The 57671-nt window shown below is 63.7% G+C and carries 48 protein-coding genes (2 of these 48 cut by a window edge); 24 read left to right on the forward strand and 24 right to left on the reverse strand.

The window, feature by feature from the left end; genetic code table 11:
- Window positions 1-121, forward strand: the 3' end of a protein-coding gene (locus tag N436_RS01655; protein ID WP_105945322.1) for a DUF2242 domain-containing protein. The gene continues 692 nt to the left of window position 1, outside the view; only the last 121 of its 813 coding nucleotides appear in the window; the start codon falls outside the window, past its left edge; the stop codon is at window positions 119-121.
- A 350-nt stretch (window positions 122-471) separates the two neighbouring features.
- On the opposite strand, the gene N436_RS01660 is transcribed toward N436_RS01655, so the two are convergent.
- The 3 genes from N436_RS01660 to N436_RS01670 all read right to left on the reverse strand — a co-directional run bounded on the left by N436_RS01660 (window position 472) and on the right by N436_RS01670 (window position 4988).
- Complete coding sequence (locus tag N436_RS01660; RefSeq protein WP_105945321.1) at window positions 472-1512, reverse strand: AraC family transcriptional regulator; 1041 nt, start codon at window positions 1510-1512, stop codon at window positions 472-474.
- A gap of 4 nt (window positions 1513-1516) precedes the next feature.
- Entirely contained in the window at window positions 1517-2635 is a 1119-nt protein-coding gene (locus N436_RS01665) for a carbon-nitrogen hydrolase family protein (protein ID WP_110740256.1), read from the reverse strand.
- 115 nt (window positions 2636-2750) lie between these two features.
- On the reverse strand, window positions 2751-4988 hold the full coding sequence (locus tag N436_RS01670) for a TonB-dependent siderophore receptor (protein WP_110740257.1): 2238 nt from the start codon (window positions 4986-4988) through the stop codon (window positions 2751-2753).
- Window positions 4989-5247: 259 nt separating this feature from the next.
- Between N436_RS01670 and N436_RS01675 the strand changes: the two genes are divergently transcribed.
- Window positions 5248-7284: an NADPH-dependent 2,4-dienoyl-CoA reductase gene (locus N436_RS01675; protein ID WP_110740258.1), complete on the forward strand. Its 2037-nt coding sequence runs from the start codon at window positions 5248-5250 to the stop codon at window positions 7282-7284.
- Between the two features lie 153 nt (window positions 7285-7437).
- On the forward strand, window positions 7438-8331 hold the full coding sequence (locus tag N436_RS01680) for a 1-aminocyclopropane-1-carboxylate deaminase/D-cysteine desulfhydrase (protein ID WP_110740259.1): 894 nt from the start codon (window positions 7438-7440) through the stop codon (window positions 8329-8331).
- Here the strand turns inward: N436_RS01680 and N436_RS01685 are convergent.
- Both N436_RS01685 and N436_RS01695 read right to left on the reverse strand, forming a co-directional pair.
- Complete coding sequence (locus N436_RS01685) at window positions 8322-8867, reverse strand: cytochrome b (RefSeq protein WP_060498795.1); 546 nt, start codon at window positions 8865-8867, stop codon at window positions 8322-8324. The two genes, N436_RS01680 and N436_RS01685, sit on opposite strands and share 10 nt — an antisense overlap.
- 223 nt (window positions 8868-9090) lie before the next feature.
- Entirely contained in the window at window positions 9091-10023 is a 933-nt protein-coding gene (locus N436_RS01695; protein WP_110740260.1) for a DUF1853 family protein, read from the reverse strand.
- An 88-nt stretch (window positions 10024-10111) separates the two neighbouring features.
- Here N436_RS01695 and N436_RS01700 point away from each other — a divergent pair, with 88 nt between their 5' ends.
- The 11 genes from N436_RS01700 to N436_RS01750 all read left to right on the forward strand — a co-directional run bounded on the left by N436_RS01700 (window position 10112) and on the right by N436_RS01750 (window position 22196).
- Window positions 10112-11002, forward strand: coding sequence for an NAD(+) kinase (locus tag N436_RS01700; RefSeq protein WP_008090067.1), 891 nt, complete (start codon window positions 10112-10114; stop codon window positions 11000-11002).
- On the forward strand, window positions 11002-11973 hold the full coding sequence (locus tag N436_RS01705) for a metallophosphoesterase (RefSeq protein WP_105945315.1): 972 nt from the start codon (window positions 11002-11004) through the stop codon (window positions 11971-11973). The genes N436_RS01700 and N436_RS01705 overlap by 1 nt, the downstream gene beginning before the upstream one ends.
- On the forward strand, window positions 11970-12857 hold the full coding sequence (locus N436_RS01710; RefSeq protein WP_110740261.1) for a rhomboid family intramembrane serine protease: 888 nt from the start codon (window positions 11970-11972) through the stop codon (window positions 12855-12857). Before N436_RS01705 ends, N436_RS01710 begins: the two co-directional genes overlap by 4 nt.
- 13 nt (window positions 12858-12870) lie before the next feature.
- Window positions 12871-13131 (forward strand): YeaC family protein, encoded by a 261-nt coding sequence (locus N436_RS01715; RefSeq protein ID WP_016714809.1) that lies wholly within the window; start codon window positions 12871-12873, stop codon window positions 13129-13131.
- The gene (locus N436_RS01720) at window positions 13128-13958 is read left to right on the forward strand and encodes a DUF2797 domain-containing protein (RefSeq protein ID WP_110740262.1); all 831 of its coding nucleotides are present in this window, start codon (window positions 13128-13130) and stop codon (window positions 13956-13958) included. The genes N436_RS01715 and N436_RS01720 overlap by 4 nt, the downstream gene beginning before the upstream one ends.
- A 12-nt stretch (window positions 13959-13970) precedes the next feature.
- Window positions 13971-16628: an aminopeptidase N gene (gene pepN / locus N436_RS01725; RefSeq protein WP_110740263.1), complete on the forward strand. Its 2658-nt coding sequence runs from the start codon at window positions 13971-13973 to the stop codon at window positions 16626-16628.
- A 292-nt stretch (window positions 16629-16920) separates the two neighbouring features.
- On the forward strand, window positions 16921-17949 hold the full coding sequence (locus N436_RS01730) for a YCF48-related protein (protein ID WP_110740264.1): 1029 nt from the start codon (window positions 16921-16923) through the stop codon (window positions 17947-17949).
- A gap of 20 nt (window positions 17950-17969) precedes the next feature.
- Complete coding sequence (locus N436_RS01735) at window positions 17970-20345, forward strand: RND family transporter (protein ID WP_105945310.1); 2376 nt, start codon at window positions 17970-17972, stop codon at window positions 20343-20345.
- A 162-nt stretch (window positions 20346-20507) separates the two neighbouring features.
- Entirely contained in the window at window positions 20508-20798 is a 291-nt protein-coding gene (locus N436_RS01740; protein ID WP_016714876.1) for a DUF5629 family protein, read from the forward strand.
- Complete coding sequence (locus N436_RS01745) at window positions 20764-21894, forward strand: lactonase family protein (protein WP_110740265.1); 1131 nt, start codon at window positions 20764-20766, stop codon at window positions 21892-21894. Before N436_RS01740 ends, N436_RS01745 begins: the two co-directional genes overlap by 35 nt.
- A gap of 122 nt (window positions 21895-22016) precedes the next feature.
- Complete coding sequence (locus N436_RS01750; protein WP_110740266.1) at window positions 22017-22196, forward strand: hypothetical protein; 180 nt, start codon at window positions 22017-22019, stop codon at window positions 22194-22196.
- 21 nt (window positions 22197-22217) lie between these two features.
- Here N436_RS01750 and N436_RS01755 read toward each other — a convergent pair whose 3' ends face one another.
- The 9 genes from N436_RS01755 to N436_RS01795 all read right to left on the reverse strand — a co-directional run bounded on the left by N436_RS01755 (window position 22218) and on the right by N436_RS01795 (window position 34718).
- Window positions 22218-22811, reverse strand: coding sequence for a glutathione S-transferase (locus N436_RS01755; protein WP_110740267.1), 594 nt, complete (start codon window positions 22809-22811; stop codon window positions 22218-22220).
- Window positions 22808-26452 (reverse strand): AAA family ATPase, encoded by a 3645-nt coding sequence (locus tag N436_RS01760; RefSeq protein WP_110740268.1) that lies wholly within the window; start codon window positions 26450-26452, stop codon window positions 22808-22810. The genes N436_RS01755 and N436_RS01760 overlap by 4 nt, the downstream gene beginning before the upstream one ends.
- Complete coding sequence (locus tag N436_RS01765; protein WP_110740269.1) at window positions 26449-27687, reverse strand: exonuclease SbcCD subunit D C-terminal domain-containing protein; 1239 nt, start codon at window positions 27685-27687, stop codon at window positions 26449-26451. The genes N436_RS01760 and N436_RS01765 overlap by 4 nt, the downstream gene beginning before the upstream one ends.
- Window positions 27688-27903: 216 nt before the next feature.
- Complete coding sequence (locus N436_RS01770; protein WP_105945304.1) at window positions 27904-29538, reverse strand: BatD family protein; 1635 nt, start codon at window positions 29536-29538, stop codon at window positions 27904-27906.
- Window positions 29535-31253, reverse strand: a complete 1719-nt coding sequence (locus tag N436_RS01775) for a tetratricopeptide repeat protein (RefSeq protein ID WP_105945303.1) — start codon at window positions 31251-31253, stop codon at window positions 29535-29537. Before N436_RS01775 ends, N436_RS01770 begins: the two co-directional genes overlap by 4 nt.
- Window positions 31250-32326 carry a VWA domain-containing protein gene (locus N436_RS01780; RefSeq protein WP_110740270.1) on the reverse strand — a complete coding sequence of 359 codons (1077 nt, stop codon included), beginning with the start codon at window positions 32324-32326 and terminating at the stop codon, window positions 31250-31252. The genes N436_RS01775 and N436_RS01780 overlap by 4 nt, the downstream gene beginning before the upstream one ends.
- Entirely contained in the window at window positions 32319-32813 is a 495-nt protein-coding gene (locus tag N436_RS01785) for a DUF4381 domain-containing protein (protein ID WP_105945301.1), read from the reverse strand. Before N436_RS01785 ends, N436_RS01780 begins: the two co-directional genes overlap by 8 nt.
- Window positions 32810-33754 carry a DUF58 domain-containing protein gene (locus N436_RS01790; RefSeq protein ID WP_016714823.1) on the reverse strand — a complete coding sequence of 315 codons (945 nt, stop codon included), beginning with the start codon at window positions 33752-33754 and terminating at the stop codon, window positions 32810-32812. The genes N436_RS01785 and N436_RS01790 overlap by 4 nt, the downstream gene beginning before the upstream one ends.
- 4 nt (window positions 33755-33758) lie before the next feature.
- Window positions 33759-34718 carry a MoxR family ATPase gene (locus N436_RS01795; RefSeq protein WP_016714824.1) on the reverse strand — a complete coding sequence of 320 codons (960 nt, stop codon included), beginning with the start codon at window positions 34716-34718 and terminating at the stop codon, window positions 33759-33761.
- Between the two features lie 227 nt (window positions 34719-34945).
- Between N436_RS01795 and N436_RS01800 the strand changes: the two genes are divergently transcribed.
- On the forward strand, window positions 34946-36247 hold the full coding sequence (locus N436_RS01800; RefSeq protein ID WP_110740271.1) for a DUF2235 domain-containing protein: 1302 nt from the start codon (window positions 34946-34948) through the stop codon (window positions 36245-36247).
- Between the two features lie 29 nt (window positions 36248-36276).
- Here the strand turns inward: N436_RS01800 and N436_RS01805 are convergent, their stop codons facing one another.
- From N436_RS01805 to N436_RS01830, 7 genes are all read right to left on the reverse strand, one after another.
- A complete protein-coding gene (locus N436_RS01805) occupies window positions 36277-37494 on the reverse strand; it encodes an MFS transporter (protein ID WP_110740272.1) in 1218 nt (405 codons plus the stop codon).
- A 59-nt stretch (window positions 37495-37553) separates the two neighbouring features.
- On the reverse strand, window positions 37554-38768 hold the full coding sequence (locus N436_RS01810; protein WP_110740273.1) for a benzoate/H(+) symporter BenE family transporter: 1215 nt from the start codon (window positions 38766-38768) through the stop codon (window positions 37554-37556).
- Between the two features lie 42 nt (window positions 38769-38810).
- A complete protein-coding gene (locus tag N436_RS01815; protein ID WP_110740274.1) occupies window positions 38811-39539 on the reverse strand; it encodes a type 1 glutamine amidotransferase in 729 nt (242 codons plus the stop codon).
- 72 nt (window positions 39540-39611) lie between these two features.
- Window positions 39612-40505, reverse strand: coding sequence for a dihydrodipicolinate synthase family protein (locus N436_RS01820; RefSeq protein ID WP_110740275.1), 894 nt, complete (start codon window positions 40503-40505; stop codon window positions 39612-39614).
- 44 nt (window positions 40506-40549) lie between these two features.
- Window positions 40550-41332: an aldolase gene (locus N436_RS01825; protein WP_019097010.1), complete on the reverse strand. Its 783-nt coding sequence runs from the start codon at window positions 41330-41332 to the stop codon at window positions 40550-40552.
- Window positions 41333-41636: 304 nt separating this feature from the next.
- Window positions 41637-42038, reverse strand: coding sequence for a hypothetical protein (locus tag N436_RS28355; protein WP_146232406.1), 402 nt, complete (start codon window positions 42036-42038; stop codon window positions 41637-41639).
- A complete protein-coding gene (locus N436_RS01830; RefSeq protein WP_110740276.1) occupies window positions 42019-43419 on the reverse strand; it encodes a PAAR domain-containing protein in 1401 nt (466 codons plus the stop codon). The genes N436_RS28355 and N436_RS01830 overlap by 20 nt, the downstream gene beginning before the upstream one ends.
- A 220-nt stretch (window positions 43420-43639) precedes the next feature.
- Here N436_RS01830 and N436_RS01835 point away from each other — a divergent pair, with 220 nt between their 5' ends.
- The 3 genes from N436_RS01835 to N436_RS01845 all read left to right on the forward strand — a co-directional run bounded on the left by N436_RS01835 (window position 43640) and on the right by N436_RS01845 (window position 47657).
- Window positions 43640-44140, forward strand: a complete 501-nt coding sequence (locus N436_RS01835) for a sigma-70 family RNA polymerase sigma factor (protein ID WP_256589572.1) — start codon at window positions 43640-43642, stop codon at window positions 44138-44140.
- A complete protein-coding gene (locus tag N436_RS01840; protein ID WP_105945294.1) occupies window positions 44137-45063 on the forward strand; it encodes a FecR domain-containing protein in 927 nt (308 codons plus the stop codon). The genes N436_RS01835 and N436_RS01840 overlap by 4 nt, the downstream gene beginning before the upstream one ends.
- An 83-nt stretch (window positions 45064-45146) precedes the next feature.
- Window positions 45147-47657 carry a TonB-dependent siderophore receptor gene (locus N436_RS01845; protein WP_110740277.1) on the forward strand — a complete coding sequence of 837 codons (2511 nt, stop codon included), beginning with the start codon at window positions 45147-45149 and terminating at the stop codon, window positions 47655-47657.
- Between the two features lie 41 nt (window positions 47658-47698).
- Here N436_RS01845 and mtlD read toward each other — a convergent pair whose 3' ends face one another.
- Window positions 47699-49837, reverse strand: coding sequence for a bifunctional mannitol-1-phosphate dehydrogenase/phosphatase (gene mtlD / locus N436_RS01850; protein WP_110740278.1), 2139 nt, complete (start codon window positions 49835-49837; stop codon window positions 47699-47701).
- Between the two features lie 386 nt (window positions 49838-50223).
- Between mtlD and N436_RS01855 the strand changes: the two genes are divergently transcribed.
- Complete coding sequence (locus N436_RS01855) at window positions 50224-50520, forward strand: DUF3144 domain-containing protein (protein WP_016714831.1); 297 nt, start codon at window positions 50224-50226, stop codon at window positions 50518-50520.
- Window positions 50521-50530: 10 nt separating this feature from the next.
- Here N436_RS01855 and N436_RS01860 read toward each other — a convergent pair whose 3' ends face one another.
- A complete protein-coding gene (locus N436_RS01860; RefSeq protein WP_105945291.1) occupies window positions 50531-51424 on the reverse strand; it encodes a LysR family transcriptional regulator in 894 nt (297 codons plus the stop codon).
- 148 nt (window positions 51425-51572) lie between these two features.
- Between N436_RS01860 and N436_RS01865 the strand changes: the two genes are divergently transcribed.
- The 4 genes from N436_RS01865 (at window position 51573) to N436_RS01880 (ending at window position 56757) form a co-directional block, all read left to right on the forward strand.
- Window positions 51573-52652 carry a 4-oxalomesaconate tautomerase gene (locus N436_RS01865; RefSeq protein WP_105945290.1) on the forward strand — a complete coding sequence of 360 codons (1080 nt, stop codon included), beginning with the start codon at window positions 51573-51575 and terminating at the stop codon, window positions 52650-52652.
- Between the two features lie 62 nt (window positions 52653-52714).
- Window positions 52715-54031, forward strand: coding sequence for a C4-dicarboxylate transporter DctA (gene dctA, locus N436_RS01870; protein ID WP_105945289.1), 1317 nt, complete (start codon window positions 52715-52717; stop codon window positions 54029-54031).
- Between the two features lie 123 nt (window positions 54032-54154).
- A complete protein-coding gene (locus N436_RS01875; protein WP_105945288.1) occupies window positions 54155-55459 on the forward strand; it encodes a CitMHS family transporter in 1305 nt (434 codons plus the stop codon).
- A gap of 44 nt (window positions 55460-55503) precedes the next feature.
- Window positions 55504-56757 carry an OprD family porin gene (locus N436_RS01880; protein ID WP_105945287.1) on the forward strand — a complete coding sequence of 418 codons (1254 nt, stop codon included), beginning with the start codon at window positions 55504-55506 and terminating at the stop codon, window positions 56755-56757.
- Window positions 56758-56938: 181 nt separating this feature from the next.
- Here the strand turns inward: N436_RS01880 and soxR are convergent, their stop codons facing one another.
- Window positions 56939-57394, reverse strand: coding sequence for a redox-sensitive transcriptional activator SoxR (gene soxR, locus N436_RS01885; protein WP_110740279.1), 456 nt, complete (start codon window positions 57392-57394; stop codon window positions 56939-56941).
- 84 nt (window positions 57395-57478) lie between these two features.
- Here soxR and N436_RS01890 point away from each other — a divergent pair, with 84 nt between their 5' ends.
- Window positions 57479-57671, forward strand: the 5' end (the start) of a protein-coding gene (locus tag N436_RS01890; protein ID WP_105945285.1) for an efflux RND transporter periplasmic adaptor subunit. The gene runs 905 nt beyond the window's last position; 193 of the gene's 1098 nt are visible here — the first part of the coding sequence; its start codon is at window positions 57479-57481; its stop codon lies beyond the right edge, outside the window.

The raw sequence follows: 57671 nt of genomic DNA on the forward strand, positions 1-57671 counted from the left end.
GGCAGCGCCAGTGGTGAATGACAGCCAGGGCTCGCAGCCGGTGGCACCGCCGGTAGAGGCTGCGCCGATTCAGGTGCAGCAGGATGCGCAGCCTGCCGAAGCGGCGTCACCCTCTCTTTAATGGGCGCCTGTACCGGCCTATCGCCGGCAAGCCAGCTCCCACAGGTACAGCACAGATTTCGAAAACTGTGATCAACCTGTGGGAGCTGGCTTGCCGGCGATAGGGCCGGTACAGGTTAGACACATCCCCTGTTACAGAAGCCCTGCGATAACTTCCTGAACACCTGCTACGTTTACCACTCATAAGCTTGTCATCATTCCTTCATCCCACCTGCTTAGGTTGAAGGCGACACCGACGAAGACAAATGAGTAAAGAGGACGCAGGGCTATGGATGAATACCAGGAAGAACTACTCGAAACCCAGGCTTACGAACTGGACACCCCGGAACCGGCTGACGACGCCACCGAGCTTTAGCCCACCCGCCGCTGGCTGCGGCGGAACTCTCCCGGTGTAAGGCCCGTCCAGCGCTTGAACGCGCGCTGGAAGGCCTCGGCCGATGCAAACCCCAACAGATAGGCAATCTCGCCAAAGGCCAGCGCTGTATCGCGGATATAGGTCTCGGCCAGGTCGCGCCGTGTTTCATTGAGCAAGTCGCGAAAGCGTGTGCCTTCCTCGGCCAGCTTGCGGCGCAGTGTCCAGGTTGGCAGCTGCAGGTGCAGGGCCACTTCTTCCAGGTCGGGCTCACGGCCGCCATTGAGCAGCGGGCCCAGCAGGTGGGTGATGCGCTCACCCAGGCTGCGCACCCGCGTGCGCTGCAGCATTTCTGCTTCACACAGCTGCAGCAGGTGCTGCCAGGTGCTCGGGCAATGCCTGGGGTTGGCCAGTTGCAGCGTGGCGCGGCTCAGGCGCAGGCGGTTGCCGTCGGCGGCGAACTGCACGGGTGTGCTGCAAAGCGGTTGGTAGCGTGCGGCATACGCGGGTGCGGCAAATTCGATGTCCAGGCGTTCGGCCTGCACCGAGGTGCCTGCAAGGTCGGCTAGCTGGGCTAGCCAACCCGCGAGCAGCGAGTCGACCACAAAGCGGTTGTAGGCGTTATAGGGGCTGATGGAGTAGAAGCGCAGCCAGGCGCCCTGGGCGTCTTCGTGAAAGCTGGAGTGGCCACGGTAGTTGGCCGCGTACAGCGGTTCGAAGTGCAGCAGGGTGCGCGCTGCCTCGCCAAGGGTAGGGGCCTGGGCGGCGGTGACCCCGGCCAGGCCGGCATGAGCCAGGCGGCTCAGGCGCCCCATGTGCAGGCCCAGGGCGGGCTCGCCGCACAGTTCGATGGCGGCGTGGCCAAGGTGCATGTAGCGGGGGATCGACAAGCGCGCGCCGGCTTCAGCCAGGCGCGGCCCATCCAGGCCATAGCGCAGCAGCAGCGGTTCGGGGGCGTGGCCAAGTTCGCGCAGGGCCTCGCTCAGCGGTTGAACAAAGCCAACCGACAGGTCGCCCAGGCGCACGCGGGGGCGGGCCATGGTGTTACAGCCACAGGTTCAGCAGGCGGGCACCCGGGCTTGGGGTGCCCACCAGCAACTCACCCGCCTGGTGGGCGAAGCCTTGGCCATCACTGCCTTGCTCCCAGAACTGCCCACGCATGAACACGCTCATGCTGCTGACACTGGCCCCGGCCGCCCCGGTCAGGCGTTGCCAGGCGGTCTGTTCGCTGACTTCGCCGCGCTGCAGGGGCAGCCCGGCGGTGGCGTGCTGGTGGCGGTTGCCACGCCATGGCGCTTCCCAGCTGCTCTTGCCGCTGAGAAACACCGGGTTGGCGACCAGTTGTACCGCTTGTTGTGCCAGTTGCCGATGGTTTTCCGGGTACCAGCTGTCACTGCCTATCAGCACACCCAGCCGCCCGGCAGGCGTTTGCACGACCTGCAACGGGTGCTTGCGCCCATTGTGGACGTAGCGGCGCATTTCGCTGTCAGGGAACTGCTGGTGTTGTGGCTCGCCCAGTAGCGAGCCATCGCCAGCAAACACCATGCTGCTATTGAACAGCGGGCCACTACCGGCGTGCAGCACGCCCTGTTTCACGTAGGGTGCAGGCAGCACGATGGAGCCGGCCACCAGGGTAACGCCGAATTCCTTGGCCAGGCCGCCGAACAACTGCTGATAGTCTGCGGCCATTTGCTCGGCCTTCATGCGCAAGTGCGCATCGGCGCGCCAGTCATCGCCGTCGGCGCCGAGCATGGCCAGGCCGTAGCGCAGCGGGTTGCTCAGCTCCAGCCATTGCAGGGCCTCGCGGCTCTGGGTCACCTGATACAGTTCGTTTTTCTCACCGCGCGCCCACAGCCAGGTGCCGATGTGCTCCGGCAGCACCACTACCGTGCGCGGGCTTATCAGTCCTTGTGCGCGAGCCTGCTCAAGGTAAGCCGCGAGCTTGCGGTGCAGGCGCTGCAGGTTCTGGTAGTCACCCGGGTACAGCAGCGGCTCGACGCCCAGCAGGTTGCCGTGTTCGCCTGGCACGCCGTGGTTCAGTGCCAGCTCGATGCGCAGGTCGGACAGGTAGTGGCCTTCCGGACGCTGTTGGGTCCAGAAGCCATAACCAAGGAGGGCGGCGAGGAAGACCAGCGCCAGGGCGCCAGCAAGCAGTTTTCGCATTGACCGTGTCTATCTAGTTGAAACTGTGACAAGGGTACGAGCAAACCGGCGCCCAGCGGAAGGTCAATTGTGCGATTTGGTTGTGCCGGGGCCGCAAACGGCCCCGGCGGCGGCATCAGAACTTGCCGCTCAGGCTGACCAGGAAGCTGCGTGGCTCGCCATACAGGTTGCCATAGCCGGTGGAAGACACGGTGCTGTAGTAGGTCTTGTCGAACAGGTTGTTGGCGTTCAGGGCCAGGGTCCAGTGTTCGTCCAGATCATACGCGGCACGTGCCGAGTAGATGGCGTAGCCGCTTTCCACGAAGGAGTAGTCCAGCGATTCGCTACCGCCCAAAGGCACCACGGTGCCCGATTCGCTGTGCTCGCTCTGGGCGATCACCCCGGCGCCAAGGCTCAGTGCCGGCAGGCGCTGGAAGCGGTAGTCGGTCCACAGTTTGAACAGGTGGCGCGGGGTATGGGTGCTGAAGCGGGCATCGCCTTTGCGCTTGTTCTCGTTGGCGTTGTAGGTATAGCCCAACGCCACTTGCAGCCCTGGCAGCACTTCGCCGTTCAGCTCAAGTTCGAAGCCCTGGCTCAGCTGGTAGCCATTGCCGACATAGCAGCATGAGGTGACAGACCCCCACTGACGTGGGTAGTCGGGATCGATCTGGCCTTCGCCCTTCTTCTCGATACGGTACAAGGCAAAGCTGGCCAGCAGCTTGCCGTCAGCCAGCTCCTGCTTGATGCCGACCTCGTAGTTGGTGCCGGTCAACGGCTCCAGGGCCTTGCTGCCCGGTGGTGGACCTTGCAGCAGGGTAGCCTGCGACTTGTAGATTTCAGCGTGGCTGGCATACAGGCTGGTGGTTTCGCTGAGGTCGTAGACGATGCCGTAGTACGGCACGAACTGGCGGTCCTCATCGATAGAGTTGAGCTTCTGGCCATTGGCACCGACATACTCGGTGTCTTCCATGAGCGTGTAGCGGCCACCGATGATCAGCGACAGGTCGTCCACCGGGCGGATGCGCAGCGAGGTGTAGGCGCCTGCCTTGCGCACATCGGTGCTGGTGTCCGGGAAATTCTCGGCCGTGGGGAAGCGCTCCGGCAGGGTTGGCGAGAAGATCAGGTCGTCGTAAAGGAAGTTCCAGTAGCTGCCACCACGGCTCTTGAGCTTGCTGCCGTCCACCCCTACGGTCAGGTCGTGCATGTGGCCGAACGCGTCGAACGAACCTTGCAGGTTCAGGTCCAGGGTGGTGTTGGTGGTTTTGAAATCATGCTGGTTGTTCCACCACGAGCCGCCGGTGCCAGTGGCCGGGTCGATGGGGTTTTCCAGCTCCACCACATTCTGCGCGTTGCGGTTGATGTTGTGGCGCACGTTGGCCACGGCTTTCCAGTTGTCGCTCAGTTGCTGGTCGAGGCGGGCGAACACCGTGGTGTTCTCGATATCGTTCCAGCTCCAGGGCGTGGTCAGGTTGGTGCTGCGCGACAAGCCCAGATCGCTGCCGTCAGAGAAGCGGCCCAGGGTGTTGCGCACGCCATTGAGGTCGTCACGCTGGTGGCTGGCACCGAAGAACAGCAGGGTGTCGTCGCTGGCATCGAACTCGAACGACACATAATTGAGGTTGCGTTTCTTGTGGTCGTAGTCGACGAAGTTGTGTTTGTCTTCCAGCACGCCTACATAGCGCCCGCGCAGGCGCCCATCCATTGCCAAAGGGCCGGTTACATCGAATTCGCCACGGTAGTTGTCCCAGCTACCGGCCGAGGTCAGGGTTTTTACCTGCGGCTGCGCCAACGGGCGCTTGTAGCTGAAGTTGATCACCCCGCCCGGTTCACCTGCACCGTACAAACCGTCGGCACCGCGCAACAGGCCGACGCTGTCGAACTGGGCAAGGTCTTCGTAGCGGCTGCTGTCGAGCATGCTCGACGTGGCGCCACCTTCATAGCGCACATCGTTGATTTCGAAGCCACGGGACACATAGGTGTTCTTGGCCCATGCCTCCTTGCGGGTAACACCGGTCATCTGGTTCATCACCTGGTCCATGTTGCGCAGTTGCTGGTCCTGCAAGCGCTGATCGGTGATGACGGTTACCGATTGCGGAATTTCGCGCAGTTTCTGCGGCCCCTTGCCGCCCATGGTGGTGGTGCCCGGCGCATAGCTGCCGGTGTTTTCCGTGCTGGCGCCCAGCCATTGGCTTTCGACGTTGGTGGCTGACAGCTCCATGGGGGGGGATACGTGTTTGCCGCCATCCTTGGCAGCCTCCTGTGTCGTCGGGTCCAGTGTTTCGGCGCGCAGTACGCCGGTTGGCAGTGCAGCGGCGACGCCGAGGCACAGGTGCAGCGACAGGGGAGACAGCCGGGTGAGGCGGGTTTTGACCATGAAGGCAGCATCCAATTGGTAGTTATTATCGGATGCGAATTATTTACAATTGATTTACGTTTTCAATACGCTCATGAGAATATTTTTACAATTCATGACATAGCGTGAGGTCTTCCTGTTTGTTTTGATCATTAACTTGTCAGTTTCAATCATTGAGTCAATTCAAACGGCTGTTTAATGTCGCTGACAGACAAACGACAGGCCCCGCTGACCGGTGAGGTGCCTGCATACCGTGATCACGCCACCAGGGGACCTTTCCATGGCCGCCGACCGCTACCCGCACCTGCTTGCCCCGCTGGACCTGGGCTTCACCACCTTGCGCAACCGCACCCTGATGGGCTCGATGCACACCGGCCTCGAAGAGCGCCCCGGCGGTTTCGAGCGAATGGCGGCGTACTTTGCCGAGCGCGCCCGTGGTGGCGTTGGCCTGATGGTAACGGGCGGCATTGCGCCCAACGATGAAGGCGGGGTGTATTCCGGTGCGGCCAAGCTCAGCACCGAGGAGGAGGCCGACAAGCACCGTATCGTCACCGATGCGGTACATGCCGCGGGTGGCAAGATCTGCCTGCAGATCCTGCATGCCGGGCGCTATGCCTACAGCCCACGGCAAGTGGCACCCAGTGCGATCCAGGCGCCGATCAACCCGTTCAAGCCCAAAGAGCTGGATGAGGCGGGCATCGAGAAGCAGATTGCCGACTTCGTCAACTGCGCGGTGCTGGCCCAGCGTGCCGGTTACGACGGCGTCGAGATCATGGGTTCGGAAGGCTACTTCATCAACCAGTTCCTCGCTGCCCATACCAACCACCGTACCGACCGTTGGGGCGGTAGTTATGAAAACCGTATGCGCCTGGCGGTGGACATCGTCAGCCGGGTGCGTGGTGCGGTAGGGCCGAACTTCATCATCATCTTCCGCCTGTCGATGCTCGACCTGGTGGAAGGTGGCAGTACCTGGGACGAGATCGAGCTATTGGCCAAGGCCATCGAGCAGGCTGGCGCGACCTTGATCAACACCGGCATCGGCTGGCACGAAGCGCGTATCCCGACCATCGCCACCAAGGTGCCGCGTGCAGCCTTCAGCAAGGTCACCGCCAAGCTGCGTGGCGTGGTGAGCATTCCGCTGATCACCACCAACCGTATCAATACCCCGGAGGTGGCCGAGGCCGTATTGGCCGAGGGCGATGCCGACATGGTCTCGATGGCCCGGCCATTCCTGGCCGACCCGGATTTCGTCAACAAGGCGGCAGCCGGGCGTGCCGACGAGATCAACACCTGCATCGGCTGCAACCAGGCCTGCCTGGACCACACCTTTGGCGGCAAGCTGACCAGCTGCCTGGTCAACCCCCGTGCTTGCCACGAAACCGAGCTCAATTACTTGCCTGTACGGGCCGTGAAGCGCATTGCCGTGGTGGGGGCCGGCCCGGCGGGCCTGGCAGCGGCCACCGTGGCGGCTGAGCGTGGCCATTCGGTCACCCTGTTCGACGCTGCCAGCGAGATTGGCGGGCAGTTCAACGTCGCCAAGCGGGTGCCGGGCAAGGAGGAGTTCTTTGAAACCCTGCGCTACTTCCGCAACAAGGTGAAAAGCACGGGCGTGGACTTGCACCTGAATACCCGTGTCGATGTGCAGGCATTGGTGGACGGTGGCTACGATGACATCATCCTGGCCACCGGTATTGCCCCACGTACCCCGGCCATTCCCGGTGTCGAACATGCCAAGGTGCTCAGCTATCTCGACGTACTGCTTGAGCGCAAGCCGGTGGGCCAATCGGTTGCGGTGATTGGCGCGGGTGGCATCGGCTTCGATGTGTCCGAGTACCTGGTGCATCAGGGGGTGGCCACCAGCCAGGACCGTGAAGCGTTCTGGAGGGAATGGGGCATCGATACCCACCTGGAAGCACGCGGTGGTGTGGCCGGGGTCAAGGCTGAGCCGCATGCCCCGGCGCGGCAGGTGTACCTGTTGCAGCGCAAAAAGTCCAAGGTAGGTGATGGCCTGGGCAAGACTACCGGCTGGATTCACCGCACCGGGCTGAAGAACAAGCGGGTGCAAATGCTCAATAGCGTTGAGTACCTGGGTATCGACGATGCCGGCCTGCACATTCGTGTGGCGGATGGCGAGCCGCAGGTGTTGCCGGTGGACAACGTGGTGATCTGCGCCGGACAGGATCCGCTGCGTGAATTGCAGGACGGGTTGGTGGCGGCGGGGCAGTCGGTGCACCTGATTGGTGGCGCGGATGTGGCGGCTGAGCTGGATGCCAAGCGGGCGATCAACCAGGGTTCAAGGTTGGCGGCCGAACTCTGAGATTGCCGGGGCCGCTGCGCGGCCCTTTCGCGACACAAGGCCGCTCCCACAGGGACCGCGCTAGGCATAAAGGTTATGCGGTCCTGTGGGAGCGGCCTTGTGTCGCGAAAGGGGTGCGAAGCGCCCCCAGGATTTCCCTGTAAACTGTGATCCATGCATGTATTCGACCTCCCCCAAGCCCCTCTGCAACCCCTGAACCTGCCTTGGCTGCAACAAGCCCAGGTCAAAGCCGCCATCCTGCGCCTGGACCTGATCGACCCACTGATCAGCGGCAACAAGTGGTTCAAGCTGCGCCATCACCTGCAGCAAGCCAGAACCAGCAAAGCCCCGGGCCTTATCAGCCTGGGTGGCAACCATTCCAACCACCTGCATGCCCTGGCCGCCGCCGGCAAGCGCTTCGGTTTCGCCACCGCCGGCCTGCTACGGGGTCACGCCCAGGACACACCCACTGTGCGTGACGTGAAGGCATTGGGCATGGAACTGCACTGGCTGGGCTATGGTGGCTACCGCGCGCGCAACGAACCAGGCTTCTGGACCCCGTGGCAGGCCCGCTATCCCGGCTGGCACTGCATTCCGGAAGGCGGCGGCGGGCTGGCCGGCGCACAAGGTTGTGCCCTGATCATGGAGCAGGCGCGCTCACAAATCGCGGTACTGGGCTGGTCGGATTACGACGCCTGGTGGCTGGCCGCTGGCACCGGTACCACGTTGGCCGGCCTGGTACTGGCCGAGGCGGGCGCACATGCCGTACATGGCGCATTGGCCGTACCCCGGGACCACGGTGTACCCGAGACGGTGGCAGCCTTGGCCGGCGGCCACGGCTACCAGCTTCACGACGCCTGCCGTGGCGGCTTCGGCAAGTTCGATGATGACCTGCTGGCCTTTATCGCCGAGTGCGAGCAACACAGCGGCGTACCGTTCGAAGCCCTGTATACCGGCAAGGCCCTGCTGGCATTGCGTGAGCAGGTCGGGTCCGGGCTGTTCGCGCCCGGCACCCGCCTGATCGTCGTGCACACCGGTGGCCTGCAGGGCCGGCGCGGTTACTTGTAAGGCAGCATGCGCAGCAGCGTGTTGTCGCGCTGCACATAGTGGTGGTACAGCCCGGCCAGCGCGTGCAGGCCGATCAGCCAGTAACCCCAGCTGCCAACCCGTTCATGCCAGCCCTTGATGAACTTGGCCTGGTCCGGGTCCGGGCCGATCAGGTGTGGCAGCTCCAGGCCGAAGAACGGCACCGGTTTGTCGGCGGCGCTGAGGATCAGCCAGCCGGCCAGCGGCAGGCCGATCATCAGCAAGTACAGCGCCAGGTGCATCAGGTGCGCAAGCCCGGTTTGCCAGGCCGGCGGTTTGGGTACGATCGGCGGGGTCGGGCGGCTCAGGCGCACGGCCAGGCGCAGCCATACCAGCACGAACACACTGAGCCCGAGCATGAAGTGCAGGTCTTTCATCAGGTTGCGTTCAACGCTGTCTTTAGGGAACAGGCCGCGCAGTTCGATAAGGGCGTAGACAGCGGCCAGCAGCACCAGCATCAGCCAATGCAGGGCGATGGACAGGCGCGCGTAGTGGGTCGCGGGGGTGGATGAAACCATGATCGGTCCTCGTCATCAGGTCGGAATGGCGCTCTTGCTGGCGCTCAGGTATCACTGTAGTGATTACCGGGAACAAATCTTTGCGCTGGGTCTGTGAAAATTGTGTTGCCTGGTCTGGCGTCATCGCCGGCAAGCCAGCTCCCACAGGTACTGCGTTGGGCCTGAGGTCCATGCAGTACCTGTGGGAGCTGGCTTGCCGGCGATAGGGCCGGTACAGGTAACATCAGGTACCGGGCATATGTGGCCAGTCATCACCCACCAGAAACACCCGCTCCACCTCCTGCCAGGCACCGTCAGCCTCCTGCTCCAGCCTCACCAGCAACTGCGCCGGAGCCTGGCGCTCCAGCACATGCAACCACGCGGCAAACTGCTCCACCGCCCAGCATTCACCAGCCTCGACCCGCGCCGGTGCCAGCCAGGCATGCCGCTGCAATGGCTGCCAATGCTCACCCTCGGCCATGACCCAGTCCCGCCTCCGTACCCAGCGCCCACGCAAGTGCTGCGGGTTGGCGCCCGTCGGTGGCTCGGCATGCCCCGGCCACGGGTAGAACAGATAGCCCCCCAGCCATACATGGGCCTGCACCTGGCCAACCCCCAACCCGGTCAACAGCTCGCGGCTGTGGGCCCCGTTCGACATGGGCAACTGATGCCCCGCCAGGTGCGCAAGCTTGCTCCCCAGCCGGTCATGGCACCCAGGCCCCAGCCAGGCATGCGGGTCGTGCCCGGCGCCTTCCGGCCCCAGGTACAGCTTGATCGCCAGTTCCAGGTGGTGCACGCCGTCACGGTCGCGCAACACCATATCCAGTTCGCCCAGCGTGCGCCCGGCATCTCGGATCGCCAGGTTGGCTGCCAGCAGCTCGATGCCCGGCGCCTGGCCCAGGGCGAATTGCCACAGGCGTTCGTAGTAATGCCCCAGCCGCCGGCTGCCCAGCTTCGCCAGCCAGTCTTGCAATGGCCGGTCATCTTCATCCAGCGCGCGCAACCACTGTTCAAGGTGCTGCGGCTGCTGCGCCCACAGGCTGCCCGCCAGCGGGTGGCGCTGGGGGCAGGGCGGGGCGCTGAGCAGGGGCGGCGACAGCATGGCCCAGGCCAGGTCGCGCACGGCGGGGCGCTGCAGTTGCCGGGGCAGGTCGTGAAGCTGGAGGAATGGCGTCATCCTGCGAGCATAGCCGGTTTGCCGCTACCCGGTGGTTTCGCCCATAATCGGCCCATCGTCACCCGCCGCAGAGCCTCGCAGGAGCCCCATGGAGCAATTTCGCAATATCGGTATCATCGGTCGCCTTGGCAGCTCGCAGGTGCTCGACACCATTCGCCGACTGAAAAAATTCCTCCTCGAGCGCCACCTGCATGTGATCCTCGAGGACACCATCGCCGAAGTACTGCCCGGGCATGGCCTGCAAACCTCCACCCGCAAGCTGCTGGGCGAAGTCTGCGACCTGGTCATCGTGGTCGGCGGCGACGGCAGCCTGCTGGGCGCTGCCCGCGCCCTGGCCCGTCACAACATTCCGGTGCTGGGCATCAACCGTGGCAACCTGGGCTTCCTCACCGACATCCGCCCCGACGAACTGGAAGAAAAAGTCGCCGAGGTGCTCGACGGCCACTACCTGGTGGAAAACCGCTTCTTGCTGCAGGCCGAAGTGCGCCGTCACCACGAAGCCATCGGCCAGGGCGATGCGCTGAACGACGTGGTGCTGCACCCGGGCAAGTCCACGCGCATGATCGAGTTCGAGATCTACATCGACGGCCAGTTCGTCTGCAGCCAGAAGGCCGACGGCCTGATCGTCGCCACCCCCACCGGCTCCACCGCCTATGCGCTGTCGGCCGGCGGCCCGATCATGCACCCCAAGCTGGACGCCATCGTCATCGTGCCGATGTACCCGCACACCCTGTCGGGCCGGCCGATCGTGGTCGACGGCAACAGCGAGCTGAAGATCGTGGTGTCGAAGGATCTGCAGATCTACCCACAAGTGTCCTGTGACGGCCAGAACCACTTCACCTGCGCCCCCGGCGACACCATTACGGTCAGCAAGAAGCCGCAGAAGCTGCGCCTGATCCACCCGCTGGACCACAACTACTACGAGGTCTGCCGCACCAAGCTCGGTTGGGGCAGCCGCCTGGGGAGCAGGGACGACTGATGTTCGATCCGGCGCGAAGTTTCGACATCATCGGTGACGTGCACGGTTGTGCGCTGACCCTTGAACGCCTGCTCGACGCCCTCGGTTACAAGCGCGTGGCCGGCGTGTGGCGCCACCCGCGGCGCATGGCGCTGTTTCTTGGCGATATCGTCGACCGTGGGCCACGCATCCGCGAGGCGCTGCATATCGTCCACGACATGGTCGAGGCCGGCCAGGCGTTGTGCATCATGGGCAACCACGAGTACAACGCCCTGGGCTGGGTGACCCCGGCGCTGCCCGGCAGCGGCAAGGCGTATGTACGCGAGCACACGCCACGCCACGCTCGGCTGATCGATGAAACCCTGACCCAGTTCGCCCACCACCCCGGCGACTGGCACGACTTCGTCAACTGGTTCTACCAGATGCCGCTGTTCGTCGACGCCGGGCGCTTCCGCCTGGTGCACGCCTGCTGGGACCCGCGGTTGATCGAGCCGTTGCGCCAGCAGTACCCCGACGGGCGCATCGATGAACACTTCATCCAGGCCTCGGCGGTGAGCAATAGCTTTGCCGCTACCGTGTGCAACCGCCTGTTGCGCGGCACCGACATGCGCCTGCCGGACGGCCTGACCCTGACGGGCGGCGATGGCCTGACCCGCGCCTTCTTCCGCACCAAGTTCTGGGAAGAAGACCCGCAAACCTACGGTGACATCGTGTTCCAGCCCGATGCCCTGCCCGAAGAGGTGGCCAGCACCCCGCTCAGCCACAGCCAGAAGAACGCCTTGTTGCGCTACGACGAAGACGAGCCCCTTCTGTTCGTCGGCCATTACTGGCGCAGCGGCCGCCCCGCGCCGATCCGCGCCAACCTGGCCTGCCTGGACTACAGCGCCGTGCTCTACGGCAAGCTGGTCGCCTACCGGCTGGATGATGAAACCCGCATCGACCCGCACAAGTTCGTCTGGGTCGACGTCGACCGCCCACAGGCCAACCAATGAACATTATCGAAGTGATGCGCCTGCCGCTGTCGGTCGACCTCAGCGGCTTCATCCACCTGTTGCAGCGCCTGCAGGTGCCGCATCGGGTGAGCGAGGAGGGCGATGCCCAGGTGCTCTGGGCCCCCGACACCCTCGCCGAAGACGTGCTGCAACTCTACCAGCGCTACCCTGACGGCAACGCCGACCTGCCAGCCAGCGCCGACCCTGTGGGAGCGGGTTCACCCGCGAATGGCCTGACGCAGCCGTCACTGGTGGAACAAGCCAAAGCCTGCAAAATCACGACGATCACCCTGCTGCTGTGCTTCATCGTCGCCGGCCTCACCAGCCTGGGCGACAACTTCACCACCATCAGCTGGTTCACCTTCCTCGACTTCCGCGTCCAGGGCGACTACCTGTACTTCAGCCCGCTGGCGCAAACCCTGGACGCAGGCCAGTGGTGGCGCCTGGTCTCGCCCATGCTGCTGCACTTCGGCGTGCTGCACCTGGCCATGAACAGCCTGTGGTACTGGGAGCTGGGCAAACGCATCGAACTGCGCCAGGGCCCGTGGATGTTGCTGGGCCTGACCCTGCTGTTCAGCCTGGTGTCCAACCTGGCCCAGCACTACACCAGCGGGCCGAGCCTGTTCGGCGGCCTGTCCGGCGTGCTGTATGGCCTGCTTGGGCATGTGTGGCTGTTCCAGTGGCTGGCGCCCAACCGTTACTTCAACCTGCCCAAGGGCGTGCTGGTGATGATGCTGATCTGGCTGGTGGTATGCCTCACCGGCGTGGTCGGCACCCTGGGCCTTGGCCAGATCGCCAACGCCGCCCACGTGGGCGGGCTGCTCATCGGATGCCTGACCGGGCTCTTGGGCGGGGCGCTGGCCCGGCGTAAACTGTCGGCTTGAATCAGGAGACACTATGTCCACTTTCGCGCAAATGATCGAAAACATTACCCCGGAAATCTACGAGAGCCTGAAACTGGCCGTGGAAATCGGCAAATGGTCGGATGGCCGCAAGCTCACCGCCGAGCAGAAAGAGCTGTCGCTGCAGGCCGTTATCGCCTGGGAGATCAAGAACCTGCCTGAAGACCAGCGCACCGGCTACATGGGCCCGCAGGAGTGTGCGTCCAAGTCCGCGCCGATCCCCAACATTCTGTTCAAGTCGGACTCGGTACATTGATCGAACTCGCTCGTGGCTCGTTGAGCAAAATGGCGGTAAGCCTGCAGGCACCCGTGGTGCAGTACAGCTTCCGCCTGGATGACACGCAGGTGGCGGTCAACCCGTTGATCGGCCAGCGCCTGCGCCTGGAATACCTCGGCGCCATTCATTGCAGCCATTGCGGCAAGCGCACCAAGACCAGCTTCAGCCAGGGTTACTGCTACCCGTGCATGACCAAGCTGGCCCAGTGCGACGTGTGCATCATGGCCCCGGAAAAATGCCACTACGACGCCGGCACCTGCCGTGAGCCGTCGTGGGGCGAACAGTTCTGCATGACCGACCACGTGGTCTACCTGGCCAACTCGTCGGGGATCAAGGTCGGCATCACCCGCGCCACCCAGTTGCCCACCCGCTGGCTCGACCAGGGTGCCAGCCAGGCCCTGCCGATCATGCGCGTGGCCACCCGCCAGCAGTCCGGCCTGGTCGAAGACGTGCTGCGCAGCCAGGTGCCGGACCGCACCAACTGGCGTGCGCTGCTCAAGGGCGATGCCGAAGTGCTCGACCTGCCGGCCATTCGGGACCAGATTTTCGATGCCTGTGCCGACGGTTTGAGTGAGCTGCAAGCGCGTTTCGGCTTGCAGGCGATTCAGCCGCTGCCCGACGCCGAAGTGGTACAGATGAATTACCCGGTCGAGGCCTACCCGAAAAAGATCGTCAGCTTCAACCTCGACAAAGATCCGGTGGCCGAAGGCACGCTACTGGGTATCAAGGGCCAGTACCTGATCTTCGACACCGGTGTGATCAATATTCGCAAGTACACGGCCTACCAGCTGGCCGTGCTCCAGTAAAAGGACCTCTACATGCGTACCGAACAACCGCAAGTGATCTACCTGAAGGATTACCAGGCGCCCGAGTACCTGATCGACGAGACGCACCTGACCTTCGAGCTGTTCGAGGACCACACCCTGGTTCACGCGCAACTGGTGATGCGCCGCAACCCGGCGCGCGGTGCCGGGCTGCCGCCACTGGTGCTCGATGGCCAGCAACTGGAGTTGCTGCGCGCTTCGCTGGATGACCAGGAACTGCACGCGGCTGACTATCAGCTGGACGTCGACAGCCTGACCGTGCACCCCAAGGCCGAGCGCTTCACCCTCGACACCAGTGTGAAGATCCACCCCGAAAGCAACACCGCGCTGGAAGGCCTGTACAAGTCGGGCAAGATGTTCTGCACCCAGTGCGAGGCCGAGGGCTTCCGCAAGATCACCTACTACCTCGACCGCCCGGACGTCATGAGCACCTTCACCACCACGGTGATCGCCGAGCAGCATCGCTACCCGGTGCTGTTGTCCAACGGTAACCCGATCGGCAGCGGGCCGGCAGAAGATGGCCGCCACTGGGCGACCTGGGAAGACCCGTTCATGAAGCCGGCCTACCTGTTCGCGCTGGTGGCCGGTGACTTGTGGTGCGTCGAGGACACCTTCACCCGCCAGTCTGGCCGGGACGTGACCCTGCGCATCTACGTCGAGCCCGAGAACATCGACAAGTGCGACCACGCCATGGTCAGCCTGAAGAAGTCCATGCGCTGGGACGAAGAAGTCTATGGCCGTGAGTACGACCTGGACATCTTCATGATCGTTGCGGTCAACGACTTCAACATGGGCGCCATGGAAAACAAGGGCCTGAACATTTTCAACTCCAGCTGTGTGCTGGCCCGTGCCGAAACCGCTACCGATGCCGCGCACCAGCGCGTCGAAGGCGTGGTCGCCCACGAGTACTTCCACAACTGGTCGGGCAACCGCGTCACCTGCCGTGACTGGTTCCAGCTGTCGCTGAAAGAAGGCTTCACGGTGTTCCGCGATGCCGAGTTCAGTGCCGACATGAACTCGCGCACGGTCAAGCGTATCGAAGACGTCGCCTACCTGCGTACCCACCAGTTCGCCGAAGACGCCGGTCCCATGGCCCACCCGGTGCGCCCGGACAGCTTCATCGAAATCTCCAACTTCTACACCCTGACCGTGTACGAGAAGGGCGCCGAAGTGGTGCGCATGGTCCGCACCCTGCTGGGCGCCGAAGGTTTCCGCAAGGGCAGCGACCTGTACTTCGAACGCCATGATGGCCAGGCGGTGACCACCGACGACTTCATCAAGGCCATGGAAGACGCCAATGGTGTCGACTTCACCCAGTTCAAGCGCTGGTACAGCCAGGCCGGTACACCGCGCCTGGAAGTCAGCGAAGCCTATGACGCTGCTGCGCAGACCTACAGCCTGACCTTCCGCCAGAGCTGCCCGCAAACCCCGGACAAGGCCGAAAAACTGCCGTTCGTGATCCCGGTGGAACTGGGCCTGCTGGACGCCGAAGGCAATGACCTGCCGCTGCGCCTGGCCGGTGAAGCGGCTGCTGGCGGTACCGGTCGCGTACTGTCGGTGACCGAGGCCGAGCAAACCTTCACCTTCCAGGGTATCCAGGCCAAGCCGCTGCCATCGCTGCTGCGTGGCTTCAGCGCCCCGGTGAAACTGAGCTTCCCTTACGACCGCGACCAGCTGATGTTCCTGATGCAGCACGACAGCGACGGCTTCAACCGCTGGGAAGCGGGCCAGCAACTGTCGGTGCAGGTGCTGCAAGAGCTGATTGGCCAGCACCAGCGTGGCGAAGCGCTCAAGCTTGACCAGCGTCTGATCACCGCCCTGGGCACCGTGTTGGGCAACGAAGCGCTAGACCCGGCCATGGTGGCCGAAATGCTCTCGCTGCCGGGAGAGGCTTACCTCACCGAGATCAGCCAGGTGGCCGACGTGGATGCCATCCACGCCGCTCGCGAGTTCGCCCGCCAGCAGATCGCCGATCAGCTGTTCGACGCCCTGTGGGCGCGCTACAAGGCCAACCGCGAAGTGTCGCGCAAAACCGCCTACGTAGCCTCTGCCGAACACTTTGCACGCCGCAGCCTGCAGAACATCGCCCTGTCGTACCTGATGCAGAGTGGCAAGCCGCAAGTGCTGGAAGCGACCCTGGAGCAGTTCGACCAGTGCGACAACATGACCGAGCGCCTGACGGCGTTGGCGGTGCTGGTCAATTCGCCGTTCGAAGCCGAGCGGGCCAAGGCGCTGGAAACCTTTGCCGAGCACTTCAAGGACAACCCGCTGGTCATGGACCAGTGGTTCAGCGTCCAGGCGGCCAGTGCGCTGCCGGGCGGGCTGGCGCGGGTCAAGGCGCTGATGCAGCACCCGGCGTTCACCCTGAAGAACCCGAACAAGGTCCGTGCGCTGGTGGGTGCCTTTGCCGGGCAGAACCTGGTCAACTTCCATGCGGCGGATGGTTCGGGCTATCGCTTCCTGGCGGACCTGGTGATCGAGCTGAATGCGCTGAACCCGCAGATTGCCTCGCGCCAGCTGGCGCCGCTGACCCGCTGGCGCAAGTATGATGACGCGCGTCAGGCCCTGATGAAGGGTGAGCTGGAGCGGATTCTGGCTTCGGGTGAGCTGTCCAGTGATGTGTATGAAGTGGTGAGCAAGAGCCTGGCGTAAGCCTGGTAGATCTTGGGGCTGCTGTGCAGCCCATCGCCGGCAAGCCAGCTCCCACAGGTACTCCACTGCCTTCAAGGCCTGTGCAGTACCTGTGGGAGCTGGCTTGCCGGCGATGGGCCGCACAGCGGCCCCAGCTATACAAGGCCGACAACAAAACATAACACCCCGCCCGTTGTAATCCCGCAAACATCCCCGCTACGATCCCCTCAAGCTATTGCAGGCCTCTAGATCAGGCTTTTCGCAGTGCCTGCAGTGCATTGACCCACCAAGAAGAACACAACAGGGGGCAGTCATGAGGGAACAGCTACAGGCGCCAGCCAGGCGCGGTGCCTGGCCATGGGCAGCCAGCGCAGTGCTGGCACTGGCATTGGGGGTGTGGGCCGACAGCGCCCAGGCCGCCGCCGCCGACGAATACTCCACCGAATCCGCCAAGGCCAGCCAAAGCCTGCTGATCGGCGCCACCCATGCCGGCAACCGCCTGGTGGTGGTGGGCGATCGGGGTCACATCCTGTTCTCCGACGACCAGGGCAGCACCTGGACCCAGGCCCGCGTGCCCACCCGGCAACTGCTCACCGCCGTGTTCTTCCTCGACGACAAACGCGGCTGGGCCGTCGGCCACGATTCGCAAATCCTCGCCAGCAGCGACGGCGGGGCCACCTGGAACAAGCAGTTTGAAGACCTCGCCCGCGAAGCGCCCTTGCTCGATGTCGCTTTCCTCGACGCCCGGCACGGCTTTGCCGTGGGGGCCTACGGCGCCTTGCTGGAAACCACCGACGGCGGCCAGCACTGGCAGGACGTGGCCGAGCGCCTGGACAACCCCGACCAGCTTCACCTGAACGGCATTACCCGAGTGCGTGATGCCGGCCTGTTCATCGTGGGCGAGCAGGGCGGCATGTTCCGCTCCGCCGACAACGGCCAGACCTGGGCCAAGGTCGAAGGCCCGTACGAGGGCTCGCTGTTCGGCGTGATTGGCACCGCGCAGCCGCACACCTTGCTGGCTTACGGCCTGCGCGGCAACCTGTTCCGTTCCACCGATTTTGGTGACAGCTGGCAGCCGATCGAACTCAAGGCCGCGCGCGGCAACCTCGAATTCGGCCTGGCAAGCGCTACGCTTCTCGATGATGGCACCTTGGTGCTGGTCGGCAACGGCGGCAGCGTGCTGCGCAGTACCGATGGCGGCCAGACCTTCAGCGTGTACAACCGTGCCGACCGTATCGCCCTGGCCGGCGTCAGCGGCCTGGCCAACGGTGGCCTGCTGCTGGTAGGGCAGGGCGGTGTACACCTGGCGGATGCCCAAGGGGCCGAGGGGGCAAGCCGATGACCAGCAGGGAGAGCATTACCATGCACCCGCACCACCAGGACAAGGCCACGCTGCTCGAACGCCTGATCTTCAACAACCGCCCCGTGGTCATCGCCCTGTGCGTCCTGGTGAGCATTTTCCTGTTCTGGCAGGCCACGCAGATTCGCCCCTCCACCAGCTTCGAGAAGATGATCCCGCTGCAGCACCCGTTCATCGAGCAGATGATGGAACACCGCAACGACCTGGCCAACCTCGGCAACACCGTGCGCATCTCGGTCGAGGCAGTGAACGGCGACATCTTCGACAAGGACTACATGGAGACCCTGCGCCAGGTCCATGACGAGGTGTTCTACATCCCGGGTGTCGACCGTGCCGGGCTCAAATCGCTGTGGAGCCCCAGCGTGCGCTGGAGTGAGGTCACCGAAGAGGGTTTTTCCGGTGGTGAGGTAATCCCCAACACCTACAACGGTTCGCAGGACAGCCTCGACACCCTGCGCGACAACGTGCTCAAGTCGGGCCAGGTAGGGCGGCTGGTGGGCAACAACTTCAAGTCCAGCATTGTCGATGTGCCGCTGCTGGAGAGCTACCCCGACCCGCAAGACCCGGGCAAGCAGGTGAAGCTGGACTACCAGCAGTTCTCGCACCTGCTGGAAGAAAAGATCCGTGACAAGTTCCAGGCCCAGAACCCCAACGTGAAGGTACACATCGTCGGCTTCGCCAAGAAAGTTGGCGACCTGATCGACGGCCTGGTGATGGTGGCAATGTTCTTCGGCGTTGCTCTGGCGATCACCTGGGTGCTGTTGTACTGGTTCACCTGGTGCATCCGCAGCACCATCGCCGTGCTCATCACCACCCTGGTGGCAGTGGTGTGGCAGCTGGGGCTGATGCATGCGGTGGGCTTTGGCCTGGACCCGTACTCGATGCTGGTGCCGTTCCTGATCTTCGCCATCGGCATTTCCCACGGGGTGCAGAAGATCAATGGCATCGCCTTGCAGTCGAGCGACGCGGATAACGCCCTCACGGCGGCGCGGCGTACCTTCCGCCAGCTGTTCCTGCCGGGGATGATCGCCATCCTCGCCGACGCCGTAGGCTTCATCACCCTGTTGATCATCGACATTGGCGTGATCCGCGAGCTGGCCATCGGCGCCTCCATCGGCGTGGCGGTGATCGTGTTCACCAACCTGATCCTGCTGCCGGTGGCCATTTCCTACGTCGGTATCAGCAAGAAAGCCATCGAACGCAGCAAGAAGGACGCCACCCGCGAACACCCGTTCTGGCGCCTGCTGTCGAACTTTGCCAGTGCCAAGGTGGCGCCGGTGTCGGTGGTGCTGGCGCTGGTCGCCTTTGCCGGTGGCCTGTGGTACAGCCAGAACCTGAAAATCGGCGACCTCGACCAGGGCGCGCCAGAGCTGCGCCCCGATTCGCGCTACAACCAGGACAACAGCTTCATCATCAGCAACTACTCCACCAGCTCTGACGTGCTGGTGATCATGGTCAAGACCCCGCCGGAGCAGTGCTCGATCCACTCGACCATGGCGCCGATCGACGAGCTGATGTGGACCATGCAGAACACCCCGGGCGTGCAGTCGGCGATTTCCCTGGTGACTGTGTCCAAGCAGGTGATCAAGGGCATGAACGAGGGCAGCCTGAAATGGGAGACCCTGTCGCGTAACCCGGACATCCTCAACAACTCCATTGCCCGTGCCGATGGCCTCTACAACGGCGACTGCTCGCTGGCGCCGGTGCTGGTGTTCCTCAACGATCACAAGGCCGAGACCCTGGAGCGAGTCACTGCCGTGGCCAAGGCGTTTGCCGACAGCCACAACAAGGAAGGCCTGCAGTTCCTGCTGGCGGCGGGTAACGCCGGGATCGAGGCGGCGACCAACGAAGTGATCAAGTCGGCCGAGCTGACCATCCTGATTCTGGTGTACATCTGCGTGGCGGTAATGTGCCTGATCACCTTCCGCTCGTTTGCCGCCACCCTGTGCATTGTGCTGCCCTTGGTGTTGACCTCGGTGCTGGGCAACGCGCTGATGGCCTACATGGGTATCGGGGTGAAGGTGGCGACCCTGCCGGTGGTGGCGTTGGGTGTGGGTATTGGTGTGGACTACGGCATCTACATCTACAGCCGCCTGGAAAGCTTCTTGCGGGCCGGGCTGCCGTTGCAGGAGGCCTATTACCAGACCCTGCGCTCGACCGGTAAAGCAGTGTTGTTCACCGGCTTGTGCCTGGCCATTGGCGTGTGCACCTGGATCTTCTCGGCGATCAAGTTCCAGGCTGACATGGGGTTGATGCTGACCTTCATGCTGCTGTGGAACATGTTTGGTGCGTTGTGGCTGCTGCCGGCGCTGGCGCGGTTCCTGATCAAGCCGGAGAAGATGGTGGGTAAAGAGGGGGGATCCATTTTTGCCCATTGATTGAAGGGGGCCGCTTTGCGGCCCATCGCCGGCAAGCCAGCTCCCACAGGGACTGCACAGGCCTTGAGGTCGATGCGATCCCTGTGGGAGCTGGCTTGCCGGCGATGGGCTGCAAAGCAGCCCCAAGGCTATAATGCCGGCTCATTTCAATCTGGTACCCCCATGTCCCCCCTCGCCACCGCCCTGCAAACCTGCGACATGCTCCTGATCGACGGCCTGCACGCCTTCGACTTCACCGCCGACGAATCCGGCCTCACCGTCGAATGCATGGACGGCCGTCAGCTGCGCCGCTGGTCCTTCACTCCCGAGCAAGTCGCCGCCGCCATCGCCACGGGTGATGAATGGCAACTCAACGATGCCGATGGCGAGCATCGTCTAGTCTGTATGAGTGCCTTTCGTGCCCCGGACGACGACCAAGATGAACCGGACCTGGACGAGCCTGCTGACCGCTAGCCTGATGAGCCTGACCCTCCATGCCCACGCCGCTACCTTGCTGGTGGGCAGCTACACCGATGGCGCCAGCCAGGGCATCTACCGTTATCAGTTCGACGACAAGGCCGGCCATATCGACCCTGCACCCTTGCAAGTGGTGAAAAGTGTCAGCCCTTCGTGGCTGGTGCTGTCGGCTGACCAGCGCCAGCTGTTCGCGGTAAATGAAACCCCGCAGGGGCATGCCAGCAGTTTCAGCATCAGCACCAAAGGCGAAATCAAACCCCTCAACCAAGTGGCCAGCCAGGGCGACGAGCCTACCCACGCCAGCCTCAGCCGCGACCAGCGCTTCCTGTTCGTGGCCAATTACGCGGTCAACCCCGACCCCGGTGGCAGCCTGGTGGTGATCCCGGTGGCCAAGGACGGCAAGCTCAAGCCCGTGGTGCAACAGGCCCGGCACAAGCCGAGCGGGGTCAACCCCGAGCGCCAGGCCGGTGCCCATGTGCATTCGCTGGTGCTGTCGCCGGACGGCCGGCACCTGTACGCCAGCGACCTGGGTGCCGACAAGGTGTTCATCTACCGCTACGACGGCGCCAGCGCGGACCACCCGCTGACCCCGGCGATACCCGCGTCGGTGGCCCTGCCACCGGGCAGTGGGCCGCGTCACCTGCTGTTTGACGCCAAGGGCCAGCACGCCTACCTCACCCTGGAAATGAGCGCCGAGGTGGTGGTGTTCGATGTGCAGGATGGCAACCTCGTGGAACGCCAGCGCCTGCCACTGACCGAACGCCACGAGGCAGCAGCGAAGGCGGCGGGTGCTTTGCACTTGTCGGCGGACGGGCGCTTCTTGTACGTGAGCAACCGTGGCACCGCCAACGAGATTGTGGTGTTCAGCGTAGGCAAGCAGGACGGTCAGCTGACCTTCCTGCAACGTCGTTCTGTGGAAGGCGATCACCCCAGGGAATTTGCCCTCGATCCGAGTGACAACTTCCTGCTGGTGGCCAACCAGAAGAGCAACCAGATCGTGGTGATACGTCGCGATCCGCGCAGTGGCAAGCTGCTGGAGACGGTGCAGACGTTGAAACAGGATGCCCCATCGGACCTCAAGTTCATCGAGTGATATCGATCGGCGTGATAATCGATACTGCCGCAATGAATTTTTGCGTTCGGCCTCGGCGGCGTAAGTTTGACCCAAGGCCCAAACGGGCCACCGTCAAACCACCGCTGTCGAGGTCAGCCCAGATGAACTTCAATCTCTTCCCGGTCATTGCCGCATCCGCCATTTCCGCTTCGGTCGTACTGCCGGCCCATGCCCATGCCGACAGCAGCGGCAAGGCTGCTGCCACCCACAGCTACACCGAGCAGTACCTGCGCCAGAGCGCGAACTTCCATGCGGCCCTCAGCGGCAAGCAGCATCACTGAGTCAAGCCTGACTCGATCCGATCACTTGGCCATGATCGATTTGAAGAGCTCCGAAGCCAGCCACCCCTCCAGCCAGCTCCGCACCCGCGGATAAGCCGCCTCGGCGAACCACTGCGGTTCGACCCCGGCAAACTGGCGCATCAGGGGCAGTAACGCGGCATCGGCAAGGCTCGGGTGATCAGCCAGCAGGTAAGGCCGGCCTTCAAGCAGGCCTTCGAGCTCCGCCAGCCAGGCTTCGGCCTGCTGACGGTAATGCTCGCGGGAATACTCCGGGTAACGCTCAGCATACTTGTACAGGTTCACCTGCGCCTTGAACGTGCTGTCGTTCCGCGCAATCAGCCCGTCAGCCACCTGCGCCGCCGCAGGGGCTGCCTGCAAGCGCCAGTCCTGCGGGTCGTTTTGCGCCAGCGCCCAGCGCATGATGTCCAGGCTCTCTTCCAGCACCCCGGCACCGGTATCCAGCACCGGCACCGTGCCCTTGGGCGACAAGGCCAGCAGCTCTGCCGGTTTGTTCTTCATCGCCACCTCGCAGATTTCTACCTCGCAGCCGGCATAGCGCAGGGCCAGGCGCGCACGCATGGCCCAGGGGCAGCGGCGGAATGAGTAGAGGATCACCCGCACACCTCCACGTCACTCAGGCCATTGCCCTGGCGACGCACCTGGATTTGTACCGGAATGCGTTCGTGCATTTCCTGCACGTGGGAGATCACTGCCACCTTGCGGCCTTGGGCCTGCAGGCCGTCGAGCGCGTCCATCGCCAGTTGCAGCGACTCGGGGTCCAGGCTGCCGAAGCCTTCGTCGATGAACAGCGATTCGATGCGCAGGGTGCTGGAGGCCATCGATGCCAGGCCCAAGGCCAGGGCCAGCGACACCAGGAAGGTTTCCCCGCCCGACAGCGAGTGTACCGAGCGCAGCTCATCGCCCATCTCGGTGTCCAGCACCAGCAGGCCAAGGGCGCTGCCGCCACGCTTGAGGCGGTAACGGCGGGCCAGCTGACGCAGCTGGGCGTTGGCGTGGTGCAGCAGCAAGTCGAGGTTGTAGCCTTGGGCGATCTTGCGGAACACATCGCCCGAGGCCGAACCGATCAACGCGTTCAGGCGGGCCCAGCGTTGCCACTGCTGGTGAGCCTGTTCGATTTCGGCCGCCAGTGCCTGATGGGCCTGCTGGCGACGCTGGTCGTCGGCCTGCTGGGCGCGCAGTTCGGCGCACTGCTGTTCGTGGTTGGCCAGGCGTTCGCGCAGCGCGGTCAGGGCTTGCTCCAGGGCTTCGGCCGAAGTGTCCACGGTCATGTGCGCGGCGTGCTGTTGCAGGCGTTGCTCACGTTCCTGCAGCAGTACGCGGCCTTGTTCGATGGCCTTTTCCGCGCCTTGCAGGCGTTGGCGCAATTCATGGACGTGCGTGTCATCCATGGCCAGCAAGCGATCCAGCCCGTCGTCATCCAGCTCCGGGTGCTCGCTGCGCCACTGGCTGATCTGGCCCTGCAACTGCTGGCACTCGGTGTCCAGTGCCTGTTGCTGCTGGATGTTGGCTTTGAGTTCGCTGGCCAGCTGCACGCCCTGGGTGCGCAGCGCTTGCAGGCGTTGGGCGGTGTCGGCGTCGAGGGCGCGGGCCTGTTCCAGCGTGGTGTCCATGTGCTGCTGCCAGGCTTCGGCACTGGTGTGTTCGCCAAGCAGTTCGCCGAGGGCGGCCTGGGCCTGCTGGCGTTGCTCGTCGAGGGCGGCCAGCTTCTGCAGCAACTGCTGCTGGCCTTGTATACGTGCCTGTTGCTGGTCGCGCAGCTTGTCCAGTTGGGCCTGACGGGCTTGCTGTTCCTCCAGTTCGTCCTTGCGTTGCTCCAGTTGTTGCAGGCGCTGGGCGATCTGTTGATCCAGGGCAAGGAAGGCATTGGCCGGGTCGTCGCTCAAGGCCTTGACGGCTTCTTCGGGCAATACGCCGGCCAGGTCGTCGAGGCCTTGCTGCAGTTGCTGCTCGTCGTTGGCCAGGGCCTGGTGCTGCTGCTCCAGGTGGCGCTGGGCCTGCTGTTGCGCTTCGTGGGCGGCCTGCAGTTGCTGATTGAGGCGGGCTGCATCTTTTTGCAGGGCGAGCAGGGCGCTCTGACGCTTCTCGTCCTGGCCGATTTCTTCGTCCAGGCGTCGCAACTGGCTGTCGAGCCAGGTGCTGCGGGCCTTGTCGTCCTGCGGGGCGAGAGCAGGCCACAGGCTATGTGCCTGCACCTCGGCTACCTGGGTCTGCAGTTGCTCGCCCAGTTGCAGTTGTTGCTGCTGATAGTCTTTGAGCTGGACGTTGACCACACCCAACTGGGTGCGCAGCTCCACCAGTTTGCTGTTGAGGGTTTCCACCTGCTTCTGCGCGGCGTCCACCTCGGCCTGGTCGTGACGTCCCAGGCTTTGCAGCAGCGCTTCGGGTTGATGGAACGGGTGCTCGGCGCTGCCGCATACCGGGCAGGGTTCGCCATCGCGCAACTGGCCACGCAGTTCTTCAACGCTGGTATTGCGCGCCAGGCGCTGGCGCTCCAGCAGCTGACGGGTAAGGTCAAGTGCCTGTCCGGCGGCTTCCAGCTCGGCCTTGGCGGCGGTGCCCTCGGTAATCAGTTGCTGGCGCTGCTGCATGGCTTGCTGTTGCCGCTCGCGCACGGCGTCCAGCTGCTGGCGCAGCTCCATTTCGCGGCCATGCAGGCGCGACAGTTGTTCAATGGCGCGATGCTGCTTGCGGTTGTCCTGCAGCATGCCGCCCAGCAGGTCGATCTGTTCCGCCAGGGCGTGCGGTTCGGCCTTGGCTTCGCGGAACAGCAGGTCGTAGGTGTCGCGTTCGGCCTGCAAGTGCGCATTGGCCTGGCTGGCCAAAGCTTGCAGGCCAGGCAGTTCCTCGCGGCCCTTGGCCAGACGGCCGCCAATCAGCATCACCTGCTTCAGTTGCGGCAGGTAGGCATGCCAGGCATCGGCCAGGCCCGCCAGGTGCTGGCTGTCGGCGAGCGCGGTGTCGATCTGGGCCAGTTGCTGCACGCTGCGTTGCTGGTTGTGCTCCAACTGCTGCAACTGTTGCTGGCCGTCGGCAACGTGCTGTGCGGCCTGTTCGCTGCTGCTGCGCTGAGCGGCCAGCTCCTGGTCCAGGCGCGCCAGGTTGTCCTGGGCGGCAAAGGCCTGGCGCAGGCGCGGGGCGTTTTCACCGTGCCGGGCCTGGTTGTCGGCCAGCGCTTGGCGGGCATTGTCCAGTGCCTGTTCAAGTTCACGGGTACGCAGTTGCAACTCAGTTTGTTGCTGTTGCTGTTCAGCGATCGTCGCTGCGACTGGCGCCAGTTGAGCGGTCAGCGTTTGCTGGCGATGGAACTGGTGACGCTGCGGCGCCAAACGCTCCAGGCGAACGAGGTCCAGGCGAGGTTCGGCCAGTTGCTGCCAGTCCTGCTCGGCGGCCTGCAGCGCGGTGCCGGCTTCGGCGTACTGGGCCTGCAGCTGGCGTTGTTCATTCAACCAGTTGCGCTGCTGCTCCAGCTGACGCTCGTCGGCCTGATCGGCCTTGAACTGCTGCTGCGCTTGCACCAGGCGCTGGTCTAGCTCGGCGCGGGGTTCGGCGGCCATTGGCAGCAGGTGGCTGGCGCGGTCCTTCAGGGCGTTGTGGGCTTCACCGGCTTCACGGGCCTTGCTGAAGGCGCGTTGGCCCAAGCGGGTGTAGATGGCGGTGTTGGTGAGCTTTTCCAGCAGTTCGCTGCGCTCTTTGTCGTCAGCCTTGAGGAAGGCCCCGAACTCGCTCTGGGCCAGCATCACGGCGCGGGTGAACTGCTCGAAGTTCAGGCCGAGGCGGGCTTCGATGAGTTGTTTGTACTCGTTCTTGGCGCTTGCCAGCACTTGCTCGTTGTCCAGGTCATAGAAACTCTGGCGGCTCAGCTGCAGTTTGCCGTTGGCTTTGTCGCGGGCGCGGTTGGCTTCCCAGCGGGCGCGGTAGCGGCGGCCATCGATGCCGACGAAATCGACCTCGGCAAAGCCGCTGCCGGTGCCACGGCGCAGCAGGTTGCGCGGGTCGGACGTGGGGATTTCGCCCTCAGCGTCCGGCACCTTGGCCTCGCGGCCGATGTCATTGAGCCGGGGCACGGTGCCGAACAGCGCCAGGCACAGGGCGTCGAGCAGGGTGCTTTTGCCGGCCCCGGTCGGCCCGGTGATGGCGAACAGGCCGGCACTGGCCAAGGGTTCTGCGGTGAAATCGATGTCTATCGGGCCGGCCAGCGATGCCAGGTTTTTCAGGCGGATGGCGAGAATCTTCATGGCTGCTCTTCTTCCTGCTGCACGTCCTGCAACAGCAGGGCAAAGTCGGCCAGGGCCTGTTCGTCGGCGGGGTTGCCGTAGGCCTGTTCCCAGGCGCGGCTGAACAGGTCTTGCGGGGTCATCTGGGCCAGTTCGACAAAGGCCAGGTCATCGTCTTCGGCGTGGGTACGGCCGGCGTATTCGGCGCTGATGCGGATCAGCCGCACGGCTTTGCCTTCCAGGGCGGTTTCGATCTGCTGGCGCAAGTCGGGTTGCGGCTCGTCCAGTATCACCCGCACCTCCAGCCAGGGCTGGCGGTTGGGGTCTTCGAGCAGGTCGACTACCGGCAGGTCAGCCAGTTGCTGCAGCAGTTCGCCCAACGGTGCCGGGCCAACCCGTTGCAGGGCCACGGCGCGCGGTACCGGGCGCGGTTCGACGCTGACCAGGCCGGTGCCGTCCAGCTCCACTTCCAGCACCTGGTGCGGGTAGTTGATTTCAGCGAACGACAGCGGGATCGGCGAGCCGCTGTAGCGGATACGTTCTTCGCGGTTGACCTTCTGCGGCTTGTGCAGGTGGCCCAGGGCAACGTAGCTGATGGCCTTGTCGAACAGCTTGGCCGGCAGCGCCTCGGCGTTGCCGATGATCAGGCTGCGCTCGGAGTCCTCCGACACCGCGCCCCCGGCCATGTGCGCATGGCTGATGGCAATCAGCGCCTGGTCTTTCTTGCGCTTTTTTTGCGCGGCGGCGATCAGTTGCTGGTGTACCTGAGTAATGCCTTGCAGGTAGTCGTCACCCAGGTGCGGGCCAGTCACTTCGGCCGGGCGCAGGAAGGGCAGGGCCAGGCACCAGGCGGCGACCTTGCCACGGCCATTGGTCAGCGGAATCAACAGGCGCTCGGCATCCAGCTGGCCTTCGTCCAGCCAATGCACACGGCCCAGCGCATGGGTACGCAGGCGGCGCATCAAGGCGGCGGGCAACTCGATGCGCGAGCCCGAGTCGTGGTTGCCGGCGATCATCACGATATCCAGCTTGGGCTGCTGCTCGTGGGCCTGGACGATGAAGTCGTAGAGGCGTTCCTGGGCTTTGACCGGCGGGTTGACCGTGTCGAAGATATCGCCGGCGATCAGCAGCGCATCGGGCTGGCGCAGGCGCAGTTGGCCGAGCAACCAGTCGAGGAAGCAGGCGTGTTCGAAGTCGCGTTCCTGGCCGTGCAGGCTTTGGCCCAGGTGCCAGTCGGAGGTATGAAACAGACGCATGGATGACCTGTTGGTGTCGAGTCGGGCAAGCGGGGAAAGGGCGGTATGGTAACCCAAGCGCGGGGCTGCTGTGGGAGCGGGTTACTTGGTGCATGGCACCGGCTGCGCCGGTGTTCGCGGGCACGCCCGCTCCCACAGGTATTGCATGAAATTCAGGGTATGCGCGGTCACTGTGGGAGCGGGCTTGCCCGCGAAGAGGCTCGTGAAGGCGACAATTTACTTTGGATAGAGCGGCGGAAGCCCGCCATTCTCCCCGGCCGGCAACAACACTTGCTCGGCCGGCGGGATGGTGCCTATTGCCCGCCACAACTCCTCACCCTGCCAATACTGGCCACTCTCGCTGTACAGCGCCCCGTTCAACCCGTCCAGCGCATCCGACAACGGCACGAAGCGCGCCGCCATTTCGGCCAATGTCTCCGGCTGTTGCCGGGCCCAGGCGTCCAGCGCCTGGCGGGTGGCTTGAGGGTCGTTGGCCTGGCAGGCGCGCTTGAGGTCGTCCAGCAGGGTGCGTGGGCTTGGCCCGTTCTGCGCGGCGCGCAGCACCGCCGGTTGTGAGCGGGCGCGCCACCACAGGGCGAAGCCCAGCACGGTGGTGAGGGCGAACACCAAGGTGGCCAGCTGCCAGGGCCACAGCAAGGTACTGGCGCTGCTGTTGTCACCTACCGGGGTGTCGGCGCTCAGTGCCGGGTTGTCCTGCACGTTCAGGGTGCGCGCTGGCAGGCTGGTGTGCTCCAGGTGGTCTTCGCGGGTGTTCCACCAGGCCACTTCCAGCGCCGGCAGGGCCAGCGTGCCGGCGTGGGTGGGCACCAAGGCTTCGCGCTCTTCGCGGTTGGCGGTCATGCCACGGTCGCTGATTTCGTTGCGTAGCAGCGGCTGGTCGGGGTAGCGGCGCAAACCGGTGATTTCGGTGGCCGGCAGTGGCGGCAGCTGGGTGCTGGACAAACCTTCGGCACGCAGGGTGATGTTGCGGGTCAGCGAGTCACCAATCTGTACCTGCTGGTTGCCGGGGTCGGGGTTCCAGTGTTCTTCCAGCGTCAGGCTGCGCGCCGGCAACCAAGGTACGCCGGCGGGCCAGGTGGCCGGAATGGGGCGCACGGTCAGGCGCAGCGGCAGTGAACTCACCTGCACCTGGTGGCCGGCGCGGGCCGTGGCATTGGCCTGCGCGCTTTCGTCGCTGCTGGCGGCGGCCGTGGCGGTGAAGGTCAACGGCGGGATGTCAAGGGTGCCGCTTTGCTGGGCATACACGGCATAGCGGGTTTCGATCACGCCGTGGCGTACGCCGTTGATTTCCTTTTCATAGGTGCGCGATTCGCCCAGCGGCTCGACCTTGGCGTTATCCAGTTGCAACGGGCTCAGGCTGCTGTCGTCGTACAGCGCTACCGAGTGGTAGATGCGCAGGGTCAGCATGGCCTGGGCCTGGACATAGACGTCGGTACTGTCGAGGGTTGCCTCGATGAATACCTGAGAGGCGCTGTCGGGCCGGCTGGCATCGGCCTGCAGCACTTGCAGCTCGATGGCCTGGCTGTGCGACTGGCCCAGTTGCAGCTCAGGAATGCGCAGGCTGCCGCTGCGCCGTGGCAGCAAGGTGATGATCCAGCGGGTGCTGGCGCGGGTTTCGCCATCGAGGGTGTGCAGGCTGTTCAGCTGGCGCGTGCCGCGTACCTCGAAGTCACCTTCCAGGGCGCGCAGGTCGGGTTTGCCGAACTGGGTCACGTCCTGGCTTTCCAGGGTCAGTTCCAGGCTTTCGCCAGCTTCCAGGCGGGTACGGTCTACGCTGGCTTGCAGCAGCGGTTCGGCCTGGGCCAGCACGGCCCACAGCAGGGTGAGAAGCAAGACGCCGAAGCGACTCATCGTGGGGTTTCCTGATGCAATTGCTGTTCATACCAGAATTTGCGCCGCAGCAGCTCCGCCGGGTTGTCGGGGATCTCCCGCAGCCATTGTTCCAGGGCCTGGCGTTGCTCGGCATCGAGATTGGTCGATACCGGGCGCTGCGGCGGCTGGATCACGCTGTCGTCGCTGCCCGCCTGGTTACCCGGTGCAGCCTGGCTGTTGTTGCTGCCTTCGCCGGGTTGTTCGGCGCTGGCTTGTTCGTTGTTGCCGGGTGTGCCCTGGGCCGGGCTGCTGGCCGAGCTGCTGTTGCCCTCGGTTTCGCTGCCAGGTGTGCCTTGGGCATCGCTGCTGGCCGGTTGTTCCTCGGCTTTGGCCTCGCGCTGTTGCAGCAGTTGTTGCACCAGCGCCTGGTTGTCCAGCGCCGCTTGCAGGTCGGGCTGGCGCTCCAGGGCTTGCTCGTAGGCGTCCAGGGCAGCCTCCAGTTCACCGCTGCGGGCCAGGGCGTTGCCTCGATTGTAGTGGGCAGCTGCCGTGTCGCCTTGGGAAAACGCTTCGGCGGCACCGGCATAGTCGCCGGCCTGGTACAGCGCCATGCCGCGCCACTGTGGGTCTTGGAAGTGACGCGCGGCGCTGGCCGGGCGGCTTTGTTCCAGCAGGCGCTGGCCTTGCTGGTCGGGGCGCAGCCACAGGTCGTTGAACTCGAAGGCCTGGCTGGGCTGCGGCAAGGCCAGCAGCAGCGGCAGGCAGAACAGCCAGCCTCGTCGGCCAGCGCAGGCGGCCAGCAGCAACAGCGGGATCAGCAGCCAGTAGCCTTGGTCTGCCCAGCTGTCCAGCTGCAGGGTCTGGCCGTCGTTGCGCGCGGTGCGCGGGTTGTCGAACAGGCCCAGGCCGCGCAGGTCGAGGTCGTCGATGCGGGCATGCCGGTAGCGCCCGCCGGTACCGCTGATGAAGCCCTTGAGGCTGGCGCTGTCCAGGCGTGGCAGGAGGATGCCACCTTGGTTGTCTTTAAGGAATTCGCCGTTGGCCTGACGCACCGGGGCACCTTCGCGGCTGCCGATGCCCAACATCAACAGGCTGGGGCCCTGGCGGCCGAGGGCCTGGCTGATGCCCTGGCGCTCCGGCGCACTGAGCGACGAGCCGATCAGCAGCAGGCGGCCTTGGCCCAAACCACTCTGGGCGAGCAGCGCCAGGCCCTTTTGCACGGCCAGGTCGGCGCGCTGGCCCGCTTGCGGCATGATCGACGGGTCGATGGCCTCCAGCAGGTTGCGGGTGGTGGCCAGGTCATCGGACAACGGCACCAGCGTGTGCGCCGAACCGGCATACACCACCAGCGCTGTCTGGCTGTCGCGCCGGTGTTCGAGCAGGTCGAGGATTTTGCGCCGGGCCTGCTCCAGGCGGTTGGGCGGGCTGTCTTCGGCAAGCATCTGCGGGGTCAGCTCCAGCAGGATCACCAGTGGGTCGGCCGGGCGTTGGCGGTTTTCTTCGACGCGTTGCCAGCTGGGCCCGAGCAGGGCCAGGATCACCAGCGCCCAGGCCAGGCCCAGCGCCACCCAGGGCAGTTTGCTGGTGCTACCGCTGCCACCGCCCAGCAAGACGCCATGAAACGCTGGCGGCAGAATCATCTGCCAGCGCCCGGCGCGTTTGCGCCGGTGCCACAGCTTGTACAACAGCCAGCCGAGCAGGGGCACGGCCAGCAGCCAGAGCGGCCGTAGCCATTGGGGCCACAGGTCGATCATCGCCGCCTCCTTAAACGCAGGCGCTTCAGCCGCTGGCGCCATTCCGGGTGCGGTTGCAGAAAGCGCGGCTTGCGCAGCAGGCGTTGCAGCAGGTTGTCGGGCCATTGCACGGCCACCACCAGCAGCACGCTAAGCAGCAGCGCCAGCGCCAGGGGCCAGGCGTACAGGGCCTGGGCCGTGCGTGCCTGGGTCGGTTGCTGGGCCACCGGCTCCAGTTGGTCGAGGGTGTCGCCGATGGCGTCCAGTTCGGCGCCGTCATGGGCGCGGAAGTAGGCGCCGTGGGTGATGTCGGCAATTTCCTTGAGCGCAGCTTCGTCCAGGTCCAGGCTCGGGTTGAGGCCCAGCAGGCCAGGGGTGCCACTGGCTTCGGGGTTGGCGCCGATGCCGATGGTGTAGATGCGCACGCCTTCCTGGGCCGCCAGGCGGGCGGCGGTCAGAGGGTGGATCTGCCCACCGTTGTTGGCGCCGTCGGTAATCAGCACCAGCACCCGGCTTTGTGCCGGGCGTTGTCGCAGGCGCTTGACCGCCAGGCCAATGGCGTCACCGATGGCGGTGTTTTTACCGGCGATGCCGATTTGTGCTTCGTCGAGGAAGATGCGCACGGTGCGCCGGTCGAAGGTGAGCGGCGCCTGCAGGTAGGCCTGGCTGCCGAACAGGATCAGGCCCACGCGGTCACCTTCGCGGTCCTGCAGAAAGTCGCCCATCAGCGCCTTGACCAGGTCGAGGCGGCTGATGTCTTCGTTCTTCCACTGCATGTCGGGGAAGTCCATCGACCCGGACACGTCCACCGCCACCAGCAGGTCGCGGCCGCTGGCGGCCACCGGCACCGGATCGCCCAGCCACTGCGGGCGGGCAGCCGCGCACAGCAGCAACAGCCAGATGACCACGAACGGTGCCTGCTGGCGCCAGGTCGGCAGGTTGAGCCGCGCGCGGCGCCCGGCCAGGCCTTCCAGTTCGTTGAGGAAGCCCACCTTGAGCACCGGCTCGCCGCTGTCGGCTGCAGGCAGCAGCAGGCGTGCCAGCCATGGCAGCGGTAGCAGCGCGAAGACCCACGGCCAGGCCAGTTCAAACATGCTTGCGGATCCAGGTTTCCACGGCCAGGCTAAGCCCGGCGATGGCTTTGTCGTCGAGCTTGCACTCGGGTTTGTAGGCGCCTTCGACCAGCACCATCCAGCGGGTCAGGCCGGCGGCCGGGCAGCGGTTGTCGAGAAACGCCAGCCATTGGCGGCCGTTGAGGGTGTGGCTGTTGGCACCGGGATAGTGGTTGCGGCACAGGCGCTTGAGCAGGGCGTTGATTTGTTGCAGCCAGGCGCCGGCCGGTGCGCCATCGTAGGGGCGTGGCAGGAGGGCCAGTTCGGCCAGCGCGGCCACGCGCACCGGGTCGAGCGGTTGTTCGGCACGCACGATGCGGCGTTTGCCCGGGCGCCAGCGGCGCAGCCGCCACAGGCCCCAGCCCAGTAGCGGCAGTAGGGCCAGCAACAGCCACCAGCCCGGTGCCGGTGGCCATAAACCGATAGGTGCCGGGTCGATCAGCGGGTGCAACTGGTCGAGAGGGTTCATGACGCGCTCCGTGGCCGCTGAGCGTTCAGGTACTCGCGCAGTTGCTCGATCATTTCGCTTTGCGTGCTCAGTGGCATCAGGACCACACGCAGCTTCTGCGCCATCAGCTCCCAGCGCTCGATGCGTGCTTCGGCCTGCTGGCGGTAGGCCTGGCGGAGGTTGGCGTCGAGGGTGTCGAGCTCCAGCTGGGCGCTACGCTGGGCGAAGCGCAGCAGGCCGGCGGCCGGCAGGGCATGATCGAGTGGATCGGACACCGGTAGCAACAGCAGGTCGCAATGGCGCGAGAGCATGGCCAGGTGCTGCTCCACCTGGGCGCTAAGCGAGCGTTCATCGCAAATCACGATGGCCAGGCTGCCGGGGCGCAGCACTTCGCGGGCGCGGCGCAGGGCCAGGCCGAGGCTGTCGGCCCCGGGCGTGGCTTCGGTGTGCAGTGCCTGGTTGACCTTGGCCAGGCGGTTGAGCAGTTGCAGCAGGCTTTGCTTGCTGCGCCGAGGTTTGATTTCGTGGTGTTCGTTGTCGCCGAACACCAACCCGCCGATGCGGTCGTTGTGGCCGAGCGCGGCCCAACCGAACAGCGCAGCGGCCTGTGCCGCCAATACCGACTTGAACATCAGCCCCGAGCCAAAAAACAGCCGCTGGCTTTGCTCGACGAGGATGAAGATCGGCCGCTCGCGCTCTTCGTGGAACAGCTTGGTGTGCGGCTCCTGGGTGCGCGCGGTCACCCGCCAGTCGATGTTGCGCACATCGTCGCCGGCCTGGTACACGCGCACCTGGTCGAAGTCCACCCCGCGCCCGCGCAGCTTGGAATGGTGCAGGCCCACCAGCGGGCTGCGCTGGCCGGGCTTGGAAAACAGCTGGATTTCGCGCACGCGGTGACGCATGTCGATCAGCTCGGCAAGGCCGATGCGGATGCCGGGCTCGGCCAGCTGCGCGGTGGGCATGGGCTCAGGCAACGGCGACGACGTCGAGGATGCGCTGGACCACGCGGTCCTGGTCGATCCCTGCCGCCTCGGCCTCGAACGAGAGGATGATGCGGTGGCGCAGCACGTCGAACAGCACCGCCTGGATGTCTTCAGGGCTGACGAAGTCGCGCCCGGCCAGCCAGGCATGGGCACGCGCGCAGCGGTCCAGCGAAATGGAACCGCGCGGGCTGGCGCCGTAGGCGATCCAGTCGGCCAGCTCGGCGTCGAACTTGGCCGGGGTGCGGGTGGCCATGACCAGCTGCACCAGGTATTCCTCCACCGCGTCGGCCATGTACAGGCCAAGGATTTCCTTGCGCGCGGCGAAGATGGCCTGCTGGCTGACCCGGCGCTCGGGCTTGGTCTCGCCGCCCAGGGCTTCACCACGGGCTTGCGCCAGGATGCGCCGCTCCACCGCCGCGTCGGGGAAGCCGATTTTTACATGCATCAGAAACCGGTCGAGCTGGGCTTCGGGCAGCGGGTAGGTGCCTTCCTGCTCGATGGGGTTCTGCGTGGCCATGACCAGGAACAGCGGCGACAGGTCGTAGGTGCTGCGGCCCACGCTGACCTGGCGCTCGGCCATCGCTTCGAGCAGCGCCGACTGCACCTTGGCCGGGGCGCGGTTGATTTCGTCGGCCAGTACCAGGTTATGGAAGATCGGCCCCTGCTGGAACACGAAGCTGCCGGTTTCCGGGCGATAGATTTCGGTGCCGGTGATGTCGGCAGGGAGCAGGTCGGGGGTGAACTGGATGCGATGGAACTGCGCTTCGATGCCTTCGGCGAGTTCTTTGATGGCCTTGGTCTTGGCCAGGCCCGGTGCGCCTTCCACCAGCATGTGGCCGTCGGCCAGCAGCACGATCAACAGCCGCTCGACCAGTTTTTCCTGGCCTAGGATCTGGGAAGAAAGAAAGGTGCGCAGCGCGATCAGCGCTTCACGGTGTTCCATCGGCGACGGTTCCTGGTGTGGGGCCTGAGGCGGCTGACGGTAGCGGCCCTGGCAAGGGCTGATACTTTAATCTATCCGGGGGGGCGGCGACCAATGGCGGCGGGTAAATTTATCGTTACGGGGGGCTCGCCGGTACAGAAATGTCCCAGGTAGGGCTGGCCATTGTCTGATGGTCGGTGAAGGCGTGCTGGCGCCTGCTTGTGCTTTTCAGGCAAGCAGAAGGCACGATGATGAAAATGAGCAGCGGTAGCACGCCAATCCCCACACCCGCCACCCTGCGTTTTGGCGTGTTTTTCGATGGCACCGGTAACAACCGGCACAATGCCATGGCCGTGGATGAACCGCGCGGCAGCTATGGCAATGCCCTGAGCAATGTGGCCCTGTTGCATGCCCTGTATCCGGCGGGTGAGGCTGATGCCGATGGCACCCGGGTGTTTCTGAAACGCTACGTGGAAGGCGTGGGTACCCTGGCCGGTGAGGCGGACCATGCCTATGCCGCGGCCACCGGTTGTGGGCGCACGGGGGTTGAGGCGCGGGTCGCCGAGGCTTTGCAGGGGATGGCCGAACAACTTCAGGGCTGGTGCCGGGCACATCCGCAGGCAGCCGTGGCGCGGGTCGAGTTCGACCTGTTCGGTTTCAGCCGCGGGGCGGCGGCGGCAAGGCACCTGGCCAACCTGCTACAGGATGGCGCGGGCGGGTTGTTGCCGATAGCGTGCGATACGTCGATCAACTTTATCGGCCTGTTCGACACCGTGGCGGCGATCATCGCGCCGTTGCAGGGCGACTTCGACCCTGCCGATAGCCGCCAGGGCGGCCTGCGCCTGGGCCTTGGGGCAGGCATTGCCCGGCAGGTGGTACAGCTGGTGGCGGGGGATGAGCAGCGGCATAACTTTCCGCTGGTGGGCAGTGGTCACGACATTGTGTTGCCGGGGGTGCATTCGAATATCGGGGGCGGTTACCCGGAAACCACACTGGAGCAGGTGCTGCTGTGCAAGCCGCGGTCCCAGCGTGTACCGGTGGGCATGCGTGCCGAGCAAAGCCGAGTGCATGCCACGGTAAGCGCCTTGTTGGCGTCGGCGTATGCCGACAGGCGCGAGCCCAGGCCGCAGGTTGTGAGCTGGGAGGCGCCCCTTGCCGGCGGCCGGCCAAATGAGGCGCAAAAGCAGGTGTATGCGGCGTTGTACCGTGAACGGGAAGTGGCGGGGCAGTTGTCCCGGGTGTACTTGAGCGTGATGCGAGCGCTGGCGGTGCGGGCTGGCGTGCCATTCGCGCCGTTGGGCGAGCAGCCTGAGCACAGGCTGCCGGAGGATTTGCTGGAGATCAGCCGCAAGTTGCATGCGTATGCCTTGGGAGAAACGGACCAGCCCGGGTTGAGCGAGGCTGAACAGCGGCTGCTGTGCGAGAAGTACGTGCATGCCTCGGCAAACTGGAATGCGCTGAAGGGCTTGCGCAACAGTGTGCTGGATGTGCTGTTCGTCAATCGGCCGGGCGCAGGCGGGCGCGTGGTGCATGCCAACCCGGCATCCTGAACGACCGAAATGACTGGCCAAGGCCGCACCTACACGGCGCGCGCCAGTCGCTCAGCGTTGCGGGCCCTGGCCAGGTACGCCTCTTGCGCCAGGGTCAGCAGCACCGTCAGCAGCATGAACACGACCGATGCAACGAAAATCCCGTTTGGCAGGCGCTGGTCGAGCATCCAGCCAAACGCCACCGGCCCGATGGCGCCACCAATGTTGAACCCGGTCGACACCAGCCCGAACGTTTTGCCCTCGGCGCCTTTTGGTGCAGCCGCCTTGACCAGCATGTCCCGTGATGGGGCGATGATCCCGGTCAGCAAGCCGATGGCACCCAGAACAACCACCAGTGCCCAGCCTTGCAGCAGCCCCAGGGCCACCAGCGCGGTCAGCGCGGCCGCCAACGCGAAAGCCAGTGCCGCCACCAGGCCATGGCGCCGGGTACGGTCGGCCAAGGCACCACCGCACAGCACGCCTGCTGCACTGCATAGCAGGAAGGCGGTGAGCGCGGTGTTGGCCCAGGCCAGGGTCAGACCTTGGCCTTGTACGAGTGCGGCGACGGAAAACTTTTCGATGGCGCTGGTACTCAGGTTGAGCAGGATGAACAACACCGTCAGCACGCCGATCATGGGTGTGAACAAACGCACGCGGCCTGTTGCTGCGACCGGGCCAGCGCCTGTTTGGTTGCCAGGCCCTGCGACCCGGTAAACGCCACTGCCTGGTATCGAGATCAGCAGCAATGCCGCTACCCCGAATACCGCGCCCGCCGTCAGGGCCGCCCGCGTGCCGAACACGGCGGCGATACCGAGGAATACGGCCGGCGTGACCGCCGAGCCAAGAAACCCGGCAAAGGTATGAATCGAGAACGACCGCCCCAGGCGTGCGGGCTCGATGCCGTTGGCCAGCAGTGCGTAGTCGGCCGGGTGGTACACACCATTGGCCAGGCCAGCCATGGCCATCGCCACCAGCAATACCGCATACCCCGGGCTGGCCGCCAGCAGCAGGAAACTGAGGCTGCCCAGCAACAGCCCGGCCTTGAGCACGTTACGCGCCCCATAGTGGTCGACGGCGTAACCCAGCGGGGCTTGCACCAGGGCGGAGACGATGTTGAATACCGCCAAGGCAACCCCGAGCTCGACGAAGCCCACCCCCAGCAGGCCGGGAAGCACGGGCAACAACGCCGGGATCAGCATGATGTGCACATGGCTGACGAAGTGCACGGCAGCCACTTGGGTAAGCAACTTGGGGCCAGCTTGGGGCATGTCGATACCTGTTGTACGGCGTGCGCCGCTGGCGCACGGCAAGGTGAAGGGAAGCCCGCTCAGCGGGAGTTGCCGCTGAAAGCGGGGAGGCGGCCGTTCAGCGCGGCATGGGCCAGCAGGCCAATGACCAGGCCCCAGAAGGCCCCGCCAATGCCGAACAGGCTGATGTTGGCGGCTGCCGCCAGAAAGGTGATCAGTGCCGCCTCGCGGGCGCGGGCATCGGCCATTGCGCTGGCCAGGCTGGCACCGATGGTGCCCAGTAAGGCAAGGCCGGCCAGGGTGGTGATGAACGTGCCCGGGAGGGCCATGAACACACTCGCCAGGGTGACCCCGAACACCCCCACGAGGATGTAGCAGACACCGGCGGCGATCCCTGCCACCCAGCGTTTGCCTGGGTCTTCATGGGCTTCCTTGCCGGTGCAGATGGCTGCGGTGATGGCGGCGATGTTGAAGGCATGCGAACCGAACGGCGCCATTAGCAATGACCCCAGGCCCGTGACCGCGACGATCGGGTTGGCGCTGGTCGTGAAGCCATCGTTGCGCAGTACCAGCATGCCGGGCATGTACTGGCCGGTGAGGGTGATCAGGAACAATGGCAGGGCCACGCTGAGGGCAGCGTTGAGGGAGAAGGTGGGCGCGGTGAACACCGGAGAGGCGAACTCCAGCTTGAGTGTGGTCAGGCCGACTTGCCCTTGCAGCAGTAAGTAGCCGAGGCCCAGTAGCAGAATGCCGACCACGGCGTAGCGGGCGGTAAAACGCTTGAATGCCACATAGGCCGCAATCAGCAGCCCGGCCAGGGCCGGGTCCACCGACAGGCTGGCAAAGGCACCAATACCGAACTGCAACAGGATGCCGGCCAGAAGCCCGGCTGCAATACCGCCAGGGACGACCCGCACCAGGCGCTCGAAGCACCCGGTAATCCCCAGCACCACGAAGCCGGCGGCCGACAGCAGGTAGGCACCGATGGCTTCACTGTAGGGCACATTGGCCAGGGCGGTGACCAGGAACGCAGCGGCTGGCGTGGACCAGGCCGTGATCACCGGCGCGCGGCTGTACCAGGACAGCGCAAGGCCGCTGAGGCCGACGCCGATCGACACGGCCCAGACCCACGACGACGTCAGCTCGGGGCTCAACCCGGCAACCTTGGCTGCCTGGAACACCAGGATGAAGGTGCCACCGTAGTTGACGATGACCGAAACGATCCCTGCCACAACGGGGTGAAGGATGTCTGCCAGCCGAAACGGGGTTGAAGAGCTTTGTACAGGCGCGTCCATGGTTGCCTCTGGGTCAGTAAATGCAGGGTTCAGTGACTGTGATCAGCGATTGCCATGGGCCCTGTATTCCTCCACCAGCTTGTCGAGGAATACATAAAGCTTCTGGTTCATTTCGTCCCAATGATTGGCTCGCAGCGCGGCGGGCTGTTGCACGAAGCGGCGGTCGGTGAGGGAAGCCAGCTCGTCTTCGCAAGCGGCAATCAGCAGTTCGACTACCTCGCTGGTGAACTCCATGTGGCACTGGAAGCCATAGACCAGCGGGCTGTACTCGACGATCTGGCGTGGGCAACCTTCGCTGGTGGCAAGGACTTTCGCCTCGGCCGTCAGCCCCGGCATGTCGTTGTGCCAATGGCCCACTTGCAGCACTTCGCCAAAGTGGGCGACTTTGTCATTGGCTTTGCCTTCCGGTGTCAGTCGGATGGGGAATTTGCCAATCTCTTTTTCCGGGCTGTGATCGAAGCCTGCGCCCAGTGCTTCGCCGATGAGCTGCGAGCCCAGGCATACCCCGACCACGGCCTTGCCTGCAGCGATGGTTTGCTGGATCAGTCTGCATTCGGCTGCTGCATCGAAATGCGGGCATTGCGCGAGGGTGGTAGCCGGGTCTTGTGGTCCGCCCAGCACGACCAACAGGTCGAAGTGGCTGGAATCTACAGGCAGGCGCTGGTTGGCGTAGACGCGGGAGTAGCTGGCCTTGTGGCCTCGTGCCTTTACCCAGGTTTCGTACGCGCCAGGCGCTTCGAACGATTCGTGGACGATGAAGTGGACGTTCATGGAGTGTCTCTACGGTGATGGTGCCAAAAGTCTGCCCGGCATCGAGGTGCTGACGGGCAGGCTGCGGTGGCGTCAGTTGGCTGCGCCGAGGGTTTCCAGCAAGCCCTTCAGGTAGTTGCTGCCTTGCGCATCCAGCGGCTGCAGGGGCAGGCGCGGGGCGCCGACATCCTGGCCGAGCAGTTTCAAACCGGCCTTGATGGTGGTGGGCAGGCCGCGGCGGGTGATGTACTCCAGCAGCTCGTACTGGCGGTAGAACAGCGTGCGGGCTTCGGCCAGCCGGCCTTGCTGCACGGCGTCCCACAGCGCCAGGTTCAGTGCCGGGATCAGGTTGGGGGCGGCGGTACACCAGCCGGTGGCGCCGGCCACCAGAGCTTCCAGGGTCAGCGGGTTGCAACCGTTATAGAACGCCACTTGGCCATCGGTAGCGGTGAACAGGCGGTGCATGCGCTGAATGTCACCGGTGCTTTCCTTGACCATGGTCACAGTGGGCACCTCGTCGAGGATGCGCAGGATCAGATCCACCGACAGGTCGGTGCCACTGGTGCCCGGGTTGTTGTAAAGCATGATCGGGATGTCGATGGCGGCGCCGACCGCCTTGTAGTGGGCGACCACTTCGGCTTCGGTGAGCTTCCAGTAAGAGATGGGCAGCACCATCACTGCCGTGGCGCCGCAGGCCTGTGCCAGGCGGGCACGCTGCACGGTGCGGGCAGTGGTCAGGTCAGAGACGCTGACCACGCTGGGCACACGCCCGGCGATGCGTGCCTGGCTGAAGCGCACCACGGTTTCCCATTCGCTGTCGGACAGGTAGGCCCCTTCGCCAGTGCTGCCCAGCGGTGCGATGGCGTGCACGCCGCCTGCAATCAGGCTGTCGATGGACGTGCCCAACGCATCCAGGTCGAGCGTGCCGTCTGCAGTGAAGGGAGTGATGGTGTAGCCGATAACGCCGCGAATTACAGGTGTAGACATGACCAGGCACCTTTGCCGTTGTTGAGGAAAGAGTACAGCTTCGATCAGCCCAGGCAGTCGCCATGGGCACGCAAGGCACGGCGTGCGTAGTAGCTGAACGCGGCGCCATGACGTTTGGGGGTGGAGATCCAGTCGTGGGCCTCTTTGCCCAGCGCTTCGGGGATGGGGCGTATGTCACCGGCGCCCATGGCCAGCAGTTGCATCTTTGCCGCGCGCTCGAACAGCAGGGCGAGCACGCAGGCTTCTTCAATCGAGCCACCGGCAATCAGCAGGCCGTGGTGGGATAGCAGGATGGCGCGTTTGTCGCCAATCGCCTTCGCGATGATTTCGCCTTCTTCGTTGCCCACCGGCACGCCGGGCCATTCCTTGAGGAAGGCGCAGTCGTCGAACAGTGGGCACAGGTCCATGTGCGAGATGGCCAGCGGCACTTCCAGCATTGACAGCGCGGCGCTGTGCAGCGGGTGGGTGTGGATGATGCAGTTGACGTCGGGGCGGGCGCGGTACAGCCAGCTGTGGAAGCGGTTGGCCGGGTTGGCCATGCCTCGGCCTTGCAGCACGGTGAGGTCCTCGTCCACCACCAGCAGGTTGGAGGCGGCGATTTCGTCGAAGCCCAGGCCCAGTTGTTGGGTGTAGTAAGTGCCGGGCTCCTGCGCGCGGGCGGTGATCTGCCCGGCCAGGCCTGAGTCGTGGCCGCCGTCGAAGAGGATGCGGCAGGTGAGGGCGAGCTTTTGCCGGGCGGTGTAGGTGTTGTCGGCCAGCGCGGTCAGCATTTGTTGCTGGGCGAGTTTGACCAACTGGTCCTTGGGAGCCTGCATGGTGGTCGTCATGGGCGGTACCTGCATGGGAAAGGGCAATGGGTTGCTGATGGACAGGTGGCTGTCATCAGGACACAGCGCGATACTAATGACACAAAGTGTCATATGCAAGCGATGTGTCATCGCTTTCCGGAAAAACAAGCATGCGCGAAAACCTGCTGCGTGGTGACGTTCGGGTTGGTGCTGGGGGCGTGGGGCAAAATGCGGATGGAGAAGGCGGCAGTCGAGGGTTTACAGGCGGGACAGGTTTCGGTGCGACGACAAGGCAGTCCAGAAGGATGAAGACCCGCAATTGCGGGTCTTATCACTCAATTTTCTAATGCCTTACCATCGCAAAAGCAATCAATAGCCAGGCCGAGCCAATGATGATGAGCCAACTCGAAGAAACCAGCTTGCGCTTTAACTTTGACGGAAAATTCTTAAGCTCATCAGGGCTCACCAGACCTATTCTTGAGTGAAGCCGAGGAAAAGTGAGTAGGCCGCAGGCAGCACAAGTCAGCATCCATCGTGCCCGATAGGTAGTAGTCCCCAGAAATAGCTTCATTTGCTCTAAATAGGCATTGCTTCGTATGGAGCTGTTGATAACGTCAAATTCACGAGACCAAGCCACATAACCACTAACTGCAAGGCCGGCAGAACTTAAGGCAAATGGCGCAACGAGGAAAATCAATTGAATTTTCAGTGGCCAGGTATTTATATCAATCAGCGATAGACTCATAGATCTTTTCTCCCACCATTTCCCCCACAGCCTCGCCAGCCACGCTTCCCGCCAGAGAGCCCGTTCCAACAACGGCAATACCACATATTGGTGCTCCAATTCCTGCGGTTCCAATAGCGAAAACACCGCAAATTGAAGTGGCCGCTAATCCTGTGATAAAGCCTCCCGCAGCCCCACCAACAACACCGCCACTGAAACTTCCAGCTTCCTTGAGGCGCACAGCCTTACAAGCTTCGGTTTCTCCTGCTTGACATGCCTCCTTTATTTTCAAATAGGAAGAAGTACCGCCGAGCCCAATCGCAGCATGCCCGCCATGTTTAAGATACCTGCCGAGCTTCGCCACCTTTTCCAGATGCGTCGCGTACCCCGGAATCTGCCCCGGTCCACCCGCTTTCGACCAATGATGCACCAGGCTCTTGGTCGAAATATTCAAGCTCTTCCTCAAGCGCTCATAATTCCCAAGGTTCAGTTGCTTGTTCAGAAATGCTGTTTTTAGCTGCCCATCCAGTTGCTGCAGAAGCCGCTGCCGTTCAGCGAAGAAACCTGGGCTGTTCAAGTGGCCGTGGCGCATGAACTCCCGCTGGTGCAGTTGCTCGATACTCGTCAATGTATGACTGACCTGTTTCAAGCCTTGATCCAGCATGTCCTTGCCCACGCCCATGGACAGGCTGGCGTTGCTGAGCAAGCCTGCGATTTCGGCCTGGTGCTCCATCATGAAATCCGCTTCGGCGTAGTCGAGCACTTCCAGCGCACGCCGCGCATGCTGCGCTGCGGCCATCAGTTCTCCCTCTTCGCGTGTGCAGGCGTCACCGTTGTCAGGATCACCGATGACGAAAATTTCCCCTGCTTTGAACCCTTGTTCAAACGTCGGATTGAGCCGCTGCAATCGGGAAATCGGTAACGTGGCATCATGCTCGGCCAAGTGCAGCAGCACCTCGGGGAACGACATGCGCCGGGGAACCACATAGAAGCCAGGCTCCAGCGTACCGGGCAGTGCACCTATTACAGGCTGGGAGAAACGCTCCGGGTAGGCCGCGTGTGACGGCTCGGCAAAGTGAGCATTGGCAAGCCCTGCTACGGGCTGCATGGGTGGCGGTGCTTGATACAGCGGTGCGACCACCCGATTGCTGCCCGGCGAACAGCCACAGACAACCAATGCACCATCCATGGCCACGCGCTGTCCATCGGAAATGAAGTGGTCCACACCTTCGGCGACCATTCCCACCTGCCCACAAAGAGGGCATGGCGTGGTCTGGTCGCCTTCACGGAGCACCATTCGGCCCTCGTCGAGATAGCCGGCCCCCGTCGCGATACAGATAGCTCCCGTTGTGGTCACATCGCCATCTACCGCCTGGCCTTTTCCCTCTAGACTGACGCGCATCCTCAAGCTCCCTGTGGGTGGATAGGGTTAGAAACCTAACACCCACGGGGCGGCCTCAAGCGCTTGGCACAGAGAATCAGAAGCGTCCTACAAGTCATCCGAATTTGTTCCATCTGAGCCGCCCTTGCGTGCGCCACGCTTGAGGCAAGGCGATGAAACCCCGTAATATTGCGAACGATTTGCAACTGCACTTTTCGGCAATATGGGATGAGGGATCACCGTGTCAGCACACGAGCCTGTCGATGCGCTTTACCGTGACCATCACGCTTGGCTGCTGAACTGGCTGCAACGGCGCCAGCCCCATGGCGACCAGGCATCCGATGTGGCCCACGACACCTTTCTGCAGGTGCTGTTGCGCCCTCAACTGATTGCCGGTTTGCGCCAGCCAAGGGCCTGGCTGAGTAGCGTGGCGAAGGGGCTGTTGATCGACCGCTTCCGTCGCCAGAAGCTAGAAGCTGCCTACCTGCACGCACTGGCGCAACTGCCCGAAGCCGAGGCTCCCTCTGCCGAGCGGCAGTTGATGCTGTTGCAGACGCTGATGCAGATCGACGCCCTGCTCGAAGGCCTGCCAGCCAAGGCGCGCATGGCGTTTCTGCTGTCGCGCCTGGAAGGCCTCAGCTACCAGGAAATCGCTCTGCGCCTGGGGGTAAGCCTGAGTAGCATCGAGAAGTACATGGCCAAGGCCATTCGCCACTGTTACCAGATTTCCCTCGAACCATGACCGACAAGGTGCTCGACCAGGCCATCGACTGGCTGGTGAAGCTGGAGTCGTCGCAGCATGCGCCGGCCTTAAGCGCTGCCTGCCTGGCCTGGCGACAGGCCGACCCCCGGCACGAAGCCACCTGGCAGGCACTGCAGGAAGCGCAAACTTGCTTTACGCACGCGCGTGAACTGCCGGCAGGGGTTGCGATGGGCGCACTGGCCGAGCCCGACCGCCGTACGGCACTGAAAACCCTGGCGCTCGGCTTGTTGGGCCTGGGTATGGCCGGGGGTGCCGTGCAGCAGTCACCCTGGCGTGTCAGCTTTGCCGATTACAGCACCGGCACTGGCGAGCGAAGGCGTTTCGAGTTGGCAGACGGTACGCAGGTGCGGCTGAACAGCAGGAGTGCAGTGGATGTGCGTTTCAGCCAGCGCGAACGCCTGATCGAACTGCGCGAAGGCCAGGTGCAGATGAAGGCGGGCATCGACCCGCTGCAACGCCCGTTGTGCGTCAGCTCGGCACAGGGCCGCTTCCTGGGCAACGATTTCGACCTGTGTCAGGAGCAAGGGCGTACAAGGTTGACCGTTGACCAAGGCGCTGTTGCCATTCACGTGCCTGGGCAGCCGCCTATATCCGCACAGGCGGGGGAGCAGTACCTGGTCGATGCCGCCGGTGGGCATTTCATTGAACACCCGACCTTCGAAGGTTCGGCCTGGACGCGCGGCTTGCTGATCACCCGGCAAATGCGGTTGCAGGAGCTGGCTGCGCACCTGGCCCGCCAGCGCAATGGCTGGGTGGGCTGCGACCCGGCTGTGGCCGGGCTGCAAATTTCCGGGGTGTTCCAGCTGGACGATACCGACAACGCCTTGCGCACGCTGGCCCATACCCTGCCGGTACGCCTGGTGTGGCGCAGCGCATTGTGGGTGCGCATCGTGCCTGCCTGAAAAAAGTGCCTGCCCGGTTACGGGGTTTTGCCGGGCTCTTCGACAAGAAGAAAAAACCAGCACTTTTCAGGAGCCTCCCCTCGATGGATCTGTTGTCCCGCTATCGCCCCACCTTGCTTGCCCAGGCCATTGTCTTTGGTACCGGCCTGAGCCTTTGCCACCAGGTGCTGGCAGATGAACCCAGCCGCCGCTACGACCTGCCTGCGGCACCACTGGGGCAGGCGCTTGACCGCTTCGCCGAACAGGCCGGCATCAGCTTGCCCTACGACCCGCAATGGGTAGCAGGCAAGCAGGCGCGCCCGGTAAGCGGCCAGTTGCCGGTCAGGATGGCGCTTTACTTGTTGCTGGAAGGCACCGGGCTGAGTGCGGTACAGGCGGCGGATGGCAACTGGTCGTTACAGCCTGCCATGCCAGACGCTGGCGCGCCGCTGTCATTGCAAAGCACAATGATCCAGGGGCAGGCGTTGGGAAATTCGACTGAAAACACGGGTGCCTACATCACCGGCGCCACCAGTGTTGGCAGCAAGGTTGCCCAGTCCATCAAGGATGTGCCGCATTCGGTGTCAGTGGTCACTCGCCAGCGTATCGAAGACCAGAACCTCACCACCCTGACCGATGCACTGGACAAGACCACCGGCGTCACGTTGCAGAAGAACGGCGCGACAGGTTCGTCGCTGGGCAACGACACCAATTTCTTCTCCCGCGGTTTTGCCGTGTCGAACATCCAGTTCGACGGTGGCGCCCCGATGGACACCGCCATCTCCGGCTACGGTTCGATCAGCCAGCTCGACCTGGCCCAGTACGACCATGTGGAGCTCCTGCGCGGTGTCGATGGCCTCTATTCGGGCAGCGGCAACCCCGGCGGTACCATCAACCTGGTACGCAAACGGGCGCTTGGCCACAACCAGCTGAAGTTCTCTGCTTCGGCCGGCAGTTGGGACACCTACCGCAGCGAGCTCGACGTTACCGGCCCGCTGACTGAAACCGGCAACGTCCGGGGGCGGGCAGGGGTGGCTTATCAGAACAACCGCTTCTACTACGACACGGCGAACATGGAGAAAAGTCTGTACTACGGCTCGCTGGAATTCGACCTGAGTGCAGACACCTTGCTGACCGTGGGGGCCAGCTACCAGGAAAGTGAAGGCATCCCCAACTTCGGTGGCCTGCCACGCTACAAGGATGGCAGCGACATTGGCCTGTCACGCAAAACGTCCTACCTCGCCGGTTGGGGTTCGGTCGAGGAAAAGACCCGGCAGGCGTACATCAAGCTTGATCACAACTTCAACGAAGACTGGTTGTGGACCACCGACCTCACCTGGATGGACATGGACCGCGATGGCAATTCGTTGTTTGCCAACGGCGCGGTCGACCCGCTGACCGGTATCGGGAGCACCTGGCTGAACTACCCGGCCAGGACGGGGCTGGAGCGCAAAGGCATCAACAGCTACGTGAAGGGTGGCTTCGACCTGTTCGGCTTGCACCACGATGTATTGCTGGGCGGCGACTACTCCCATTCGGACGGTTACACCGTGCAGCGCTGGGGCCTGCTTAACTTCACCCCGGTGGACATCTTCAACCCGGTCGAACCGGTCGACCCGGGCAGCACACCGAACAAGACCCATGACAACACGACCGAGAAGTACGGCTATTACGGCATGACTCGGCTGTCGTTGAGCGAACGCACCAAGCTGATTCTTGGCGCGCGGGTGTCCACCTACAAGTACCGTGATACCGAAGTGTTCTTCGACGATTTCGGCAACGTGCTGAGCGACCCGGCGCCCTACCATCGCGGCCTCAAGGAGCAGGGTGTTACCACCCCGTACGCCGGCCTCACCTTCGAGCTGACCCCGCAATGGACTACCTATGTCAGCTACGCCGAAACCTACAAACCGCAGTTCCTGCAGGTGGCGGCCGGTGGCAAGACCCTGGATGCCGCCACGGCAAAGAACTATGAGCTTGGCCTCAAAGGCCTGTTGTTCGATGAGCGGGTGAACACAAGCTTTGCCATCTACCGTATCGAGCAGGAAGGTGCGGCAATTGAAGACACGCGTTATCCGCCAACCTATGGTGCATCGAACTGTTGCTTCCTCAACAATGGCGAAGTGGTCAGCGAAGGTTTCGATGCAGAGGTCAGTGGCGAAGTGCTGACCGGTCTCGAACTGTTTGCCGGCTACACCTACAACCACACGGTCGACAAGGCCAACGACAGCACCCGTGCTGTCTACGCGGCGGTCACGCCCAAGCACCTGTTCAAGTTATGGGGGACCTACCGTTTGCCGGGTGAACTGAGCAAGTGGAAAGCCGGGTTGGGCGTGACCGCCCAGAGCAGCAACGGCCGCAGCGGTACGGTCACCCCTTACAACCCGGCCACCGGGCTGTACAACGGCGAAGCCGAGGATTTCAAGTTCGTCCAGGCGGGCTATGCCGTGTGGGCATCGAGCCTGGAGTATCAGGTCGACGCGCACTGGACAGCGATCCTGAATGCCAACAACCTCTTCGACAAGAAGTACTACCAGACCGTAGGTACCTCGGCCAACAGCAACTTCTATGGCGAGCCACGCAACTTCACCCTCACGGTGCGGGCTACCTACTGATCTGATTCGGCCGCGCACGCCGGGCCGCCTCGCGGCCCCGGTTAACTGACTTGCATCAGGGGCGTTCTCGCGGCATCCCTTTGCGGGTAATGCCGGAAAGCCTCCGAAATGGCGCTGATCAGCTGCGCATCCGTGATCGGGTCCAGCCCTGGAAAGCGCTTGCCATTACCGTCAACCCCAAGGGTAAGCACGGCCTCGACACTGGCGTCGTTTTCGCGATAGGCCTGCCTGATGGCCTGGGCCTCCAGCGCCTTTTCATCTGTGCAGCGCAGGGCATGGTGAATGGCCAGTGCCGCGCCAAACACCAGGGCCGGGGTTTCAATACCATGCTTGTGGGCCAGCTCGATGCTGCTGAAAATGCGTTCGTTGCGCTGAAGCTTGCGCAACGGGTCGCGCCCCACCCGGGCACAAGGGTCTTTGAACGAGGTTTTGCAGCGTTCCAGGAACGTATCGGCAAAACGGCTGACCACTTCCGCCATCTGCGGATACTCCGCCACCAGCGCGGGGCCGACTTCCTGGCGAATCAGGCGCTCGGCCAGTTCGCTCACCTGTGCATCGCCCATACCTTGGCCTACCGAGTCATGGCCCAGCAGGCTGGCGTACCAGGCAACGATGGCATGCGGGCCATTCCACAAGCGGTTCTTGATGACCTGGATCTGGGTGATGTCAGGCACCGTTTTTACCTGGCGCAGGCGTTCGAGCAGGTCGCTGCCGTGCTCTACATACAGCGGCATGTCGGGTTCGCTGTTGAACAGGATCAGGTGCAACTGGCTCATCGCACTGCTGGGCTGGGCAAAGGGCCTGAAGCGCCCGATCAGTCGTTCGTATTCAGGCACTGGCGTCGATGCCTTTGTGGCGACTGTCGGCTCGTCTTCCAGGCTGTTCTGGAACATCTGCGACTTGATGCGCAGTTGCCGCACCAGTGCGTCGTTGCTGAGCTTGGAGACGATGCGGCTGACCACCGTTTCGGCAAAGTGGGTCTTTTCCAGCACTTGCTCGCCGATTGCTGGCGGGCACAGCAATGCCAGCTCCGCTTGCACATGGCGGCGCACAAACGCAGCGCCGCCCACCTTGTTCAGCACGATCAGCAACGTCAGCTCACGGCCACGGCGTTCGAAGCGCTTCAACAGGCCTTTGGCAATCACCTGCGCCTGGTTGCGGATGGCCTGCTCGGGCAGGCTGAGGCCGATAATTTCGGCAGCGGTGTACATGTGGATCAGTGCATCATCATCGTCCATATCGATCATGCGCACATTGTCGATGGTCTGGTCGAACGAAGTGGCCCCGTAGCGCACGCTGTAACGGCCGAAGGCATTGACGCTTTCACGCAGCATGCGCGAGCGGGTCGCGGCAATGATCTCACAAGGCCGGGTGTAGCCATCCCAATGGGAAAAGACCTGCGTCAGGTAGCCACCCCCGATGGCGCCGAAACCATGAATGCCCACGCGGAACTGGTTCATGGAGGCCGGGAAGCTTTCGTTCAGTTCGGGCATGCCCAGGTCGGGAACGCACTCGCTCAAATCGGCCAGAAACTCGGTCATGCTGCGATAGGCCTTGAGCGCGCCTGCCTTGATCTCGGGGGCCGGCGGCTTGATGTCTTCGATAAGAATCGCCTGCCCCTGAGCGCGCATTGCCGAGAGCATGCCGTTCTCTGAGTCCTCGACCATGAAGCATTGGCCCGGCTCGCAATTGAGCGCGCGGGCGGCTTTCAGGAAAATCTCGGGGTGGGGTTTACCCTGGCTGACTTCATCGCCGCAGACGGTGATATCGAAGTACTTCAACACGTTGGCGTTGATCAGGTATTCCTCGGCAATGGCACGGCGGCTGGACGTGGCTACCGCCATGGTCAGCCCCGACTTGCGCAGGCGCTCCAGCACTTCCAGCAGGCCGGCCTTGATCGGTACGCCGTGATTGCGCACGTACTCCAGCTCAAGTTCATCCGCGCGTTTGCGGATTTCGGCGTACGGGAAGTCTTCACCGTTGTGCGCCTTGGCGAGGGCTTCGGCTTTTTTCGCGCTCAGGCCCAGCGAGCCGATCAGTGTGTGTTCGCCCAGTGCCTTGCCGAAGATTTCCAGCGAGGCTTGCTTGAGCGTTCTGAAGCGCAAGCGCTCGGTGTCGAAGAGGGTGCCATCCATGTCGAAGATGGCGCTGTGAATCTGTTTGCCTTGAAATAAAAGCATTGCGTGTTGCCCCTGTAAGTGCGTCAGACATCCCGCCTGTAGCAAGCGAGAACGGCGTTGTGCGCTGCAGCGTTGGCAATCAGGTCGGGGGCAGGCGTTTGGCAGGTGCACGCTCGGGCGTGACACAGAGGTAAGGCGGGGCAGAGCGGGGCGTGCAGAGCAGTGTTGCGAGTTTGGAGGCGAGGCGGATGACGCGTTTGCCTTTGAGGTCACGCCCACTGGCTGCAGTCCGGTTTGCAGGCAGTGGGCGCAAGTAGCGATGGATACGTGTGATTCCTGGCATAAGGTGTTTTGCTTCCTTTTTCGTTGCGAGTGATCCTTTTTCAGCCTTGCACGTATGCGCGCCGCCATGCAAGGCTTGGGCATCCGTTACCAGGTGAACCGCAATGACCCAAGCTACCGATCAGGCCTTTTACGACCGCGCCGATGCGCACATCGACCTGGCCAACCAGCAGATCGAAAAATTCGAAGACCTGGGCAAGGTCAGCGCCTCGCTCACCTTCGGCGCAACCCGTTTCAGCGCCTGGATGAGCGCCCGCAGCTTCAAGAGCGGCGCGGAACTGGCGGCCGCCCGGGAAGAGATTCTGAAGTACTTCTGCGAGCAGTACCGGATGATGCTCGAAGACAACCTGGATGAGCACATCGAGCACTTTGATCGTTTTGTACTGGGCAAAGGCGACTGAGCCTCGTCACTCAACGGTTGGGCCACTGCTCCAGCAGAATTGAAACGAACTTCTCGGCGGCAGGCGACAACGACGCCCCGCGGCGGTAGACCAACCCCAGGGTGCGCGTGACCTGCGGCTCGGTCAGCGGCACGCTGACCAGGGTCGGGTGGTCGGCGCTGGGCATCGCCAGGCTGGGCATGGCCGATACGCCAAGGCCGGCCTCCACCATGCCCAGCGACGTGGACAGGTGCTGTACTTCGTAGAACCACTTCGGCCGCAGGTTGAGCCCCGACAGCGCGTGGTCCAGCAGCATGCGGTTGCCGCTCAGGCGGCCAACACCGATCAGGCGATGCTCAGCCAACTCCGTCCACGTCACGGCCTTGCGGTTTGCCAGCGCATGGTCCCGTCGGCAGGCCAGCACGAAGTGCTCCTGCACCAGTGAAACGAACTCGATGTCCGGGTGCTGGCCGCTCATCATGTTGATGCCGAAGTCGGCCTCGCCGCGCAGTACCGCTTCCAGCCCGTCGTTGGCGCTGAGGTCCAGCAGGCGAATGCGGATTTTCGGATAGCGCTCGTTGTAGTCGCGGATCACCGATGGCAGAAAGTAGAACGCTGCGGTGGGGATGCAGGCGAGGGTGACCTGGCCGGTCTGCCGCTCGGCCAGCTCGCGGATGCTGAGGATCGAGTCTTCGAAGTCATCCAGCAGGCGCCGGGCCTTGGGCAGGAAGTCGCGGCCCACGCTGGTCAGGCCGACCCGGCGCGTGGTGCGTTCAAGCAACGCAGTGCCCAAACCCTCTTCCAGCTTCTTGATCCGCCGGCTAAGCGCTGGTTGCGACAAATGCAGCGCCTCGGCTGCCTCATGGAAGCTGCCGAGTTCGGCGATTTTCACGAAAGATCGAATGTCTTGCAGCTCATATTCCATCAGAGGGCCTGCGCTGGCGTGGTGGTTTCAATTGTTTTGTAAAACGCAATAATGGCTACGATATTTGCATTGGATTGATTTATCCATCCCTGCCACTCTTTTGCTCACAGCATCAATGATGTCCATTGATCGACAAGAGTGCAAAATCATGCAGCGAATTCCTTGCGTCCTCATGCGCGGTGGCACCTCGAAAGGGCCGTTCTTTCACGCCTGGGACCTGCCTGCCAATGTGGTCGAGCGCGACGAGCTGCTGATCAACCTGATGGGCTCTGGCCATGAGCTGGAAATCGATGGAATCGGTGGAGGCAGCCCGCAAACCAGCAAGGTGGCGATTGTCAGCCCTTCGCTGCACCCGGATGCAGATGTCGATTACCTGTTCGTGCAGGTGATGGTTGCCCAGCGCCGCGTCGACACCGCGCCCAACTGCGGCAACATGCTGTGCGCCGTCGGCCCGTTCGCCATCGAGCAGGGCCTGGTGAAGGGTCAGGATGGCAAGACCCTGGTCCGCATCCGCAACCTGAACACCGGCACCCTGGTCAACTCGCTGGTGGAAACCCCCGGCGGCATCGTGCGCTACGAAGGCCGCACGTCGATCGACGGCGTACCGGGCACTGCCGCCCCGGTGCACCTGACGTTCCTCGATGCTGTCGGTAGCAAGACCGGCAAGCTGTTCCCCACCGGCGCGGCCACGGACGTGATCGACGGCGTACCGGTAACCTGCATCGACATGGCCATGCCCATGATGGTGGTGCAGGCCAGTCAACTGGGGGTGACCGGATCGGAAACCCCTGCAGAGCTCGATGGCAATTCCAGGCTGCTCAAGCGCCTTGAGGCGTTGCGCCTTAAAGCCGGCAAGGCCATGGGCCTTGGCGACGTCAGTGGCATGGTAATCCCCAAGCCGGTACTGGTGTCGGCGCCACGGTACGATGGCACGTTGCAGGTGCGTTACTTCATGCCGCACAACTGCCACCGTGCCTTGGCCATCACCGGGGCGGTAGGGCTGGCGACTGCCTGCGTCAGCCCCGGTACGGTAATCGGCGATCTGCTTGGCGAGGGCGTCCGGCAGTTGACCGAGGTGCGCCTGGAGCACCCGAGCGGCGGCATAGAGGTGGCGCTGTCGCGCGGTGGTGCCGACGGCACGACGACCCAGGTTTCAGTGGTAAGAACTGCTCGACGGCTCTTTTCAGGCTTCGTCTACGCCCCTACCTTGCGCAGGCTGGCAGGGTAGCCGCCACCTGCTTGATCCATGCACCAAGCGCATCCGCACAATTTCAACAATGGTGATGCCTCATGAAACTCGCCAAATCGCTGTACTTCCAGATCCTTTGCGCCGTTCTGCTCGGTGTACTGGTCGGCCACTTCTGGGCGCAACAGGCCGTTGCACTCAAGCCCCTGGGCGATGCCTTCATCAAGCTGATCAAGATGATGATCGCCCCGGTGGTGTTCTGCACCATCGTCACCGGCATCGCCGGCATGACCGACAAGCGCTCGCTGGGGCGCCTGATGAGCAAGACGCTGCTGCTGTTCCTGGGCCTGACGGTGGTCAGCCTGGCAATAGGGCTGGCGGCGGTGTACCTGTTCAAGCCAGGTGCAGGCATGAATATCGACCCTGCCACCCTCAGCACCGAAGGCCTCAGCCAGTACACGGCCTCGGCTGCCAAGCTGGGTGTGGTGGACTTCTTCATGCACATTATTCCCGACACCTTCATAGGCGCCTTCAACAAAGGTGAAGTGCTGCCGGTGCTGTTCATTGCCGTGCTCAGCGGCTTTGCCCTGTCGTCCATGGGCGACAAGGGCAAGCCGATGCTGGATGTGCTCGAATCCGCCTCGACCATGGTGTTCCGCATGTTCGGCTACCTGATGCGCTTCGCGCCGGTCGGTGCCTTTGGTGCACTGGCCTTTACCGTCGGGCAGTACGGCATCACCTCGCTGGGCGCGCTGGCCAAGCTGGTGGGTACGCTCTACGTCGCGTGCGCGTTCTTCGTGCTGGTCGTACTGGGCGGCATCTGCCGTGCCCACGGCTTCAGCCTGTGGAAACTGCTGCGCTACTTCCGTGAAGAGTTCCTGGTGGTGCTGGGCACCTCGTCCACCGAACCCGTGCTGCCGCGCATGCTGGAAAAGCTCGAAAAGCTGGGGTGCAAGAAAGGGGTCGTGGGCCTGGTGCTGCCAACCGGCTACTCGTTCAACCTCGACGGCACGGCCATCTACCTGTCACTGGCTGCCATTTTCATCGCCCAGGCCTGCAACATCGACATCAGCCTGGGGCAGACGCTGACCATGCTGGCGATCATGTTGCTGTCGTCCAAGGGGGCTGCCGGCGTGACGGGCAGTGGTTTCGTAGCCCTGGCCTCGACCCTGACCGTGATCCACGACATCCCCTTGGCCGGCCTGGCCCTGCTGATTGGCATCGATCGCTTCATGTCCGAGGCCCGCGCCTTGACCAGCCTTGCCAGCAACGCGGTGGCCACGGTGGTGATCTCGCTGTCCGAGAATGCCTGTGAGCGGGATACCCTGCTGCGCGCCCTCAATGGTGCGCAAGCAGCGCAGCCGGCTTCACCTGCGCCCGCTCAGGTCGACTGGCCCGCAGAACCACACCGCCACGTCTGATTGCCCGTCGCTACACCCACGCCTGACTTAAAATTCCATTCGGCATCGTTGCGATGCCGGGTGGGGCAGGGGGCTGCCTGCCTGGCGGGCGGCCACGCACAATAAAAACAAGAGAGAAAAACCATGCTCGCACTCCTGGGCCTGATCATGGTGGTGACGTTCACCTACCTGATCATGAGCAAGCGCCTGTCGCCTATCGTTGCGCTGACCGTTGTCCCCATCGTCTTCGCCATCGTCGGCGGTTTTGCGCCCGAACTGGGCAAGATGATGCTCGATGGCCTGAAGATGGTCGCGCCATCGGCAGCCTTGCTGTTGTTCGCCATCCTGTTCTTCGGCCTGATGATCGACGCCGGCCTGTTCGATCCGCTGATCCGCAAGATCCTCAAGCGGGTGAACGGCGACCCGATCAAGATTGCCATCGGTACGGCGCTGCTGTCGCTGCTGGTGGCGCTGGACGGTGACGGGACCACCACCTACATGATTACCTGTGCCGCCATGCTGCCGCTGTACAAGCGCATTGGCATGAACCCGATGATCCTGGCCACCGTGGCCATGCTGTCGCTGAGTATCATGAGCGGCCTGAGCCCCTGGGGCGGCCCGGCTACCCGCGCCATTGCGGCGCTCGGGCTGGATGCCAGCGAATACTTCATCCCCATGCTTCCGACCATGATCGGTGGCGCTGCCTGGGTGGTGTTTACTGCCTTCCTGCTGGGTCGGGCAGAGCGTCGGCGTATCGGCAACACCGCGTTGCAGGAAGGCGGTGGCAATTGCTACATCAAGGAAATCCTCGGCGACAACCCGCACAAGCGCCCGCGGCTGGCGTATGTGAACCTGTTGCTGGTGATTGCCGTGATGACGGCACTGGTGATGGGGCTGATGCATGCCGCCATCCTGTTCATGATCGGTTTTGTTGCCGCACTGATGATCAACTACCCGCAGCTGGAGTTGCAGAAAGAACGCATCCTGGCGCACTCGGGCAACGCGATGACCGTGGTGTTGCTGGTGTTCGCGGCGGGCATCTTTGCCGGCATTTTCTCTGGTACCAAGATGGTCGACGCCTTGGCGCAAACCCTGGTCGACTGGATTCCCGAGGCCTGGAGCCACTGGTTCCCGCTGGTGGTGGCGCTGACGAGCATGCCGCTGACCTTCGTGCTGTCCAACGACGCCTATTACTTCGGCGTAGTGCCAATCCTGGCCAACGCCGCAGCGGCCTACGGCATCGACCCGCTGGAAATTGCCCGCGCCTCGGTGCTGGGCCAGCCGGTGCACCTGATGAGCCCGCTGGTGGCCTCGACCTTGCTGCTGATGGGCATGGTCGACCGTGATATCGGCGACTTCCAGAAAGCCACCGTGAAATGGGCGGTGCTCACCTCGCTGGTGCTCACGGCGCTGGCCCTGCTCACGGGGGCGCTGTCCTTCTTCGTCTAAGCCCTGCCTGTACGCCTTCCAATAACAAGAACCGAGTAACGATCATGTCCCGAGTTGTATTCCGTGGGGCCACTTGTGGCCTGCTCTGCGGCTGGCTGCCTGTTGCCGGCGCGGCTGGTTTTGTCGATGACAGTACGCTGAAGTTGCAGTTGCGCAATGTCTACTTCAATGAAAATTTCCGCGATGAGCAGGGCTTGAGTGCACGTGCCGCCGCGACCGCCAAAAGTGAGCGGGTCGAGTGGGCGCAGGGCTTTCTGCTCGACTACCAGTCGGGCTATACGCCGGGCGCGCTGGGCCTGGGGGTTGATGCCCTTGGCTTGTTGGGTGTCAGGCTTGACTCCGGTCGCGGGCGCAGCGGCACGGGGCTGTTGCCGGTGCATGACGATGGCCGCGCGGCGCAAGAGTTTGCCAGCGCCGGGGTAACGGCCAAGGCTCGCTTGGGTAAGTCGGTGATCAAGCATGGCACGTTGCTGCCCAAGACGCCGGTGCTGGTCTACAACGATGCACGGCTGCTGCCACAGACCTATCAAGGCACGCAACTGACCAGCACGGACATCGACGGGCTGACCCTGAGCGCCGGTCACCTGGACCGCTTCAAGCAGCGGGACTCATCCGACAGTACGGGCCTTTATCTGGACGGTTACGGTGGTGCCAAGTCGGGTGATTTCACGTTTGCGGGTGCTGAGTACACCGTCAGCAAGCAGCTGCGCCTGAGCTACTTCCATGGCCAGCTTGAGCACTTCTACCGTCAGGACTTCGCCAGCCTGGTGCATGACCTGCCACTGGCCGGCGGGGTGCTGACCACGGACCTGCGCTACTTCAAGAGCCGGGACAGTGGGGCGGCCTATGGCGGTGCCATCGACAATGACATGTTCAGTGGCCAGCTGGCCTATGCGCACGCCGGCCATACCGTCGGCGCGGGCTACCAGGTACTCGATGGCGAGGCCGGGCTGCCGTACATCAGCGGTGCGACGGTGTATTCGTTCAGCAATGTCGGCATTGGCAAGTTCATCGAGGAGGAAGAGAAAACCTGGATGGCCAGCTATGGCTACAACTTCACCGCTGCTGGCGTGCCGGGGCTGACCTTCATGGCCCGGTACCTGAGCGGCGACAATGGCCGCTCGGGGGCTGCGGGCATCAAGGAGTGGGAACGTGACGCCGAGCTTGCGTACGTGGTGCAGGGGGGGCCGCTCAAGGGGGTGGGGGTGAAGTTGCGCAACTACGTCTATCGCTCGGACTTTGCCCGGGGGCGAGACAGCAATCGCCTTTACCTGACCTACGAAATTGCTATCTGGTGAGGGCGCAGCCAAAACTCAATGTTGGTGCAAATCCCTGTAGGAGCGGCTTTAGCCGCGAACACCGGCAACGCCGGTGCCATCCTGCGCGGTGTATGGCACCGGCTGCGCCGGTGTTCGCGGGTAAACCCGCTCCTACAGGTATAGCGTGTGCCTAGAACCTGTGTGAGCGCATGTATGCAGGCTACCGGGCGTTCTTTTCAAGGATCCGCGCCCCGGATCCTTCCTTGCCCAGCACATCCTCGGGGTTACGCAATGGGCAGTCCTCCAGCGACAGGCAACCGCAACCAATGCAGTTGTCCAGGCTGTCGCGCAGTGCCTCCAGCGTGCGGATGCGGGCGTTCAGGTCTTCGCGCCAGGCGGTGGACATCTCGCCCCATTGCGCTGCCGTAAGCTTGCTGTTGGGTGCATAACGGCTGAAGGCCTGCTTGATTTCCTCCAGCGGAATACCGGTGCGCTGCGCCACCTTGATGATCGCCAGCGTGCGCAGCACCAGCGCGGGAAAACGGCGCTGGTTGCCGGCTGTGCGGACACTGGCGATCAGCCCCTTGGACTCGTAGAAGTGCAGCGCAGAGACTGCCACGCCGCTGCGTTTGGCCACTTCGCCTACCGTGAGCATCCGCGTGTTGTCCGCTGCCATGCCTGTTGACCTCAAGTTAAGTTGAGCTCTTATAGTCCTGCCCGATCTCTCCCGCAACCGCTTTCCTGATGATCGGAGCACTGCATGAACAAAAGGACGTTACTGGCCTGTGCCGGCGCTGTGGCAGGTGTGCTGGCGGGCGCCTATGCGCTGGTGGGCAACAGCTCGACGCAACCCGCTGCCGCCGCATGGCCGGCAACCAAGGTGGCGCTGGCCACGGCCGAGCAGGTGCAGGTGGCGCGGCAGAACTTTGCCTCGGGGGAGCTGGAGGCGGTCA

This window comes from Pseudomonas sp. RV120224-01b (genome assembly GCF_003208145.1).
GTDB classification, from domain to species: domain Bacteria; phylum Pseudomonadota; class Gammaproteobacteria; order Pseudomonadales; family Pseudomonadaceae; genus Aquipseudomonas; species Aquipseudomonas monteilii.

What these genes read in the sequence shown, in the direction of transcription:
- N436_RS01660 (WP_105945321.1), bottom strand. Translation starts at nt 1,512, where the DNA reads ATGGCCCGCCCCCGCGTGCGCCTGGGCGACCTGTCGGTTGGCTTTGTT.
- N436_RS01665 (WP_110740256.1), bottom strand. Translation starts at nt 2,635, where the DNA reads ATGCGAAAACTGCTTGCTGGCGCCCTGGCGCTGGTCTTCCTCGCCGCC.
- N436_RS01670 (WP_110740257.1), bottom strand. Translation starts at nt 4,988, where the DNA reads ATGGTCAAAACCCGCCTCACCCGGCTGTCTCCCCTGTCGCTGCACCTG.
- N436_RS01675 (WP_110740258.1), top strand. Translation starts at nt 5,248, where the DNA reads ATGGCCGCCGACCGCTACCCGCACCTGCTTGCCCCGCTGGACCTGGGC.
- N436_RS01680 (WP_110740259.1), top strand. Translation starts at nt 7,438, where the DNA reads ATGCATGTATTCGACCTCCCCCAAGCCCCTCTGCAACCCCTGAACCTG.
- N436_RS01685 (WP_060498795.1), bottom strand. Translation starts at nt 8,867, where the DNA reads ATGGTTTCATCCACCCCCGCGACCCACTACGCGCGCCTGTCCATCGCC.
- N436_RS01695 (WP_110740260.1), bottom strand. Translation starts at nt 10,023, where the DNA reads ATGACGCCATTCCTCCAGCTTCACGACCTGCCCCGGCAACTGCAGCGC.
- N436_RS01700 (WP_008090067.1), top strand. Translation starts at nt 10,112, where the DNA reads ATGGAGCAATTTCGCAATATCGGTATCATCGGTCGCCTTGGCAGCTCG.
- N436_RS01705 (WP_105945315.1), top strand. Translation starts at nt 11,002, where the DNA reads ATGTTCGATCCGGCGCGAAGTTTCGACATCATCGGTGACGTGCACGGT.
- N436_RS01710 (WP_110740261.1), top strand. Translation starts at nt 11,970, where the DNA reads ATGAACATTATCGAAGTGATGCGCCTGCCGCTGTCGGTCGACCTCAGC.
- N436_RS01715 (WP_016714809.1), top strand. Translation starts at nt 12,871, where the DNA reads ATGTCCACTTTCGCGCAAATGATCGAAAACATTACCCCGGAAATCTAC.
- pepN (WP_110740263.1), top strand. Translation starts at nt 13,971, where the DNA reads ATGCGTACCGAACAACCGCAAGTGATCTACCTGAAGGATTACCAGGCG.
- N436_RS01730 (WP_110740264.1), top strand. Translation starts at nt 16,921, where the DNA reads ATGAGGGAACAGCTACAGGCGCCAGCCAGGCGCGGTGCCTGGCCATGG.
- N436_RS01735 (WP_105945310.1), top strand. Translation starts at nt 17,970, where the DNA reads ATGCACCCGCACCACCAGGACAAGGCCACGCTGCTCGAACGCCTGATC.
- N436_RS01740 (WP_016714876.1), top strand. Translation starts at nt 20,508, where the DNA reads ATGTCCCCCCTCGCCACCGCCCTGCAAACCTGCGACATGCTCCTGATC.
- N436_RS01745 (WP_110740265.1), top strand. Translation starts at nt 20,764, where the DNA reads ATGAACCGGACCTGGACGAGCCTGCTGACCGCTAGCCTGATGAGCCTG.
- N436_RS01750 (WP_110740266.1), top strand. Translation starts at nt 22,017, where the DNA reads ATGAACTTCAATCTCTTCCCGGTCATTGCCGCATCCGCCATTTCCGCT.
- N436_RS01760 (WP_110740268.1), bottom strand. Translation starts at nt 26,452, where the DNA reads ATGAAGATTCTCGCCATCCGCCTGAAAAACCTGGCATCGCTGGCCGGC.
- N436_RS01765 (WP_110740269.1), bottom strand. Translation starts at nt 27,687, where the DNA reads ATGCGTCTGTTTCATACCTCCGACTGGCACCTGGGCCAAAGCCTGCAC.
- N436_RS01770 (WP_105945304.1), bottom strand. Translation starts at nt 29,538, where the DNA reads ATGAGTCGCTTCGGCGTCTTGCTTCTCACCCTGCTGTGGGCCGTGCTG.
- N436_RS01775 (WP_105945303.1), bottom strand. Translation starts at nt 31,253, where the DNA reads ATGATCGACCTGTGGCCCCAATGGCTACGGCCGCTCTGGCTGCTGGCC.
- N436_RS01780 (WP_110740270.1), bottom strand. Translation starts at nt 32,326, where the DNA reads ATGTTTGAACTGGCCTGGCCGTGGGTCTTCGCGCTGCTACCGCTGCCA.
- N436_RS01785 (WP_105945301.1), bottom strand. Translation starts at nt 32,813, where the DNA reads ATGAACCCTCTCGACCAGTTGCACCCGCTGATCGACCCGGCACCTATC.
- N436_RS01790 (WP_016714823.1), bottom strand. Translation starts at nt 33,754, where the DNA reads ATGCCCACCGCGCAGCTGGCCGAGCCCGGCATCCGCATCGGCCTTGCC.
- N436_RS01795 (WP_016714824.1), bottom strand. Translation starts at nt 34,718, where the DNA reads ATGGAACACCGTGAAGCGCTGATCGCGCTGCGCACCTTTCTTTCTTCC.
- N436_RS01800 (WP_110740271.1), top strand. Translation starts at nt 34,946, where the DNA reads ATGATGAAAATGAGCAGCGGTAGCACGCCAATCCCCACACCCGCCACC.
- N436_RS01805 (WP_110740272.1), bottom strand. Translation starts at nt 37,494, where the DNA reads ATGCCCCAAGCTGGCCCCAAGTTGCTTACCCAAGTGGCTGCCGTGCAC.
- N436_RS01810 (WP_110740273.1), bottom strand. Translation starts at nt 38,768, where the DNA reads ATGGACGCGCCTGTACAAAGCTCTTCAACCCCGTTTCGGCTGGCAGAC.
- N436_RS01815 (WP_110740274.1), bottom strand. Translation starts at nt 39,539, where the DNA reads ATGAACGTCCACTTCATCGTCCACGAATCGTTCGAAGCGCCTGGCGCG.
- N436_RS01820 (WP_110740275.1), bottom strand. Translation starts at nt 40,505, where the DNA reads ATGTCTACACCTGTAATTCGCGGCGTTATCGGCTACACCATCACTCCC.
- N436_RS01825 (WP_019097010.1), bottom strand. Translation starts at nt 41,332, where the DNA reads ATGACGACCACCATGCAGGCTCCCAAGGACCAGTTGGTCAAACTCGCC.
- N436_RS28355 (WP_146232406.1), bottom strand. Translation starts at nt 42,038, where the DNA reads ATGAGTCTATCGCTGATTGATATAAATACCTGGCCACTGAAAATTCAA.
- N436_RS01830 (WP_110740276.1), bottom strand. Translation starts at nt 43,419, where the DNA reads ATGCGCGTCAGTCTAGAGGGAAAAGGCCAGGCGGTAGATGGCGATGTG.
- N436_RS01840 (WP_105945294.1), top strand. Translation starts at nt 44,137, where the DNA reads ATGACCGACAAGGTGCTCGACCAGGCCATCGACTGGCTGGTGAAGCTG.
- N436_RS01845 (WP_110740277.1), top strand. Translation starts at nt 45,147, where the DNA reads ATGGATCTGTTGTCCCGCTATCGCCCCACCTTGCTTGCCCAGGCCATT.
- mtlD (WP_110740278.1), bottom strand. Translation starts at nt 49,837, where the DNA reads ATGCTTTTATTTCAAGGCAAACAGATTCACAGCGCCATCTTCGACATG.
- N436_RS01855 (WP_016714831.1), top strand. Translation starts at nt 50,224, where the DNA reads ATGACCCAAGCTACCGATCAGGCCTTTTACGACCGCGCCGATGCGCAC.
- N436_RS01860 (WP_105945291.1), bottom strand. Translation starts at nt 51,424, where the DNA reads ATGGAATATGAGCTGCAAGACATTCGATCTTTCGTGAAAATCGCCGAA.
- N436_RS01865 (WP_105945290.1), top strand. Translation starts at nt 51,573, where the DNA reads ATGCAGCGAATTCCTTGCGTCCTCATGCGCGGTGGCACCTCGAAAGGG.
- dctA (WP_105945289.1), top strand. Translation starts at nt 52,715, where the DNA reads ATGAAACTCGCCAAATCGCTGTACTTCCAGATCCTTTGCGCCGTTCTG.
- N436_RS01875 (WP_105945288.1), top strand. Translation starts at nt 54,155, where the DNA reads ATGCTCGCACTCCTGGGCCTGATCATGGTGGTGACGTTCACCTACCTG.
- N436_RS01880 (WP_105945287.1), top strand. Translation starts at nt 55,504, where the DNA reads ATGTCCCGAGTTGTATTCCGTGGGGCCACTTGTGGCCTGCTCTGCGGC.
- soxR (WP_110740279.1), bottom strand. Translation starts at nt 57,394, where the DNA reads ATGGCAGCGGACAACACGCGGATGCTCACGGTAGGCGAAGTGGCCAAA.